Consider the following 56,822-nt stretch of genomic DNA (forward strand, 5'->3'; position numbering starts at 1 on the left):
CGGATAAATGACCCGGGCCCCACACGTGTGTGCTGCGGGTGGGCGGTCAGTCGCTCTCCCTGCTGATCGGGGACGGGTTGGCCTTCACCAGGAGGTGGCCCTTCCGGTCGCGTCCGGGTGCCGCCAGGAACAGGGCGAGGAACCCCGCGAAGAACGAGATGCTGCCCGCCAGGATGAAGGCGCCGTTGAGCCCCCAGGCGTCGACGACCAGGAAGCCCATCCCCGCCCCGAGTCCGGAGACGAGTTTGGAGCTGTAGACCATGCCGTAGTTGGTGGCGTTGTTGTTCTCACCGAAGTAGTCCGCGGTCATGGCTGCGAACATCGGGAAGATGGCTCCGCCGCCGAAGCCGGAGACCGCGGAGAAGAACAGGAACAGCGGCAGGCTCTTCAGCTCGGCCGACCAGATGATGCCGAACTGGGCGAGCCCCAGGATGACGCAGACGTAGAGCAGGCACTTCTTGCGCCCGTAGAGGTCGGACAGCCAGCCGATGACACCGCGCCCGGTGCCGTTGACGATCGCCTTGAGCGACATGGCGGTGGCCACGATCCCGGCGGCGAAGCCCGCCTCCTGGCCGATGTCGATCTGGAAGGCGATACCGAAGATGTTCACGCCGGAGGTACAGGCGAGGCAGCACCACATCAACGCCACGCGGCCGGTCCTCCAGGCCTCGCCCGGGGAGAACTGCTTGACGGCCGGCGGGTTCTTCTCCAGCGAACGGCGGGCCCGTGGGTCCTCGGGCGGGTTGAGCGGGTCGACCTCGGCGGGCCACCAGTTCTTCGGCGGGTCCCGGAAGAAGAAGCCGGCGCAGGCCACGAGCGCGGCGAGGAAGACGCCCACCGAGACCAGGACCCACTTGAAGTTGGTGATGTCCATGAACCCGGTGAAGATGAAGACGAACGGCACCGATCCGTAGGCGAAACCACCGTTGACGAAGCCCGTCTTGCCGCCCCTGCGCTCCGGGTACCACTTGCCGACCATGTTGACGCAGGTGGCGTACACCATGCCCGCACCCATGCCGGAGAACATACTGAAGCCGATGTAGGCGAAGATCACGTGCGGCGCGTACGCCAGTGACAGGTAGCCGAGGAGGGTGCCCGTCGCGCCGAGCATCATCGCCCAGCGGGCCGGCAGCCTGCCGGTCTCCCGCAGCCTGCCCGCGGGCATCGCGACCGCGGCCTGGAAGAACACCCAGACGGTCATCATCCAGTAGATGTGACCGCTGTCCCAGTTGTGCGCGTGGTGCAGCGTGTCCTCCGCCGACGCGAACGCGTACTCGGCCGAGCTGATGCCCATCATGCCGACCCACGGCAGGATGACCATCCACTTGCGCTTGCGGCCCATGATGTCGACATCGGTCTCGCCGATGCGGTACATGCGCCCGTTGGCGTCCGTCACCTCCCTGAAGGGGACGGGTGTGGAGATGTCAGTTGTCGTCATTGTCGATCGAACCCCTTGCGTGGAAGAAGTCTGGCCAGCGCCCCCTGCCCGTTCTCACTTCGCGTCGCGCGCGGGGTCCACGGCCGAGCGGTCAGCCGCAGACCCCGTGGTCCGAGTCCTCTCAGGTCATCGCCCACCGCCCAACAGGCCTGCCGCGCGCGCCCACCGGTACTTGGCGCCCAGCACGGCCACCGGCTTCTCCGTGGTGTACGGGTACGCGACGACACCGTGCTCGTAGAGGTACTGGCACGCCTCTTCCACTTCCGTGTCACCCGCCAGCGACGCCACCACGGGCTTCTCGATGCCCCGCTCCCTGAACTCCTGGACCACCCGGGCCGTCAGTTCGGCGAAGACCATCGGGGGAGTGACGATCGTGTGCCAGTAGCCCAGCACCAGGGCATGGATGCGCGGATCCTCCATCCCCAGCCGGATCGTCGCCTCGTACGTCGAGGGCGGCTCGCCGCCCGTGATGTCGATCGGGTTCCCCGCCGCGCCGAACGGCGGGATGAACGCCTTGAACGCCGCGTCCAGATCGGGCGGAATCTCCATCAGCGAGAGCCCGTTGTCGACGATCGCGTCCGACAGGAGCACGCCCGAACCGCCCGCCCCGGTGATGATGACGACGTTGTCGCCCTTGGGCGTCGGCAGAACCGGCAACGCCCTTGCGTACTCGAGCATGTCGTTCAGCCCCGGCGCCCGGATCACCCCCGCCTGCCGCAGGATGTCGTCGTACACCGCGTCGTCGCCGGCCAGCGCGCCCGTGTGTGAACCGGCCGCCTTCGCGCCCGCGCTGGTGCGCCCGGCCTTCAGGACCACGATCGGCTTCTTCGGTACGGTCGCCCGCGCCGCCTCGACGAACGCGCGGCCGTCCTTGAGGTCCTCCAGATGCATGGCGATGCACTGGGTGTGGGGGTCCTCGCCGAACCACGTCAACAGGTCGTCCTCGTCGATGTCCGACTTGTTGCCGAGCCCGACGATCGCCGACACACCGGTCTTCGTCGACCGGGCGAAACCGAGGATCGCCATGCCGATGCCACCGGACTGGGAGGTCAGCGCCACCCCGCCCTTGACGTCGTACGGGGTGCAGAAGGTGGCGCAGAGGTCCTGCCACGTGGAGTAGTAGCCGTAGATGTTCGGCCCCAGCAGCCGCACGCCGTACCGCTCGCCGATCGCCACGATCTCGTCCTGCAGACCCTGTTCGCCGGTCTCGGCGAACCCTGACGGGATGAGCACGGCATTGGGAATCCCCTTGCGCCCCACCTCTTCCAGCGCCGATGCCACGAACTTGGCGGGGATCGCGAAGACCGCCACATCCACCTCACCGGGAACGTCGGTGACACTCTTGTACGCCTTGCGGCCCAGAATGTCATCGGCCTTGGGGTTCACCGGATGGATCTCGCCCGTGAAACCTCCGTCGACGAGGTTGCGCATCACCGAATTGCCGATCTTCCCCTGCTCGTTGGAGGCGCCGATCACGGCGACCGAACGGGGTTCCATCAGCCGGCGCATCGACACGAGGATCTCCTCGCGGCTGTAGGTGCGCCGTGCCTTCACCTCCTCGGTGGTCAGCAGGATGCGGATGTCCGCGGCGATCGCACCGTCCGGCGACGCGATCACGGGATTGAGGTCCACCTCCGCGATCTCCGGGAAGTCCGTGACCAGCCGGGAGACCCGCCGGATCTGCTCCGCCAGCGCCCACCGGTCGACCGGTGGCGCGCCGCGCACGCCCCGGAGGATCTCCGCGGCGCCGATCGAGTCGAGCATCGACTGCGCCTCGTCCGCGGTGACGGGCGCCAGCCGGAAGGTGATGTCCTTGAGGACCTCCACCAGGACCCCGCCGAGCCCGAACGCCACCACCTTCCCGAACGTCGGGTCGGTGACCGCCCCGATGATGACCTCCTGGCCGGGCGGAACCAGCTGCTGGACCTGCACGCCGTCGATCCGGGCGTCCGGCGCGTACGCCTTCGCGTTCTCGACGATCCGGCAGAAGGCGGACCGCACCTCAGCGGCACCCGAGACCCCGACCACGACTCCGCCCGCATCCGTCTTGTGCAGGATGTCGGGGGAGACGATCTTCAGTACGACGGACCCCCCGAGGCGGTCGGCGAACGCCACGGCTTCCTCGACGTCCCGGGCCAGCTCCTCGCCCGGCACGGCGATGCCGTACGCGTCGGCGACGACCTTTCCCTCCGGTGCGGTGAGCGCGCTGCGCCCCTCGCTCCGGACGGCGTCGAGCAGTGCCCGTACCTGTCGCTGTTCCTTCTCTTCGACTGTTCCGGCCATGCTCAGATGACTCCGTTCGTCTTCAGCAACTGCAATTCCGCGTCACCCAGGCCCAGTTCGCCGACGTACACCTCGGCGTTGTGCTCACCGAGCAGCGGGGACGTGCGGATCTCGACGGGGGAGTCGGACAGCTTCAGCGGGCTGCCGACCGTGGTGAACGTGCCGCGCTCCGGATGGTCGACGCGCACCACCATCTCGTTGGCGGCCAGGGACTCGTCCTCGACGATCTCCTTCGTGGAGAGGATCGGGCCGCACGGGATGTTGTGCGCGTTCAGCTGCTCCAGGACCTCCCACTTGGGGAGCGTGGCCGACCACTCCTCGATCAGCTGGAACATCTTTCCGAGCTTCGGGAGCCGGGACTCCGGCGACGCCCACTCGGGGTCCTCCGCCAGCTCCGGCCGGCCGATCAGCGCGGACAGGGGCTTCCAGCCGACGGGCTGCACGATGACGTACACGTAGTCGTTGGGGCCGCCGGGTGCGCACTTCACCGCCCATCCCGGCTGGCCGCCGCCGCTGGCGTTGCCGCTGCGCGGCACCTCGTCGGCCCCGGCGGTGTCCTGGGCGTTGGGGTACTCGGCGAGCGGCCCGTGCGCCAGGCGCTGCTGGTCTCGCAGCTTCACCCGGCAGAGGTTGAGCACGGCGTGCTGCATCGCCACGTTCACGCGCTGCCCGCGCCCGGTGCTCTCCCGCTGGAACAGCGCGGCGAGGATGCCGGCCACCGCATGGACCCCGGTGCCCGAGTCGCCGATCTGCGCACCGGTGGCGAGCGGTGGCCCGTCCTCGAAGCCGGTGGTCGACATCGAGCCGCCCATGGCCTGCGCGACGACCTCGTAGGCCTTGAAGTTGGTGTACGGCCCGTCGCCGAAGCCCTTGATGGAGGCATAGACGATCCGGGGGTTGATCTCCTGGATCCTCTCCCAGGTGAACCCCATGCGGTCCACGGCGCCGGGGCCGAAGTTCTCGACCATCACATCGCTGCGCCGGATGAGCTCGGTCAGGATCTCCTTGCCGCGCTCGCTCTTCGTGTTGAGGGTGATGCTCCGCTTGTTGCAGTTGAGCATCGTGAAGTAGAGGGAGTCGACGTCGGGCAGATCCCGCAACTGCTTGCGGGTGATGTCGCCGCTCGGCGCCTCCAGCTTGACCACGTCCGCACCGAGCCAGGCGAGCAGCTGGGTGGCGGAGGGACCGGACTGTACGTGCGTCATGTCGAGGACGCGTACGCCCTCAAGAGCTTTGGTCATGCCAACGGCTCCTCTGCTACTTGTACATGGTCTGGTTCATCGTTCCGGGGGCGTACGCGTCGGGGTCGACCCAGACGTTGATGAGCGAGGGCAGCCCCGACTCGCGCGCCCGCTGCAGCGCGGGGGCGATGTCCGCGGGGTCGCGCACCTCTTCGCCGTAACCGCCCAGCATCTGCGCGAACTTGTCGTAGTGGACATCGCCGAGGGTGTTGCCGACCCGCTCACGCTCGTCGCCGTACTTGGCCTTCTGGCCGTAACGGATCTGGTTCATCGAGGAGTTGTTGCCGACGATCCCGACGAACGGGAGCTTGTAGCGGACCAGCGTCTCGAAGTCCCAGCCGGTCAGGGAGAACGCGCCGTCGCCGAAGAGCGCCACGACCTCCTTGTCGGGCCTGGCCTGCTTGGCAGCCAGGACGAACGGCACGCCGACACCGAGCGTGCCGAGGGGCCCCGGGTCCATCCAGTGGCCCGGTGTGCGGGGCTGGACGACCTGGCCGGAGAAGGTGACGATGTCGCCGCCGTCCCCGATGTAGATGGAGTCCTCGGTCAGGAAGTCGTTGATCTCGCTGACCAGGCGGTACGGATGGATGGGGGAGGCGTCCGACCTGAGTTGGGGCAGCCGCTTGTCGATCGCCGTCTGCTCTGCGGCCCGGAGCTCGTCGAGCCAGGCCTTGCGCCTCACCGAACCGCCGTTGAGCCGCCCGCTCGCCGCCTCCGTGACCGCCTTCAGTACGAGTGAGGCGTCGCCGACGATCCCGAGGTCGATGTCGCGGTTCTTGCCCACCGTGCGGTAGTCGAGGTCGATCTGGACGACGGTCGCGTCCTGCGAGAGCCGCTTTCCGTAGCCCATCCGGAAGTCGAAGGGCGTCCCCACGATCACGATGAGGTCGGCGTTGGAGAACGCGTACCGCCGCGAGAGCTGGAAGTGGTGCGGGTCGCCGGGAGGCAGGGTGCCGCGGCCCGCGCCGTTCATGTACGCGGGGATGTTGAGGGTCCGGACCAGCTCGGTGGCCGAGTCCGTGGCCCGCGTCGTCCAGACCTGGCTGCCCAGCAGGATGGCGGGCTTCTCCGCGTGGACGAGGAGGTCCGCCAGCTTCTCGATGTCGGCCGGGTCGCCGGCCGCGCGCGTCGAGGCCCGGTACTGCCCGGCCTCGGGCACCCGCGCCCTGTCCACCGGCACCTTGGCGTCGAGGACATCGCGTGGGATCTCCAGGAAGGAGGGCCCGGGCGCACCGTGGTAGCACTCCCGGAACGCCATCGACACCATGTCCGCCGCCCGCGCGGTGTCCGGCACGGTGGCCGCGAACTTGGTGATGGGCGTCATCATGTCGACGTGCGGCAGGTCCTGGAGCGATCCCATCTTGTGCTGGGTGTGCGCCCCCTGACCACCGATCAGCAGCATCGGTGACTCCGCGCGGAAGGCGTTGGCGACACCGGTGACGGCGTCGGTCGTCCCCGGTCCCGCGGTGACGACGGCGCATCCGGGCTTCCCGGTGATGCGGGCGTAACCATCGGCTGCGTGGGCGGCGACCTGCTCGTGGCGTACGTCGACGACCTCGATGCCCTCGTCGACGCAGCCGTCGTAGATGTCGATGATGTGGCCGCCGCAGAGGGTGTAGATGCGCTCCACCCCCTCCGCCTTGAGTGCCTTGGCGACCAAGTGCCCACCGGAGATGAGGTTCTGGGTGTCGTGGCTGTCCTCAGGCATGGCGATGTCCTGTCCCTTCGTAGGGGAGTGCGGGAGCCGTTCCGCCGCTCTCGCGGTACATTGCATACAGTCGACGAATACTGTATGAAGCTTGTTATCCCGCATCCGGTGGGTGGTGTCCAGGGGGCGTGCGGCACTTTCACAATCGGCACGATCGGGAGTGGCTATGGATCTGTACGAGCACCAGGCAAGGCAACTCTTCGCGGACCACGGCATATCCGTACCGGACGCCGAGGTCGTGGACGACCCGTCCGAGGCCCGTGCGGCGGCCGAACGGCTCGGCGGCCGCGTCGTCGTCAAGGCGCAGGTGAAGACCGGTGGCAGGGGCAAGGCGGGCGGGGTGAAAGTGGCGGCGGACCCCGCCTCCGCCGTCGTCACCGCACGCCAGATCCTCGGCATGGACATCAAGGGCCACCGGGTCCGGACGGTCATGCTCGCCCAACCCGTCGACATCGAGGCGGAGTTCTACGTGAGCTACGTCCTGGACCGGGCCTCGGGCACCTTCCTCGCCATCGCCTCGGCGGAGGGCGGCATGGACATCGAGGAGGTCGCGGCCACCCGTCCCGAGGCGGTGGCCCGAATCCCCGTCGACCCGGTCGAGGGAGTGACGGCGGCCAAGGCGGCAGAGATAGCCGAGGCCGCCGCTCTCCCCTCCGCCACCGCCCCCGTACTCCAGGCGCTGTGGCAGGTACTCACCCAGGAGGACGCCCTGCTGGTCGAGGTCAACCCGCTGGTCCGTACCGCGGACGGCCGGATCCTCGCCCTCGACGGAAAGGTGACACTCGACGACAACGCCGCCTTCCGGCAGCCGCGTCGGGGCGCGGACGCGGCAGACCCGCACGGGGACCCGCTGGAGGCCGCTGCCGCCGCCAAGGGCCTCAACTACGTCAAGCTCGACGGCGAGGTCGGCATCATCGGCAACGGCGCCGGACTGGTCATGTCCACCCTCGACGTGGTCGCCGGCTGCGGGGCGCGGCCCGCCAACTTCCTCGACATCGGGGGCGGCGCATCGGCCCGCGTCATGGCCGACGGCCTCACCGTCATCCTCTCCGACCCGTCGGTGAAGTCCGTCTTCGTCAACGTCTTCGGCGGCATCACCGCCTGCGACGCGGTCGCCGACGGGATCGTCCAGGCGCTGGACGCCGTCCACCTGACGAAACCACTGGTCGTACGCCTCGACGGCAACAACGCGGCCCGCGGCCGAGCGATCCTCGACGACCGCGCACACCCCCTGGTCCAGCAGGTCACGACGATGGACGGCGCAGCAGACCGAGCAGCCCGACTCGCCCTGGGAGGGCACTGATCATGGCCATCTTCCTCACCAAGGAGAGCAAGGTCCTCGTCCAGGGCATGACCGGTGCCGAGGGCATGAAGCACACCCGGCGGATGCTCGCCGCGGGCACCCAGATCGTCGGGGGCGTCAATCCGCGCAAGGCCGGCCGGGCCGTGGACTTCGACGACCGCACGGTCCCCGTCTTCGGATCCGTGCGCGAGGGAATGGACGCCACCGGGGCGGACGTCACGGTCGTGTTCGTCCCGCCGCCGTTCGCCAGGGCGGCGGTCATCGAGGCGGCCGACGCGGGCATCGCCCTGGCCGTGGTCATCACGGAGGGCATCCCCGTCCACGACGCGGTGGCCTTCCATGCCCACGCGCGCGCACGCGGCACGCGCGTCCTCGGACCCAACTGCCCCGGCGTGATCAGCCCCGGCCAGTCGAACGCGGGCATCATCCCGGCCGACATCGCCTCGAAGCCGGGCCGTATCGGCCTGGTCTCCAAGTCGGGCACCCTCACGTACCAGTTGATGCACGAACTCCGCGAGACCGGCTTCTCGTCGGCGGTGGGCATCGGCGGCGACCCGGTGATCGGGACGACGCACATCGACTGCCTGACAGCCTTCGAGAACGACCCCGACACCGAGCTGATCGTCCTGATCGGCGAAATCGGCGGCGACGCGGAGGAACGGGCCGCGGCGCACATCGCGCAGCACATCACCAAGCCGGTGATCGGCTACATCGCCGGCTTCACCGCCCCCGAGGGCAAGACGATGGGCCATGCGGGAGCGATCGTCTCGGGCTCCTCGGGCACGGCGGCCGCCAAGAAGCAGGCACTGGAGGCCGCAGGGGTGGCGGTAGGTGCCACACCGACGGAAACGGCCAGGCTGGTGGAGGACCGCCTGCGGTCCTGAGGGCACACCCAGACCCGTCCGGCGATTGAGCCCGAGCCCCTACGCGTGAGGGCATATCCAGACCCGTCCGGCGATCGAGGACCGGGGCTCGGGGCGGAGCCCCGGTCACGGGAAGGGGCGGGCAGGGGACAAGGCCCGCCGCAGGACAAGGCCCGCCGCAGGCGCCCGCCCCCACCCGTTCCGGCCCCGCCCCCCGGCCGCCCCACCACCCGCCCCCGTCCCCCGCCCACGTACGCGCACCGAGAGCGGAGACCCATGACCCCCTCAGCACCCACGACCGCACCCAGCACCCTCACCCTCAAACCCCACACCACCTGGCCCGAAGCCTGGCAACGCGCACGCGCCGCCGCCCCCGAGGCCTTCCAGGACGACCACGTCCGCAACCTCTGGGCCGCCACCTGGCACCAGGACGGCCGCACCCTCCCCGCCACCAGCCCCATCGACAACACCCCCGTCGTCGGCCCGCCCCGCCTGGACGCGACGACCGCCCGACAGGCCGTACGGGCCTCCCTCGACCAGCACCGCGCCTGGCGCCACATCCCCCTCCCCGAACGCCGCGCCCGCGTGGGCGCCGCCCTCGACGCACTGGCCGAGCACCGCGAGCTCCTCGCCCTCCTCCTGGTCTGGGAGATCGGCAAACCCTGGCGCCTCGCCCAGGCCGATGTGGACCGAGCCATCGACGGTGTCCGCTGGTACGCCGACAACATCGACCGGCTCCTCGCCGCCAGGACCCCTCTGCCCGGCCCGGTCTCCAACATCGCCAGCTGGAACTACCCCATGTCCGTACTGGTCCACGCGATGCTCGTGCAGGCACTGGCCGGCAACGCGGTGATCGCCAAGACGCCCACCGACGGAGGCGTCGCCTGCCTCACCCTGGCCTGCGCACTCGCCGCCCGCGAGGGCATCCCGCTCACCCTCGTCAGCGGGAGCGGCAGCGAACTGTCGGCGCCCCTCGTCCGCTCGCCCGAGATCGGCTGCGTCTCCTTCGTCGGTGGCCGCGACACCGGCGCCCGTATCGCCACCGCGGTCGCCGACCTGGGCAAGCGGCACATCCTCGAACAGGAGGGCCTCAACACCTGGGGCATCTGGAACTACTCGGACTGGCCGTCCCTCACCGCCGTCATCCCGAAGCTCTTCGACTACGGCAAGCAGCGCTGCACGGCCTACCCGCGCTTCGTCGTCCAGCGCACCCTCTTCGCGGACTTCCTGGCGGCCTACCTTCCCGCCGTCCGAGGCCTCCGCACCGGCCACCCCCTCGCGGTGGAGCACCCCACCGATCCGCTGCCCGACCTGGACTTCGGCCCGCTCATCAACGCCGCGAAGGCCAAGGAGCTCGCCGACCAGGTGGCCGAGGCGATCGACAGGGGAGCCGTCCCCCTCCACCACGGGTCGGTCGCCGATGCCCGGTTCCTCCCCGGCCAGGACACCAGCGCCTACCTCCACCCCGTCACGCTGCTCAACCCTCCTCCGTCCTCCCCGCTGCACCATGCGGAACCCTTCGGCCCGGTCGACACGATCGTTCTGGTCGACACCGAGGCGGAGCTCCTGGCGGCCATGAACGCCTCCAACGGGGCGCTGGTGGCCACCCTGTCCACCGACGACCCGGCCACGTACGACCGACTGGCCCCGCAGATCCGCGCCTTCAAGACCGGCCACGGCAAGCCCCGTTCGCGGGGCGACCGCGACGAGCTCTTCGGCGGCTTCGGCGCCTCGTGGCGCGGTGCCTTCGTAGGCGGCGAGCTGCTCGTACGGGCAGTGACCGAGGGCCCGGCGGGGGAGCGGCTGCCCGGCAACTTCCCCGACCACCACCTGATGCCGTGACCGGCCGGCGGCGTCAGCCGATCCCCTGACGGTCCGGGTCCAGGGCGAAGGCCCGCTCGACAGCTTCGGGCACCGTGCGCTCCACCGCCCCCACCAGGAGTGCACGGTGCCTGAGCAGCGGTTTCCTCCGATCCTCGGCGGCGAGGAGCAGCAGATCGTCGAGCCCGGCCAGCATCCGCCGCGTGACCTGCGGACTGCCGGCCGCGTGCCTGCGGATCTCCTCGAACGCGAGATCCACGAGATCCGGCCATCCCGGCACCTCCTGGACGAGCCGCACGGCGCCCCGCCGGTCCCGGTGGTGCAGGTGCCCGAGCGGCAGGCGCACGGCGACCGAGAGGAACTGCACGATCCGGTCGAGGCACTGCACCGCGGTGGTCGGATCGTTCACGGACGTCGACAGGGCACGCAGGGCGATGTCCGACAACTGCCGCAGCCCGAACGCCGGATCCTGGTGCACCGTCCGCTCGACCCCGACGGCGACCGTGTGCCTCAGGGTGTGCGGAGGTGGCGCGGCCCCACCGTGCACGGCCAGTACCGGCGTCCCCGGCACCAGGAAGTCCCCGGTCCGCGGGATCAGCCGCAGTACCACCCCACGCCGGCGCGCGGCCCGCACCAGGCGGGCCACATTCACATCCCTCACCACCCCCGCCCGCTCCCGGTGCACGACCCACGCCGTCTCGGGCCCGAGCAGGGCTTCCCCGTGCTCGCCCCCGGGCTGGTGCTCCAGGGCCCGGACCGCCTCGCCCGTGATGCGGTCGAGGACGGGGCCGACCTGCATCAGCCGCAGCGTGGAGGAGACGAAGGCGATGAACAGCAGCAGGCTCAGGCCGACCATGCCCAGCGTCAGCATGCTCTGCAGCACCGGTACGGAGGTGATCCGCCGCGGATTCGCGGCCGCCCCTCCCTCGTACGACGTCAGGACCAGCAGCGAGAACGCGAACGTCGCCAGGAACACCGTCAGCGTGAGCTTGCTGATCCGGCTCCGCACGAAGATCCGGACCACGCGCGGAGTGAGCTGCCCGCTCGCCATCTGCACGGCCACCAGAGAGATGCTGAAGACGACCCCGATGAAGGTCATCATGGCCGCGCTGATCGTCGTGACGATCAGCCTGGCGTCCTCGGCGAAGGAGAGGAGGTCGCCGAGCTCCTCGTACGCCTCTTCGTCCTTCAGATAGGTGACGATCTTCGTGTCCACCTCGGAGAGGGCCCACCACAGCGCGAAGGCGCAGGCCAGCCCCACCGTCGGCGCGAACCAGAACGTGTCGCGCAGACGCTCGCGCAGGGAGGCCAGCGCGCGGGGCTGCGATGCGCGGGGCGGCGGCCGGGTGCGATCGGTCATGCCGCTCCTGCCGCTCGTGCCGTTCGTGCCAGTCATGCCCGCGAAGGTAGCCCGGACGACTCCTCGTGCACGGCAGGCGACAGAACGTACGCGCGTCGCCACGTGCCGGCCGCCGGTCGGCGCTCCGTCCCCGCCCGCACCGCACTGACCACCGAAAATGCAGGTGAGAGGCACCCCAAACCCCTGGTATTGTTTTCTTTGTCGCCACGGGGAACACGCCGTGAACGACAGACACCTTGTCCGGGTGGCGGAATGGCAGACGCGCTAGCTTGAGGTGCTAGTGCCCTTTATCGGGCGTGGGGGTTCAAGTCCCCCCTCGGACACCAGACATACGGGGACGTTCACGAGATCGTCCGCGGTGCGTTCACGAATAACCGGTCGAGTCATATGACTCACCGGTTTTTTCGTTGTTCCTGAGGCATCCCGGTCGGCTGTGTCGTGGCCCGTCCTGAGCCGCGCCCGACGGGCTGGTCACTGATACTTGGAAAATGGGCAAACTTGGGCGATTCGTCCCGGAGGGTCGACGGCGCGACCGTGTGCCGCCGACGGCCGGGCCGCCGGAACCCGGCCCGGAGGCCCGTCACCGTTCGGCCGTTCGGCGAGTGCTCTCGTCGCTGAGGCCGCGCACCGTCGCCACCCAGGTCTTCCTGCTGCAACTGGGGGTCGTCCTGCTGCTCATCGCCACGGCCGTGGTGGCGCTCTTGATCCAGGACCGCAACCGCGCGATCCAGGAGGCCGGCGACCGGTCACTGGTGGCGGCCGAGTCGTTCGCGAACGCTCCGGGCACCGCGGCGGCGATGAAGAGCGATGACCCGACGGCGGCCCTCCAGCCACATGCCGAAGCGTTGCGGATGAAGACCGGCGTCGACTACGTCGTGGCGCTGAGCCCCTACGGCTTCCGGTGGACCCACCCCGATCCGGACCAGATCGGGAAGCACGTCTCCACCTCCTACGGCGAGGCGCTCGAAGGCGAGCCCCACCAGACCACCTTCGACAGCAGTCTGGGGAAGGCGGTCGACTCGACGGTGGCCGTCTTCGACGCGAACGGTGTCGCGGTCGGCCTCGTCACCGTGGGGGTCACGGTGGACAAGGTGACCAGCGTGGTGGAGCACCAGCTGCCGGTGATCCTCGCCGCGGGCGGTGTCGCCCTGCTGCTGGCCGCGGGCGGGTCGGCACTGGTCAGCAGGCGTTTGCGGCGCCAGACCGGAGGCCTGGGGCCGGTGGAGATGACGCGCATGTACGAGCACCACGACGCGGTGCTGCACGCGGTCCGTGAAGGCGTGATCATTCTGGACGGTGACGGACGGCTGCAGCTGGTCAACGACGAGGCGCGCCGACTGCTCGCCCTTCCTCCGGAGGCCGAGGGCATGGCGGTCACCGGACTGGGGCTGAGCCCGGCCCTGGCGGGACTGCTGGGATCGGGCAGGGCGGTCACGGACAAGGTCTTCCTGGCCGGGGGCACCCTGCTCGCGGTCAACGTGCGGCCGGTGGGCCCGAAGGGGGGCTGCGTGGCCACCCTGCGGGACACCACGGAGCTGCGCGCCCTCGCGGGCCGGGCCGAGGTGGCGGGCGGGCGCCTGCAACTGATCTACGAGGCCAGCACCCGCATCGGTACCACCCTCGACGTGAAGCGCACCGCCGAGGAGCTGACCGAAGTGGCGGTCCCGCGCTTCGCCGACTTCGCCACCATCGAGCTGTTGGAGCCCGTGCTGCACGGTGGTGAACCGACGGGGGCGAGTATGGAAATGTGCCGCGTCGCGGCTGCGGGCATCCGGGACGACGCGCCCCTCGACCCCGTCGGAACGCGTATGGACTACGTGCCCGGCAACCCCGTGGCCCTCGGCATGACCACCGGCCGGCCGATTCTGGTGGAGCACCTCGCGATGACCGACGCATGGCGGGCACAGGACCCGGAGCTGACCCAGAGGGTCATCGAATTCGGCATCCACTCCATGATCTCGGTGCCGCTGCAGGCTCGAGGCCAACTGCTGGGGGTCGTGGAGTTCTGGCGTTCGGAGCAGGACCCCTTCGAGCCGGACGACCTGTCGCCCGCCGAGGAACTCACCGCCCGGGCGGCCGTGTGCATCGACAACGCACGCCGCTACACCCGCGAGCACATCACGGCCGTCACTCTCCAGCGCAGCCTGCTGCCCGGAGTGTTCCCCGAGCTGTCCGCCCTGGAGGTCGGGCACCGGTACCTGCCGGCCCGGGCGGGGGTGGGCGGCGACTGGTACGACGTCATCCCGCTGCCCGGTGCCCGGGTGGCGCTTGTGGTCGGCGACGTCGTCGGACACGGCCTGCACGCCGCCGCGACGATGGGCCGCCTGAGGACCGCGGTGCACAACTTCGCCGCCCTGGACCTGCCTCCGGACGAGCTTCTCGCACACCTGGACGACCTGATCACCCGTATCGACCAGGATGCGACAACCGAAGGCAGCACCGAGGCCATCACCGGTGCCACCTGCCTGTATGCGGTCTACGACCCGGTCTCCGGGCGGTGCGTTCTCGCCCGGGCCGGTCATCCCGGTCCGGCGCTGGTGTCGCCCGACGGCTCCGTGACCTTCCCCGACATCCCCGTCTCCCCGCCACTGGGCGTGGGAGGAGGTCTGCCGGTCGAGACCGCCGAACTCCGGCTGGCCGCCGACAGCCGGCTGGTCCTCTACACCGACGGTCTGGTCGAGGCCCGGGGCCGTGACATCGACACCGGGCTCGGCATGCTGAGGGAGGCGCTCGCCCGGACGGACGGCACCACCCCGGACGACACCTGCCGGGCGGTGCTCGACGCGATGCTGCGCACCAGGCCGAGTGACGACGTCGCCCTGCTCGTCGCGCGCACCCGGCTGCTCGACCCGGAGCAGGTCGGGGAGTGGGAGGTGCCCCACGACCCCGCGGCCGTCTCCCGGATCCGCAACGAGACCACCCGCAAGCTGGAAGCCTGGGGGCTCGGAGACGCCACCTTCACGACCGAGCTGATCCTCAGCGAACTGGTGACGAACGCCATCCGGTACGGAGCCAGCCCCATCAGCCTGCGGCTGCTGCGCGACCGCGACAGCCTGATCTGCGAGGTCAGCGACGGCACCAGCACCTCCCCGCACCTGCGCCGCGCGGCCACCACGGACGAGGGAGGCCGTGGCCTGTTCCTCGTCGCGCAGTTGTCCCGTCGCTGGGGAACCCGGTACACCGACCGAGGCAAGATCATCTGGGCTGAACAGGCGCTCGACGCCGGAGCCGCGGGGGACCTGAGCGATCTCCTGATGGCGGACCTGTGAAGCAGCCGGAAACCGGGCCCGCCGCGCACGCCCGGGAGCGTTTTCAGGAGCCGTCGTCGGCCGTGAAGTACGGGATCTTGGCCGGGTCCTGGTTGAAAGCGGCCCCGAGATAGACGGCCGACAGTTTGGCGAGCGTCCCGTCGTCGATCAGCTGCCTGATGATCCGGTCCAGCTCTTCCTTGTCGGGTGACCCCTTCGGGTACAGGGCGCCGTAGCCCTGGTCGGTCCTGTACTGGCCCACGAGTCGCACCCTTCCCTTCCGCTTCTGGGGATACGCCAGCAGGATCGTCGTGTCGTGGACGACCGCGTCGATCCGGCCCTCCTCCAGCGCCGTGACCATCTCCGGATCGTTGGCGAAGACGGTGAGGGGCTTGGTCGGCTTCAGGCGGTTCCTGACGAACTCCTCACCCGTGGTGCCCTCGGCCACCCCGATGCGGACGTCGCGGATGTTGTCCTCGTCGATCTTCTCCCCGTCCCTGATCAGCACGCCCAGGGTCGAGGAGAGGTAGGGCGGGGAAAACGCGGCGACCTTACTCCGTTCCGGGGTGATCGTGATCTGCGCCAGGGCCAGGTCGAAGTCCTTGGTCCTGCCGGACACGATCTCCGGGAAGGGCGCGTTCTCCACTTTCACCCGGTCGAGTCCCGACCGGTGGGCGATGTTGGCGGCCATGCAGTACTCGTAGCCGCTCTTGACGGAGTCCGGCGTCCTGCCGTTCCACCAGCCGGGTGCGGGCAGCGTCGTTTTGACCGTGAGGGCGCCCGCCGTCACGGGCGACAGCTGGAACTCCCCGTAACGTCCCGAGACCTGGCAGTCGCCGTACTGGGCGTCCGACGCATCCGACCCGCCCTCGTCGCACGCCGGTGTCGCCACGATCAGCGCCCCGCTGACGGCCAGAGAGACGATCGCTGCCGCGGTGCGCTTCATTGCACCTCCGGTAGGGGCGTATTCCTTGAGTCACCATAAATCACCCCGATCCATACGACCGCCGGAGCCACGTGGGAGGACTCCGGGCTCGCGACTGGATCGCCCGTCCTCCGGCGGTGCCACAACGGCAGGCCGGAAGCGCGAGTCGTGCCCCTGTCGTGCCGTGTCCCGCACCCCCCGTTGCCGCCTCCGTGCCTCCGCGATGGGGCTGCCGGCCTTCGGGGCCGGCGCGGCGCCGCCGCCGGCACCCCGCATGCCACGCGCGAACCCTCCCATCACGATCCGGTCTCGGACGCCACTCGGGGGGTTGTTTTCAGTCATGTAATCGATTCCAATCGTCCGTGTAATCGATTCCACGGTCACCGTCCGCTGGTTTCGAGGCCCTCGGAACCACAAGGAGGTGGTCCGGAAATGGCGAGCATCAAGGATGTCGCGGCCCAGGCAGGAGTCTCTGTCGCCACGGTCTCCCGCGTCCTCAACAGCCATCCCTCGGTCAGCCCGGACGCGCGCAGACGTGTTCTCGCCGCCGTCGACGCCCTCGGCTACCGGCCCAACGCCGTGGCCCGCTCGCTGCGCACCGATCAGACGCGGACGCTCGGCCTGGTCATCAGCGACGTGCTCAATCCGTACTTCACCGCCCTGGCCCGCTCCGTGGAGGAGGAGGCCCGCGCGCTCGGGTACAGCGTGATCATCGGCAACGCCGACGAGCGGCCCGAGCAGCAGGACCACCACGTCCGTACGCTCCTGGACCGCAGGATCGACGGCCTCCTCGTCTCACCGGCCGACGGCGACTCCCCGCTCCTGCTGGACGTCGCGCGGACCGGTACCCCGATGGTCTTCGTGGACCGCTGGATGCCCGGCGTCGATGTGCCCGTCGTTCGCGCCGACGGGCACCGGGCGATCCAGGACCTCGTGGCCCACCTGTACGGGCTCGGCCACCGCAGGCTCGCCATCATCGCCGGCCCCGCAGCCACGACCACCGGAAACGAGCGCGTCGAGGCCTTCCGGGAGGCGATGCGCACCCACGGACTGGCACTGCCCGACGCGTACATCGGCCAGGGCGACTTCCAGGCCGACAGCGGCCGGCGCGCCACCGAGCAGTTCCTCGCGCTCCCCGAACCGCCCGAGATCGTCTTCGCCGCCGACAACCTGATGGCTCTCGGCGCGCTGGACGCCATCCGCGCGCACGGACTGCGGGTCCCCGAGGACATCGGGCTCGCGGCCTTCGACGACATCCCGTGGTTCGTCCACACCGGACCGCCGATCACCGCGATCGCCCAGCCGACCGGCGACCTCGGCCGCGCCGCCGTGCGCGCGCTGGTCGACATCGTCGAAGGCCGTCCCCCGCAGTCCGTCACCCTGCCCGCCCGCCTCGTCGTACGCAGTTCCTGCGGCGAGCCCACCCCGAACCTCTCGGACCGGAGGAGCAACTTGTGAGCGAGTCAGTCGAGTTGCTGCGCATCGAAGGCGTACGCAAGACCTTCCCCGGCGTGGTCGCCCTGGACAGCGTCGACTTCGACCTGCGCAGCGGCGAGGTGCACGTCCTGCTCGGTGAGAACGGGGCGGGAAAGAGCACCCTCATCAAGATGCTGTCCGGTGCCTACCGCCCGGACAGCGGCCGGATCTTCGCCCGCGGGAAGGAGGTCCGCATCCACGGCGCGCAGGACGCCGAGAAGCTCGGGATCGCCACGATCTACCAGGAGTTCAACCTGGTGCCCGATCTGACGGTCGCCGAGAACATCTTCCTCGGCCGCCAGCCGCGCCGCTTCGCGATGATCGACAGGCGCCGCATGGAAGCCGACGCCGAGGCGCTCCTGCGCCGCGTCGGCCTGCACATCTCGCCGCGGGCCAAGGTGCGCGAACTGGGCATCGCCCGGCTGCAGATGGTCGAGATCGCCAAGGCGCTCAGCCTGGACGCACGCGTTCTGATCATGGACGAACCGACCGCCGTCCTCACCTCCGAGGAGGTCGACAAACTCTTCCGGATCGTGCGGCAACTGCGCGCGGACGGGGTCGGCGTCGTCTTCATCACCCATCACCTCGACGAGATCGCGGCGCTCGGCGACCGTGTCACCGTCCTGCGCGACGGCCGCAGCATCGACCAGGTGCCGGCCTCGACCCCGGAGGACGAGCTCGTCCAGCTGATGGTGGGCCGCAGCATCGACCAGCAGTACCCCCGTGAACGCCCCGAAACAGGACAGCCGTTGCTGTCCGTACGCGGACTCACCCGCAACGGTGTCTTCCACGACATCAGCTTCGAGGTGAAGGCCGGTGAGGTCGTCGGACTCGCCGGACTCGTCGGTGCGGGCCGCACCGAAGTCGCCCGCGCGGTCTTCGGGGCCGACCCCTACGACGGCGGCAGCGTCGACGTACTCGGCGAGCGCCTCGGCAAGCACGACGTGACGGCTGCCATGGCGGCAGGGATCGGTCTCGTCCCCGAGGACCGCAAGGGCCAGGGCCTGGTGCTCGACGCCTCCGTGCAGGAGAACCTCGGCCTGGTCACCCTGCGCGCGGCGAGCCGGTCCGGCCTCGTGGACCTCAAGGGCCAGCGCACGGCAGCCGCCCGCATCGCCGAACAGCTCGGCGTACGCATGGCAGGCCTCGGCCAGCACGTCCGCACGCTCTCCGGCGGCAACCAGCAGAAGGTCGTCATCGGCAAATGGCTGCTCGCCGACACCCGCGTACTCATCCTCGACGAGCCGACCCGTGGCATCGACGTCGGCGCCAAGGTCGAGATCTACCAGCTCATCAATGAACTGACGGCCTCCGGCCACGCGGTGCTGATGATCTCCAGCGACCTGCCCGAAGTCCTCGGCATGAGCGACCGGGTGCTCGTCATGGCCCAGGGCCGCATCGCCGGTGAACTCCCCGCCCACGAAGCCACCCAGGACGCCGTGATGGCACTCGCCGTCAGCGCCGTCCCCATAGCGACGCCCGCACAGGACGCAGCGAACGCAGAGAACGAGAAGGAGAGCCCCCGTGGCCACTGACACGCTCAAGAGCACAACGGGCGCGGGCGGCGCCGCAGGACACACGGTCCGCCGCCTCCTGCTCGACAACGGCGCCCTCAGCGCCCTGGTCGTCCTGGTGGTGGCGATGTCGCTGCTCTCCGGCGACTTCCTCACCACCCAGAACCTGCTCAACGTCGGTGTGCAGGCCGCCGTCACCGCGATCCTCGCGTTCGGTGTCACCTTCGTCATCGTCTCCGCGGGCATCGACCTCTCCGTCGGATCGGTCGCCGCGCTCTCCGCGACGGTCCTCGCCTGGTCGGCAACCTCCGCGGGGGTCCCCGTCTGGCTGGCGGTCATCCTCGCCGTCGCCACCGGCATCGCCTGCGGCTTCGTGAACGGCGCCCTCGTCTCGTACGGCAAACTGCCGCCGTTCATCGCGACGCTGGCCATGCTCTCGGTCGCCCGCGGCCTGTCCCTGGTGATCTCCCAGGGCAGTCCGATCGCCTTCCCCGACTCCGTGTCGGTCCTCGGTGACACGCTCGGCGGCTGGCTCCCCGTCCCGGTTCTCGTGATGATCGCGATGGGCCTGATCACCGCACTCATCCTGGCCCGCACCTACATCGGCCGCTCCATGTACGCGATCGGCGGCAACGAGGAGGCGGCCCGGCTGTCGGGCCTGCGCGTCAAGAAGCAGAAGCTGGCCATCTACGCACTGTCCGGCCTGTTCGCCGCCGTCGCGGGCATCGTCCTCGCCTCCCGCCTGGTCTCCGCACAGCCGCAGGCCGCGCAGGGATACGAACTCGACGCGATCGCCGCGGTCGTCATCGGCGGAGCCAGCCTCGCGGGCGGTGTCGGCAAGGCGTCCGGGACCCTGATCGGCGCGCTCATCCTCGCCGTGCTGCGCAACGGCCTCAACCTCCTGTCCGTGTCCGCCTTCTGGCAGCAGGTCGTCATCGGTGTCGTCATCGCGCTCGCGGTACTGCTGGACACCCTGCGCCGCAAGGCAGGATCGGGCGCCGCGTCCGCGTCGGGTTCCTCGGCGGCACCCGGCTCACCGGGATCGGGCCGCAAGGGAGTCATGAAGCTCGGCATCGCCGTGATCTGCGTGGCGGCCGTCGTGGCCGCGGTGACCTTCTTCAACTCCGGGACATCCGGAGGCACCACCAAGGTGGGCATGTCGCTCTCCACCCTGAACAACCCCTTCTTCGTGCAGATGAAGGAGGGCGCGCAGGCGGAGGCGAAGGCGGCCGGGGTCGACCTCACGGTCACCGACGCCCAGAACGACGCCTCGCAGCAGGCCAACCAGCTGCAGAACTTCACCAGTTCCGGCGTGGACTCCATCATCGTCAACCCGGTGGACTCCGACGCGGTCGGGCCCGGCGTCCGCAGCGCCAACACGGCCGACATCCCGGTCGTCGCGGCAGACCGCGGAGTCAACAAGGCACACACCGCGACCCTCGTCGCCTCGGACAACGTGGCAGGCGGAAAGCTCGCCGCCAGGACACTCGCCGACAAGCTCGGAGGCAAGGGCAGCATCATCGTCCTGCAGGGAACCGCGGGCACCTCCGCCAGCCGCGAGCGAGGGGCGGGGTTCGCCCAAGGCATCAAGGCGTACCCGGGCATCAAGGTCGTCGCCACGCAGCCCGCCGACTTCGACCGCACCAAGGGGCTGGACGTGATGACCAACCTGCTCCAGTCCCACCCCGGGATCAACGGTGTCTTCGCCGAGAACGACGAGATGGCACTCGGTGCGGTCAAGGCCCTAGGCAGCAAGGCAGGAAAGTCCGTCCCCGTCGTCGGCTTCGACGGAACCCCGGACGGCCTGAAGGCCGTTGAGGCCGGCACGCTGTACGCCTCCGTGGCCCAGCAGCCCAAGGAACTGGGGAGGATCGCCGTACAGAACGCGGTCAGGGCCGCCGAGGACAAGAAGGTCGACAGCACGGTGAAGGTGCCGGTCAAGGTCGTCACCCGGCAGAACGTCGCCGACTTCTCCTGACCCCGCAGGCCCAAGGAAGGCAGCACCACAGATGTACGAGAACGAGGACTCCGCCCCCGTCAGGTACGACCTCCTGGTCGTCGGCTCGGCCAACGCCGACCTGGTGATCGGCGTCGACCGCCGCCCCGCACCCGGGGAGACGGTGCTCGGCTCCGACCTCGCCGTCCACCCGGGCGGCAAGGGGGCCAACCAGGCCGTCGCCGCCGCCCGCCTCGGCGCGCGCACGGCTCTGCTGGCCCGGGTCGGCGACGACGCCCACGGCCGCCTCCTGCTGGAATCGCAGCAGGAGGCGGGGGTCGACACCGGCGGAGTCCTCGTCGGCGGGGCGCCCACCGGGGTCGCCCTGATCACGGTCGACCCCTCGGGCGACAACAGCATCGTCGTCTCCCCGGGGGCCAACGCACGGCTGACCCCCGAGGACATCAAGGCGGCAGGCCCCCTGTTCCGCGCGGCCAGGGTCGTCTCCGTACAGTTGGAGATCCCCCTGGAAACGGTCGCGGAGGCTGCGCGCGCCCTCGCGCCCGGAAGCCGTCTCGTCCTCAACCCCTCCCCGCCCGCGCCCCTGCCCGAGGCCGTACTGTCGGCCTGCGACCCCCTCGTGGTCAACGAGCACGAGGCCCGGTACATCCTGGGCATCCTCGGCGACACGGCGGGCCCCGCACCGGAGGACTGGGCACGGACCCTGCTCACGCACGGCCCGCGCTCGGTCGTCGTCACGCTGGGCGCGGCGGGCGCGCTGGTCGCCGAGAGCCGGACGGCCGACTGCGTCCGCGTACCGAGCCCCGAGGTCGACGCGGTCGACACCACCGGCGCCGGCGACGCGTTCACGGCCGCGCTGGCCTGGCGCCTCGGGCTCGGCGAGGAGCTCGCGGAGGCTGCCGCGTTCGCCGTCCGGGTGGGCGCGGCAGCGGTGACAGGGCAGGGCGCGCAGGCGTCCTTCCCGACCGCCGCGGAGGTTGCCGCGCTGTGAAGAAGTCGGGCATCCTCAACCGTCATCTGGCCGGGGCGCTGGCCGAGTTGGGCCACGGCGACGGCGTCCTGGTCTGCGACGCGGGCATGCCGATCCCACCGGGCCCCCGCGTCGTCGACCTGGCCTTCCGTGCCGGTGTCCCGTCGTTCGCCGACGTGCTCGACGGACTGCTGGACGAGCTCGTGGTGGAAGGCGCGACGGCCGCGGAGGAGGTACGCGACGCGAACCCGGAGGCAGCCCGCCTGCTGACCGCCCGCCTCCCGGCTCTCACCCACGTCCCGCACGACGAGCTCAAGGCGCTCTCCGCAGAGGCCCGGCTGGTGGTCCGGACGGGAGAGGCCCGGCCCTACGCGAATGTACTGCTGCGGTGCGGGGTCTTCTTCTGAACGGACGGATCACCGCGGCCCGGCCAGCGGTTCGCTCAGCTCGATGGAGCGCAGGGCCGCCGCCAGTGCCTGCTCGTCGCCGACGTCGAGAGCCGTGTCGGTCAGCTTGATGACGTGTTCGTCGCCGTGCGCCATGGCCCGTTCGAAGACCTCTTCGGGGGTGAAGGTGCCCGGCGCGCCGTACACGACCGGGGCGTCGGGCGCGTACATGGCGGTCACCGCGGCAGATGCCGTCCAGGCGGCCCGCAGGCTCGGCACCCACAGGACTCGCGGAAGTGCGGGCAGGGTACGCAGTGCGGCATTGGGGGCCGTGGCCGCGTGGACCAGCATCGTCTCCTCGCCGTGCCCGTGCGTGGCGTACCGGTGGGTGGCGGCGCGCACGAGTTCGGTGAGGCGGCCGTGCGCCTCGTCCGGGTCCGTGACCGTGGCCGCCCACACCGGCAGTCCCGTGACGCGGCCGAGCCTGGCGGCGAAGCCGCCGTCCCGTTCGGCGATCGGGGCCACCGCGTCGAGGGCGGCGGCCGCGGTGTCGGTACCGGGCAGCGGGGCGAGGCCCGCGACGGAGTGGAAGCGGGCGGCCCAGTAGCCGAGGCCGTGGGCGAGCTCGGCCAGCCGCGGACCGGTGACCCCGCCGGCCTCACCCGCCTCGGTGCTCTCGGCGACCAGGAGCGTGCGCACCGCGTGGCCCACCCGGATCACCGGGTGCGTCGAACCGCCGTACATGCCCGGCAGGAGTCGGGGCCACCACTCGGTGAGCACATCACGCCAGGGGCGTTCGGCGATCTCACGGCCGAAGTGGTCGATCCAGTCGGCGGCTCGGCGCGAATCGCCCAGTGCCGACCGCCAGTTGCCGGCCGTGACGGCCTCGACCCGGGAAGGGAACTCCTCGAGCTTGGGTGCGTACAGATCGAGCCACCGGTGCACCGACCCGGACTGGCCGTGGGCGGCGAGGGCCTCGACGGCCATCGGCGCGTGATTGGTGAGCCGGCCGAGCCGCTCCGGTCCCGAACTGTGCAGCCGTTGGAGCGCCTCGTCGAGAATGCCTGTCGTATCCATGGCAAGGACGCTAGGGACAAACACGTATGCGGCGTAACAGGCGGAAGGCCTAGGACCACCGTCCGATGGTCGTACGACTTCGGGCGGTGCCCGTACACACTTCGACTCAGGCCCGTACGGACTTCGGCCGGGGTGCCCCCGCAGCCGGGTGACGCGAGCGCGGGCTCTCGGCCGAGGACGGAAATGTTCTGGCGGCCCGGCGGGGAGGGCGCTAGGCTGCCCCGCGATGAAGACCTACTCCAGCCACAGATTGGGGGACCCGTCCGCGCAAGGTGAGTGCTGATGCTCACTCAGACCGCGTACGGGGAATCCCTCCCGTCCTTCTGGCCGCGCGTGCGCGAGTTCGCCGTGCCGCCCTCCATGATCGAGACTGCGACCGCCCGCCGCCGTGCCGGGGACTGGGCAGGAGCGTGCGCCGCCGCAGGCGTCGACGTCGATCTCGACCTACGGTCCGTGGCACGTCTCCACGGTCAGGAACTCGTGGCCCGGCTCCGGGCCGACCTGCGCCATCTGGCACCCGACCTGTTGCGCTGGCACATGCCGAGGATCGGTCCGCACGGTCTGCTGCGCCCGGGCGTGACGATCGCCCTGGCCCGGTACGAGGCTGCGGGGAACGACGGCGTACGCCCGTTGCACCTCGTGGTCCGGACCCCGCCGGCCTGGGCGGACGCGGGGCAGCGGATGAGCCTCGCCCTGTGGGACGGATCCCACGCCGGGGCGGGCGCCCGCCGCCATCCGCATCCTCATCCGAACCGGCGGTTCCGCCTCGACCTGCACCGCCACCTGTGGGACGCGCGCAGAACCGGCGAGCTGCGGATCCGGTCCGGGGCCGGCCGACCGGCCCTCGCCGATGCGTCGGTGGACCCGGACGGCCTGGACCTGGTGCCGCAGGGGCGCCGCTGCGCCGTCGACCGGTGGGCGGCCGAGGCCGGGATGCTGCTCCACTCCGAGGGGCGGACCTCCGGAACCGTCGCCGTGCGCCTCGCGGTCCGGCACCGGCTCCACCTGCACGTTCCAGCGGATGCGGACGGTCCGGGCCCGCCCTCCCTGCGCATCGCGGAGGCGACCGACGGCGGCGTCCCGGCGCCCGTCCTCCCGGACGCGGCTACCTGGGTACTGCCCGACCTCGAACTCCTGCGTACCGGCGCGGTCGAGGCCGGCCGGCTGCACCCGCTGGTCGTCGCGGCACTCGTCCCGGAACACGTGCGGGCCGAGCCGTCGCCGACTCCGCACGCGGCAGGACAGCCTCGGCTCGTGGAGTGCCGGGGGGCTCAGCACCGGATCGGCCTGGTGGACGGGGTACTCGCCCCGCTCGACCACGACCCGGTCGAGATCCGCCGGGAGGAACTGCTGGTCGCACTGACCGGCACCCCGCTTCCCTGCCTGCAGGCCATCGACGAGGCGCACCGTCATCCTGACTGTCTCACCGGCGTCCGCGAACGGCTGGACCACGGCGACACCGCCGGCGCGCTGGCCGTCGTCGAGGGCCTGCTGGGTCCCGGCGCGGTGCTGCGCAGCGGTGCCCTGCGGGACGAGCTGGAGGCGGCCGCCCAACGGCGGATCACCTACGGCCTGTTCAGGGCCGACCTCATCGGACCGGGCCCGGTCCGCTACCGCCCGGACCACGTCCTGCTCCGCGACCCCCGCTCGCGCCCGCGCCACCTGACACCCCGCTGACCCGGGGGACCTCTGTCCCCGCGCCCTGCGCCGTCCGCCGCCCTTCGTCGTCCCCGCGCACTGCTCGCCCCGTCCTTCGTCGTTCCGCGGTCCTTCGCCGGACCCCACCACGAACCCAAAAGGTGATCACACATGTCCACTTGCACGCCGCCCGTCACGCACGCCACCCCCTCCGACCGAGCCCGCCTCTCCCAACTCGCCGTAGCCGACGGTCTGATGGCCCTGCTGCGCGACACCGCCACCGAATCGCGCCCCGACGAACAGCTCGAGGCCCTGACGCTGGCCGTGGCAGCCGATCTGCCCGTACTCCTGTGGGGTGAGCCCGGGATCGGGAAGACCGCGGCCATCACCCAACTCGCCGAGTCCCTCGACCTGCCGCTGACCACGGTCATCGCCAGCGTCCACGAACCGTCCGACTTCTCGGGGCTGCCCATCGTCGGCGACGACCCCGCGGCGAACGGTGTCCCGATGGCCCCGCCGGACTGGGCGGTGCGCCTCGTACGGGCCGGCCGGGGGCTGCTGTTCCTCGACGAGTTGTCCACCGCGCCGCCGGCCGTTCAGGCCGCCCTGCTCCGCCTCGTGCTCGAACGGCGGATCGGCGCCCTGCAACTGCCGCCGGGCGTCCGTATCGTGGCCGCCGCGAACCCGCGCTCCTCGGCGGCCGACGGCTGGGAACTGAGCCCGCCGCTGGCCAACCGGTTCGTCCACCTCCAGTGGCATCACGACCACGAGGTCGTGGTGCGCGGCCTCGGCGGCACATGGCCCCGCGCCACCCTGCCGCAGCTCGACCCCGGGAGGCTCTCGGAGGCCGTGGACTTCGCCCGCCGGGCGGTGTGCGGGCTCCTCGCGGCCCGCCCCAAGCTCGTACACCAGCTGCCCAGCAGCGAAACTCGGCGCGGCGGCCCCTGGCCCTCGCCCCGGAGCTGGGACATGACCCTGTGCCTGATCGCCTTCGCGACCGCGGCGGGCTCCTCCCGCGACGTACTGTCCCTGCTGGTCAGGGGTGCGGTCGGGGACGGACCCGGCCTGGAGCTGCTGGCGAGCCTGGACCGGATGGACCTCCCCGACCCCGAGGAACTCCTCGCCGACCCCGCGGGTGCCGTCCTCCCCGAGCGGGGGGATCTGCGCCAGGCCGTGCTCGACGGTGTGGTGGCGGCCGTCCGCAACCGCCCGGACCGGTCCCGCTGGGACGCGGCGTGGGCGCTCCTCGTCCGGGCGCTGGAGACCGGAGCCCCGGACCTCGTGGTGGTGCCCGCGACCACACTGGCCTCGCTGCGCCAGGAGAACTGGGACGTCCCGGCGTCGATCGAACGGCTCGCCGGAGTGGTGTCCATGTCCCGGCGCGCGGACCACGCCGCGGCCCGGGCCGCGGCCGCCACGAAGGCGAAGGCCCGCCGATGACTCCGGGAACGACGGGGGCACTGGACCTCGACAAGCTCTTCGCCGCCCGGCTGCACGCCGCCCGGGCCCGCCCCTACCTGGCGACCGCGCTGTTCGCCCTGCACACCGTGGAGTCGCGGCGGGTGCCGACGATGGGCGTCGACCGGTACTGGCGCTGCTACGTCTCGCCGGCCTTCGTGGCGCGTACATCGGAGGAGGAACTGGCCGGCGTATGGGTGCACGAGGTGTCGCACCTGTTGCGCGACCACCACGGTCGCAGCGACCGGGTCGCGCGCGAACGGGGGCTGACCGGTCCCGGCGAACGGCTGCGGATGAACATCGCCGCCGACTGCGAGATCAACGACGACGTGTTCGGTGACGGGCTGGTCCGGCCCGAAGGCGCCGTCCGGCCGGGGACCCTGGGACTCTCCGAGGGTCAGCTCATGGAGGACTACCTCCGCCAGTTCCGGCTCGGGCCGTACACGGAGGGTCTCGCCTGGCTGGACTGCGGCAGCGGCGCCGACGGACTGGAGCGGGAGTGGGACCTGGGACCGGACGGGGCGTACGGCCTCAGCGCGCAGGAACGGGACGCGGTGCGGTTCCGCGTGGCGCAGGGCATCACCGGCCGTCCGGGGCACACCCCGGAGGGGTGGCAGCGGTGGGCGGAGGAGGCGTTCCACCCGCCCCAGCCGTGGCGGGAGCTGCTCGGGGCGGCGGTCCGCTCGGCTGCGTCGGGCGCAGGCGAGGACTACACCTACGGCCGCCCGTCACGGCGCTCGGCCGGAATGCCAGGCGTCGTCCTGCCGAGCCTCCGGCGCAAGCCGCCCCGGGTCTCCGTGGTCATCGACACCTCCGGATCGGTCAGTGACGCCGAACTGGGCAGCGCGCTCCTCGAAGTTGCCGCGATCTCCCGTGCCGTGGGCGGCCGCCGCGACCTGGTCAGCGTCCTGCCCTGCGACGCGTCCGCCCGGGTCGTGCACCCGCTGTGCCGTGCCGAGGGGATCCCGCTGGTCGGCGGTGGCGGCACGGATCTGCGTACAGGTTTCGCGAAGGCGCTGCGGACGCAGCCCCGGCCGGACGTCATCGTGGTGCTGACCGACGGGCAGACGCCCTGGCCGAGTTCGCAACCGGCGTGCCGGACGGTGGTGGGCCTGTTCCCCCGGCGGGACGCGGGCGACGGCGGATGGGACGAGGACGATCCCGACTACGTCCCGGACTCGCCGCCCGCGTGGGCCCGAGTCGTCGACATCGGGTAGGCGCCCGCGGTCACCGCATGACGCCCGTGCTGTCCGTCGTGACGAGATAATCCTCCTCGCCACCCTCACCGGAACGACTGGAGGCCATGTTGCGCCCGATACACGACTTCGCCACCTGGGAGCCGCTGTTGAAGCTCCTGCGGGCGAGCAACGCGGAGAGCCTCGCTGCCCCCGGCGGCCATGTGGCGGGGCAGATCAGCGGGGCCGGGTGGAGTCTGCCGCTGCGGAGAGTCGCCCCGCAGCCCGGACGGGCCGCTCGGATCGAGGACATGCAGGACGAGATCGACGCGGTCGAGCGGGTGCGGAGCGCCCTCGTGGACGCCGGTGCCGCGTCCATCTCGTTCACGACGGAGATCTCACCTACGGGGAAAGCCGTGCTCCATCTGCTCGGTGGCGGCCCCGCCGTCGAACCCGGCATCGGCGGCCCGCACCCGGAATCCCTCGTCCTGGTCGAGGGAGCCGTCGCCGAGCCCTGGCGCCGCCTGCCCGATCCGATGCCCGACGCGGTTCCGGCCCCTTCCTCGGATCCCGGGCTGCTGGAGCGGACACTCCGCAAACGCCTCCCCGACGCCATCGGGGCCACCGAGGCCGAGTTCGCCGCCACGGAAGCGCGCCTGGGCGTGGAACTGCCCGACGAACTCAAGTCGCTCTACCGGGTGACACGGGGCCGGTGGGAGGACTGGGGTGACGACTACGACGCGGCGGTGCGGGCCTTCGAGGCGGTCGGCTGCGAACTCTTCCCCCTGGACGACCTGTTCATCGCCGACGCGTCGTCCCGTCCGTGCCCCTGGCGGTTCGCCGCGATGGAAGCGGTCGTCACCCTGCCCGACGACCCGGTGCAGGGGCTCGTCGGCTCTCCCGGCTGGATCGTCTTCGGCGACAACGGCGGCGGCGACCGGATCGCCGTGGACCTGACGCCCGGCCCGCGCGGGCACACCGGCCAGGTCATCATGATCAGCCACGAGGAGAACAGCGGCGCCGACCTGCTCGCCGACTCCGTCACCGACCTGGTGATGAAACGCCGGAGCACGGTGCGCGGCCGAGGCCGACAGGACCTGCCGCCGGCTGTGGCCAGGGTGAACATCCGAAGCCTGACCAGCATCGAGGCCGCCGCGCACCCCGGTCTGGAGGTCCTGTCCATCGGCGTGTGGGACGACGAGCCGCTCAGCCTCGCCCCCGTTGCCGGACTGCCCCGGCTCCGGAGCCTCAGCGCGTATCCCGGTACGCTCGCCGACCCTCTGGAGATCGCCCAGCTGACCGGACTGGAGTTCCTGGATCTGGGACCGGCGGAATGGCGGGTGCTCCTCGACGCCGATGCCGTCCCGCGCAGCCTGTCGGCCGCCTCCATCGAGGTACGCGGGAATGAGCACCCGCTGGCGGTCGCGGCCCTCGCCAACGAACTCCTCGCCCTCTGGGACCGTCCGCGGATCACCAGAACCACCATCGAGGGAGACCTCGGCGTCCCGGTGCGATGAACCCCCACGATCACTGTGCCGACCGGCCCGTACCGGTGCGCAGGGCGGTGATGAACCAGGCGAGGACCGGTGCCAGACTCGGCGGCACCGGCCACCCGTTCACCGTTGCCAGGAGCTGCCAGTAGCACTCGGCCCGGGGGTCCGCGCCGGTCTCCAGCCGGGTCACGAGCCATGGGCGCAGGTCACCGTCGTCGCGGCGTTCGAAGGCGGTCGCGTAGAGGGCGGTGAGGGAGTCGAGGACGGGCGCGGCCTCCGCGGAGTCGGGCGGGATGCCGCGGCGAGGGCCTCGCCGACCTGCTCGCGTACCGCTTCGGTGAGGTCGTGGTGCAGGCCGGTCCGGTCTCCCCGGGACCGCTCGGCCGCCTGGCGCTCGGCCATCCGGCGCACGGCGGAACGGAAGTCCGAGTCCCGGCAGAGCTCGGCGAGTTCGACCCACGCCTCGATCTGCGTAGAGCGCGTCACCGTTCATGTCCCCACCTTGCTGTCTCCCCCAACGGGAGACAGCAAGGGGAAATCTCCCGGCCCCGGTTGCTCCGCGACGGCGCGCCCCCAGCCGTCCGAATCCCCCCTTCGGGCAGGGTGTCCTCTGTTGCGTTTGCGTGTATCTGTCGCTATAGGGGAGCAGTTATGCAGGAGTGTCGGCCGCCGCGCTCGATGCCGAGGGCCGAACCCCTTCAGCTCCGCAGGCCGACCTCCCGGCCGCTGCCGTGGCTGATCACGGTCGCCGTGGTCTTCGTCGTCGTCCAACTGGCCGTCGTCGTACCGGGGTCGGGGCTGGCCTGGGACGAGACCGTCTACGTCAGCCAGGTCGGCGGCAACGCCCCACCCGCGTTCTTCAGCGCGCCCCGTGCGCGCGGCATCTCCTACCTCGTCGCTCCGGCCGCCGCACTCACCACCTCCACGACCGTGCTGCGGATCTACCTCGCCCTGCTCTCCGCCGCCGCGCTGGTCGTCGCCCTGTGGATCTGGCGGAAGGTGCTCCCCGCGCCCGTACTCGTGGGCGCGGGCGCACTGTTCGCCGGGCTGTGGCCCACTCTGTTCTACGGCCCCATGGCGATGCCGAATCTCTGGTGCGCCCTGGGAGCCCTGGCTGCCACCGGCTGGGTCGTGAGAGCTGTGGGCGGCGCCGATGGGCGCGCGGAGCTGGTCGGGGCGGGGGCCGCCGTGGCCCTGGTCGCCCTGATGCGTCCCGCCGACGGGGTCTGGCTGACGCTGCCGTTGGCCCTGGTGGCGGTCCTGCTGCCCGGCCGGCGGCGCCCCGACCTGTGTGCCGCGCTCGTGCTCGGGCTGCTGGCGGGCTGCGCGCCCTGGGTGGTCGAGGCGTACGCACACCACGGGGGCGTACGTGCCCGGCTGCACCGGGCCAGCGAGATCCAGGGCGGCCTGGGATGGAACATCGCGGTGGACGACCAGGTGAGATCCCTGGAGGGGCGCACCCTCTGCCGTCCCTGCAACATTCCGTGGAAGCGCCCGGGAACGGCCGTGTGGTGGGCCGCGGTTCCCTTCCTCGCCGTCTGGGGGACGGTCGTCGCACGCCGTGCGGACCGAGGCACCGTCGCCCTGGTGGCAACGGCGACCGCGGGGTCATTGGCCGTGCCGTACCTGTTCCTCATCGAGTACTCCGCACCCCGGTTCCTCCTCCCGGCCTACGCGTTGCTGGCCGTACCCGTGGCCGAATGCTTCTTCCACCTGTTCACACGGGCGCGGGACGCCCGAAGGCCGGTGGGCTTCGCGTTGCTGGCCCTGGTCCTCGGCGGTCACCTCGCCGTCCAGCTGCAGGTCCTCAGCCGGGTGGCGGCCAGCAGCCACTCCACGAGCGCCGACTACGCGGCCGTAGCAAATGCGTTGAACCGGCTCGGGGTCCGTCCACCGTGCGTGGTCAGCGGGGAGCAAGCCGTCCCCATCGCGTACTACGCCGGCTGCTCCTCGCGTCAGACCAGCGGGCACGATACGAGCATCACGCCCGGAGCCATCAAGGCAGTCGCACGCCGGACACCGGTGGCCGTCCTCGTCACGGGCCGTGCCGAACCGCCCTCCTACGCCCGCGCATGGCGCTCCGTCCCCTTGCCTCCCACGCGTGGCGCCGGGCCGTACCGGGGCCTCCTGCCGTGGACGGACACCGCTTCGGCCGCGGCTGTCGCGGGGCCCGCGGGCTACGGGGTGCCACCCAGCTTCCCCTCGATCCACGTGACACCGAAGCGCACGACCTCGGCGGCTTCGAACAGGTAGCACGTCGCTGCGCCGACCTGGCCCCGGCGGCCGATTCCGGCGCCCAGCATGTCCTCGACGACGGCCTCGAACGGATCCTGGTCCCCGGACACGACGGAGGAGTAGTCGAAGGCACCGTGTTCCGAGTCGATGTCGCGGAACCGCCGCCAGATCCGCCGCCCGTCGACGCGGATCGGCTGCTCGTAGTCCACGAACCGCTTGCCCGGTGCCACGGCGAGCGCCTCCGCATGGTGCAGGAGCGTGAGAGTGTCCAGCGGGGCACCCAGGAGAAGGACCCGGCCGCCCAGGTCCACCAGCTTCGCCAACGGGCTGCCGGGGCCGTGCGGGTGGTCCCAGGGGTGGTCGGCCATCAGCGCCGGAGCGGCGGCACCGAGCGCGGCGAAACTCGCGTCGGGGTGGCGGCTGCGGACGGCGCCCGGCCGCCGGCGCAGTGCCTCCGGCAGACGGCCGACGTCGTGGTCCGCCTCGCTCAGTTCGGGGTCGTACGCGGGATGCTCCGCGCGCACGGCGTCCTGCCACGCCTGCGGCCAGTCGGTGAAGCCGTAGGGCGGGGCGTCGTTCCAGCCGCAGGTCACCATCAGGGTCCCGCGGTTCCCGACGACCTCGCCGAGCGCGTCGATGACCGTCTGAGGACCGCCCGCCACGTATCCGATGGCGGACATCCGCGTATGGAACATCACGATGTCGCCGTCGGTGAGACCGAGCGTGGCCAGGTCCTCGACGAGCCGACCACGGGTGACGGGGCCGTGTGCGCGCCGGAGCGATGCCGAGTCGTCCATGGACGCGAAGATATCCGCCGCCCGGCAGGCGCGGGGAGACACGCGCTAGGATCGGCCGCGTGACTGCCGGGTCGGCCATGGGCCATGTACGAGAGAGGCGCCCGGCCTTGGCATGACCGCGTGGCGGGCGCGAGCCCCGCCCCTCCCTCCGTGTCGTCCGTCCGGCGCCCGCTTGGGGCGCCGTCGTCCCAACGGAATCCACGAACCGGAGAGTTGCCACAGATGTGCAGTCAGTACGCACCCGAGCAGGGTGTCACCACCGTCCAGCTCGACCACACCGCCGTGTACGCCACGGACCGCCACCTGTCGGCCGAGTTCATGGCCGCGGTCCTGGGGCTGGAGGTCGGCCGTCAGTTCGGCCCGTTCCTGCCCGTCGACCTCGGCAACGGCGTGACGCTCGACTACTACGAGAAGCGGGACGAGCCGATCCAGGGGCAGCACTACGCGTTCCTGGTGCCCGACGCGCAGTTCGACGCGATGGTCGGCCGCCTCCAGAAGCTGGGCGTCACCTACTACGCGGACCCCGGCCACAGCGAACCCGGGCACATCAACCGGCTGTTCGGCGGCCGCGGCGCGTACTTCGACGACCCGGACGGCCACAACATGGAGATCATGACCCGGCCCTACGCCCGGCCGTAGGAGACCGCGGGTCACGCCCCCTCGCTCCGGGGCCGGGACCGGCCGGCCATGAAGCCGACCATCGTGCGCGACTCCCGGGCGCAGGGCGGTCATCCACCCGCCCTGTGCCCGGCGTGGCGAACCGTCAGGGAGTGACGAGCACCTTGAGCGACTCGCGCCGGTCCATCGCGCCGTAGCCTTCGGCCACCTCGTCCAGGGTCACCGTGCGGTCGAAGACCCGCCCGGGGTCCACCGTTCCGTCCAGCACCGCGGGCAGCAGCTCGTCGATGTAGGCGCGCACCGGAGCTGGGCCGCCGGTGAGGGTGATGTTCGGGCCGAACAGGCTGCCGAAGCCGATCGCCGCTTCCTCGTACTGCGGGACGCCGACCCGGCTGATCACACCGCCGGGCCGGACGACGCCGACGGCCATGTCGTAGGCGGGCATGTGGCCCACGGCCTCCAGCACCGTGTGGGTGCCCTGGCCCCCGGTCAGTTCGCGGACCTTCTCGATGCCCTCCTGGCCGCGCTCGGCGACGACATCCGTGGCGCCGAAGAAGCGGCCGAGATCCGTGCGGTCCTTGTGGCGGCCCATCAGGATGATCCGCTCGGCACCCAACTGCTTCGCGGACAGGACGGCCATCAGGCCGACCGCTCCGTCCCCGACGACCGTGACCGTGGTGCGGGGGTTGACGCGGGCCTGCCTGGCGGCGTGGTACCCCGTGCCGTACACGTCCGCCAAGGTCAGCAGGGACGGCAGCAGCGGGGAGTCCTCCCCGACGGGCAGCTTGACCAGGGTGCCCTGGGCCTGCGGGACGCGCACCGCTTCGGCCTGGGCACCGCCGACGCCGCCGGAAGCGAAGAACCCGCCCTGCGGGCAGGAGGTGTGCAGGCCCTCCCGGCACAGGTCGCACGTGTTGTCGGCGTACGCGAACGGTGCCACGACCAGGTCGCCGCGCCGGAGGCCGGAGACGTCCGCGCCCAGGTCCTCGACGACGCCGAGGAACTCGTGGCCCATCGGGGCCGGACCGTCGGAGGCCGCCATCGTGTGGAAGGGGTGCAGGTCACTGCCGCAGACGCAGGAACGCACGACGCGTACGACCGCGTCGGTCGGCTGCTGGAGAGCCGGGTCCGGCGCGTTCTCCACGCGCACGTCACCGGCGCCGTACATGAATGTTGCTCGCATGGGGGGTCTCTTCTCTGGTGGTACTCACAAGGGAGGACAGCGGACCCGGGACGGGCGCCGGGCGCCGTCCGGTGTCAGCGGCCGGTGGTGCGCGGGCCGCCGTACTGCTCGTCGGTGACCTTCTCCAGCCACGTGGTCTCCGGACGGTCGTCCCCGAGGCCTTCCCACAGCGCGAGGTGCTCCATGAACCGGTCCGGTACGGCCCCGTGCCAGTGCTCCTCACCGGGCGGGCAGGCCACGGTGTCCCCGGGGTGCGCCTCGATGACCGTGCCGTCCCGGGTACCGATCAGTGCGACCCCCGACACGATGTGCAGGGTCTGGCCGACGGCGTGGTGGTGCCAGGCGGTGTGGGCGCCGGGAGCGAAGCGGACCATGTTGGCGCGCATACGGGAGGGCTCCCGGCCGGCCTGAACGACGTCGAACCACACATCGCCGGTGAACCATTCGGCCGGGGCCTTTGTCGTGGGCTGCTGCTTCACCAATTCCATGGGTGTCTTCTCCTTCGGGAAACCACTGCCGCTGCCGGCCGCTCCGCCAAGGTTTACACCTGCCTGCGCGCCCGCAAAGGGGAGACTTTCCTCCGGGGAGAGAAACATCCTGGGAGAGATCTCTCCCCCTCTCACGTCGGCCGACCGGTGCCAGACTGGAACACATGGCTTCCGATGCGCACCTGAACGAGCTGGGCGAGTTCCTCAAGGCCCGCCGCAGCGAGCTCAGCCCTCGTACCGTGGGTCTGCCCGAGAGCGGCGGCCCCCGCAGGGTTCCCGGACTGCGCAGGGAAGAGGTTGCCCGACTGGCCTCGATCTCCACCGACTACTACACCCGTCTGGAGCAGGGGCGTATCCAGGCGTCCACCCCTGTGCTGGGGGCTCTCGCCCAGGCCCTGCACCTCGACGACGACCAGCGCGACTACCTCTTCGGCCTCGCGGGAAAGGGGAGCGCGCGGCCCCGGCGGCGTGCGCGGCAGAAAGTGCAACCGCAATTGCGGCGGCTCCTGGACGATCTCAGTACCACCCCGGCCATTGTCCTGGGGCGACGTATGGACGTCATCGCATGGAACTCACTGGCCGCCATTCTGGTCACCGATTTCGGCAAGGTTCCGGAAAAGCAGCGGAACTACGTACGGATCCTCTTCACGGATCCGGCCATGCGGACGCTGTACGCCGACTGGGAGACCGTGGCCCGCACCTGCGTCGCCCAACTGCGCATGGAAGCCGCCAAGTACCCCGACGACCCCAGGCTCACCGCCCTCGTGGGGGAGCTCTCCGTCCAGGATCCCGACTTCCGCCAGTGGTGGGCCGCCCACCAGGTCGCCACGCTCAGTGTGGGCACCAAGGTGCTCCACCATCCGGTCGCCGGCGAGCTGTCCCTGGACTGGGACACGCTCACCGCCACGACCGACCCCGACCAGCAGCTCGTCGTCTGGACGGCGGAGCCCGGCACTCCGTCGCACGACGGGCTGCGCATCCTCGCCTCCTGGGCCGCCGAGCACGGGCCGGCCCCCGACACCGCCCCCGACGCCGCAGGCTGAGGACCGATCGTGGCGGGGCCGGCCCGCCGGCACTGCCTACAGACCGTCCACCAGCTCGGCCAGCGCGGATGCCAGCGCCGTGAGGCCCGGCCCCGCAGGGCCGCCCGGCTCGGTCATGTACTGGTCGCGGCGGATCTCGATCATCAGCGCGCTGACCCGGCGGTCCTTCCCGTAGTGCTTCAGGGGCACATAGGTACCCGGGAACGGGCTGTCGAGCCCCGTCCCCCCGAACCCGGCGAACGCCGCCCCGGCCCCGGCCAGCAGGCCGGGCGGGGTGTGGAAGCTGTCGGTGCCCAGGCAGATCGGGGGGCGCGGGCCGGCACCGTGCAGTTCGTACGGGAGCGCGGTGCTCGGGTAGGAGTGGACGTCGATGACGACCGCACGCCCCGTGGCGGCCAGCCGTTCGTCGACCGCAGCCGTCATGGCCCGTGCGTACGGATGGAAGTAGCGGTCGAGCAGCGGCTGAGGGTCCACGCCGGGCGCGCGGAGCGGTTCGCGGAAGGTGGTGTGCGTGTAGACCGCGCCCATGCCGACGGCCAGCATCTCCTCCCGGTCGTCCGGGAACCGCTCGGGGTCGATGACCAGGCGCGACAGACCGTTGACGAACTGCCAGGGTGCCTGGGCGCAGGCTTCGCGGGCCAGGGCGGCGAGTGCGTCGGTGTGCGCGTCCGTGATGTGGTCGAGTTCCCGTTCCAGGGCTCCGTCGTCCAGCAGGATTCCCTCGCGTACGTGCGCCGGGACGGATCGGGAGGAGTGGGGGACGTGGAGCAGCACCGGTGATCCGTCGGCGCCCGGAACGAGCTGGAACGGCTGGGACTCAGGGCTCAAGAGGACGGTCCTTCGGGGTACACGGGGCGGGCCGGGCGGGAGGAGGGCCGGAGTGCGGTGCGCCCTCCACCGCCTGTTGCCCTCCCCTCACCCGTCCGATTGTCCCCTGCGTCCCTACTGACCGGACGCGACCACCGGATAGTGGTCGGAGAGGTTCGTGTACGTGTAGTCGGTACCCCAACTGCTCACCGTCCAGGGTGCGCTGTTCTCCTTCACCACGTGGTTCGTCCACCCCGACGGCTTCGCGTGGCCCGCGCGGTGCAGGACGTAGTCCAGGTCCTCACGGGGGTCGTCGGGGTAGCGCTCCGCGGCGATCGAGTTGTCCTGGGTGTCGAACGAGTACGGGTGTCCCGTACGGGTGTCCTCGCCCGCCAGCCCGCCGTCGGCGAGCATCGAAGCGTACTCGGGGGAGTGCGAGTCGACGTTGAAGTCGCCTGCCACGAGGACCTGTTCGGACGCGGGAATGTTCTTCGCGTCGAGGAACGCGTCGATCTGCCTGAACTGCAGGCTGCGCATCCGGGCCGCCTCGCCCGCCCCGCATCCGGGGTCGGTCGACTGCGCGTGGGTCCCGACCACGTGCACGCGGGCGCCGTTGACGTTCAACTCGGCGTATGCGAAGCCCTTGTTGGACCACCAGTCGCTCCCGCAGGCGTCCTTGTAGACGTGCTGCTCCTTGCGGACGATGGGCCACTTGCTCAGCACGGTGACGCCGCCGTCCTCCGGGGTCGCCGCCGAGTAGGCCCCGCTCGTCGCGTCCCAGCCGCTCTTGCTCCGCCCCACCACCGGTGTCCGGTACGGGTACTGGGCGGAGGCGTTCTGGAGCAGGGCGTCGGACGCGGCGTTGTCGAACGCCTCCTGGAGCACGACGACGTCGTTGCCCTGGAAGAAGGCCGTCCTCGGTATCTCCTTGGCCCGGTGGTCCTGGCCCCAGTTCGGGTACAGGGTCTTGCTGAAGAGGAACGTGTTGTACGTGAGGACGCGCAGCGACGGGGTGTCCGCCGCCGATGCCTGCGGGGCGTTGAGTGCGAGCGTGGCTGCGGCGAGGGCGGCGGCCAGGGTCGCGCCGGAGATACGGCGGATCGCGGTGTGCGGCACAGGCTCTCCTGGTGTGGGGTTCGGAGCGGTGACGCCCATCAAACCAGGGGGAGTTACTCGTGGGTAGAGGTGGGATGTACGGCGCCTTGCGGCAGCCGTACGAACAGGTCGGGACGAGGAAGGGGCCGCGGCGTTCGTCGTTCCCGTCAGCTGAGCTTCGCGTAGACGATGAGGTTGTCCACCGGGTGCCCCTCGGCATCGAACGAGCCGTCGCACGTGATGAGCCGGAGCACGCGGTCGCTCGTCTCCCCGTAGACCTTCTCGCTGGGGAAGGCGCTCTTGCTGACGGTCTCGGTGCCCGTGACCGTGAAGTGCGTCTGCCGGCCGAGCCCGTTGACGACCGTGATGTCGGCACCCTTGGCAATCTTCTTCAGGTCGTGGAAGACGGCCTTGCCGAACCGGGTGTCGTTGTGGCCGATGACGACAGCGGCGCCCGGCTCCCCGGGAACGGCCCCGCCCGCGTACCAGCCCGCCGTCATGCCCTTGTCCGCGGGCGGAACCTCCACGGTGCCGTCCGCGTTGAGTCCCAGCCGCATCAGCTGACTCGTCACCCCGATCGAGGGGATGGAGAGCTGCGTGGGAGCCGGTGCGTTCGGGGATTCCGACGCGTTCGGGGGCTTTGCCGCTCCGGACGCCGACGTGACAGCTGCGGGCGGCTGCGCCGCGCCGGAGGATGAGCAGCCGGTGAGCGGGACCAGGATCAGAACGGCGGCGGCCGAGGGTATGAGGGCTCGGCGGAAAGCTTGTGCGGTACGGGGCATGGTGGCTCCGGGCGTAGGGGATCAGAGGGAACAGCAGGTGGCGCCGCCCCGTCACACGGAGCGGCGCCACCCGGTGGCAGGTCAGCCGTTGCGGTGTGCGGCGGAGCGGCGGCGCAGCACGAACGTGCCGGCGCCGGCCAGCAGGACCGCCCCCGCCGCCGAGCCGTACAGCGCCGTGCTGCCGCCGCCTGTCTCCGTGGCCGCACGCTCACCGGCGGCGACGCCGCCCCGAGGCGTCACCCTGCTCCTGGACTTTTCGGCAGGGGCAGGGGCCGCGGAGGGCTCGGCCGCTTCGGGCGCGGGGCTGGGTGTGGCGGTGCGCTCCGCGGCGGTCGGCACCGGCTTCGGGGTGGCGTCGTCCGCGACGGCCGCGGTCGACGGGACGAGGACCGCGCCCGTGGCGACGGCGGTGAGGACTGCGGTGCGCAGGGTCGAACGAGGGGACATGTGAAGGACTCCGATTCCAGCCCGGCCTTGGTGGGGCCCGCACGCGAATGCGCATCGGGCGCCGGACATGCCGACAGACTGGAGTGAAGTTATGAGGAAGCTGTCAGGACGCTGTGTTCATCGCATCAGGGCCGCGTCCCCGGGATCGGGGACCGCCGGGGGCAGCCTCAGAGTGAAGACCGATCCCTCACCTACCGTGCTGACGACGTCGGCCGTCCCGCCATGCGCCTCGGCGAGCTTGCGGACGATGGCCAGACCCAGCCCGCTGCCTCCCGTGCGCCTGCTGCGGGACTTCTCGGCGCGCCAGAAGCGGTCGAAGACGTACCGCAGATCCTCCGGCGGGATACCGCTGCCTGTGTCGGCGACCTCCAGGGCCACCCGCGCCTCCTCGTGCCCGGTGGCGTAGGCGCGCAGTGTGACCCGCCCGCCCGCCGGGGTGTGGCGTACGGCGTTGGAGACCAGGTTGCCCATGGCCTGCCGCAGCCGCACCGGATCGGCGGTGAGCGCAGGAAGGGGTGCCCCGGCGGTCGAGGCGGCCACCGTCAGAGCGACCTCCGCCGCGTCGGCCTGCGCCTGGTGGGCCGCGGCGACATGGGCGAGCAGTTCCTCGATCCGTACCGGCTCGGGGTGCAGGCGCAGTACCCCCGCATCCGCCGCCGACAGGTCCTGGAGGTCGTCGATGATGTGCTGCAACTGCACCGCCTCCTCCAGGAGCGAGGAGATGAACGTGGCGTCGGGCTCGGCGATCCCGTCCTGGGCGCCCTCCAGCCAGCCGCGGATATTGCTCAACGGCGTACGCAGTTCGTGGGCGACGTCGCTGACCATCACCTTGCGCTGCTCCTCCAGCCGTGCGCGGTGCGCGGACATGTCGTTGAAAGCGGCGGCCAGCCGGCCGATCTCGTTGTCCGCCGCGACCACCACGGGTGCCGAGTCCTCGCCGTCGCGCATTCGCTGGGCGGCTCCCGTGAGCGCGTGCAGCGGTCGTACGAGCCGGGCCCCGGCGAGCACGGAGGCGCCCACGGTCAGTGCGAGGACGAGCGCCGCGACCCCCGTGATCCTGGCGGTGTTCGCGGGCGACAGGTCGAATGCGGGAACGGCGCCGCCGCCGGGGTCGCTGATGAACAGCAGTGCGGGCGGGGCGACGTAGGAGCTGAGCTGTTCGCGGCGCGCGACGGCGACGCACGAGGCGATGGCCCGGTCGTTCTCACTGGTGAGGGCCGTGGGTTCGGGGGACGGAGCCACCCGGGCCTCCCGAGGGGGCCCGCTCGGCACCGGCGTCGGGACGGCGGTCTCCGACACCGGGAAGGGCTCGCCGGCCGTGTCCCAGGAGAGGTCGAGGCCGAGCCGGACGGGCTCGCGGCTCTGCCGGCTCAGACAGGCGTTGGCCAGCCGGCTCAGAGCGCTGAGCGCCTTCTCCTCGGTGGGGGTGGGGCGGTCCAGGTCTTCCGTCGTGCACCGGGTGCCCTGCAGGCGGTCGGGATCGTTGCCCACGTCCTGGATACGGGGCCGCCCGCTCGGCCCCTCGACGACGTCCGAGGCGATGCCGGACCGGTTGAGGCACTGTGCGACCTCTTCGGCGGTGCGGCGCAGCGACGCCCGCTCGGCGTCGGGCAGCCGGAACGGTCCGACGGCGCGGGGGTCGACACGGTCGCTGCGGGACCTCATGCCCACGGAGACCGTCGCGGATCCGGCCCCGGACGACAGGGCGGCGTCCACGGACATGGGATCCACGACCGCCGATGCCTGGGGAGGCAGGGCGGGTGGGGGAGGGGAACCGTCGGCGGAGTCGGCGAGGATTCCCCGGCTCTGCGTCGTCAGCGTGATCCGCCGGCCCGAATCGTCGGCCAGCTCGCGCACCGTGGCCCCGACACCGTCCCAGGTGGGGTGCGCCGCCGCGTAGCCGAGCAGGGTGTCGTGGATACGGGTGTCGGCGGTGAGGTTCTGACCCTGCTCCTGCTCGATCGCGCCGGATGTGGTCTGCACGGCCAGCCACGCGGTCGCGGCGACCGAACAGGCCGCGACGAGCGCCGACACGGCCAGCAGACGGCCCAGCAGGCTCTTGCGGAGCGGCAGTCGGTGCCGGTCGCTCTCACCGGCCCGGCGCACGCGAGGCACCCTTCATCGGATCCGTCAGCTTGTAGCCGACGCCGAACACGGTGAGCAGCCGGACCGGGCGGCGGGGTGCGCGCTCGATCTTCTTCCTCAGGTTCATGATGTGCACATCGACGGTGCGGCTGCTGATGTACCGGTCGAACCCGTGGAGTTCCGCCAGCAGTTGCTCCCGTGTGAAGACACGGTCGGGTTCGGCGGCCATCGCGGCGAGCAGCCGGAACTCGCCCGGCGTGCACTCGATCCGTACCCCGTCGGCCGCCACTTCGTGACGTACGGGATCGACGGCGAGTGCCCCCACCCGCAGCACCCCGCCCTCGCCCGGGCCGCCTTCGCCCGCACCCCGATGGGTACGCCGCAGGAGGGTACGCACCCTGGCCATCAGCTCGCGCGGACTGTACGGCTTGGTCATGTAGTCGTCCGCGCCCAGGTCGAGGCCGAGCAGCAGATCGTCCTCCGTGGCCCGTGCGGTCAGCATGAGAACGGCCAACTCCCTTTCCTCGGCGCGCAGCACGCGTATGACGTCCAGGCCGTCGGCTCTCGGCATCATCACGTCGAGGACGAGCAGGTCCGGCGTGCCCTGCCGGACCTGCTCGAGCGCCGCGAGGCCGTCCGCCACCACCGTGACCGCGTGCCCTTCACGTTCGAGGTAGCGGCGTACGAGTTCGGCCTGCTTCGCGTCGTCTTCCGCGACTATCACGTTTGCGCACACGCGGTCGATCGTAGAGGAGCCTGTTCTGCGGCTTGCCTCACCGGTCGAGCAGGTCGACGGCCGCCCGGAAGTCGGCCAGCGCCCCGCCGTACTGCTTCCCCGCGATCAGCAGGGTCGACCGATCCGTCAGGGCCCGGGCGAGCGGGGCGCGGCCCTGTGCCCCGTCCACCTCGGCCAGTCGGCGGGTGAGGGCCACCCCCTCGTCGAACAGGGGGCGCACGCGGTCGACGAACAGATAGGTGCGCGACTCGTCGATGTTGATCCTTCCGGATCCGAGCAGCAGCATCCGTGCGCGCAGCACCGCGTCGTGATCGACGTTCTCGGAGTGATTCATGAGGGTGATTCTGGGAGTCGGCCCAGGTGCCCAACAAGGTTTGGGGACCGTGCTGTTCGTCCTACGAAAACACGGCCTGACCTGTCATGATGGGTATGTCATCGTTCCTCGGGAGGGGCGGCGGGGCGGGGGAGCAACACCGGGCGGGACACCGCGGGTGTGCCGTCGTCTCACGCGGCCATGGCCACGGAGGCCCTGCCGAGTGCGGCATCCTTCGCGGGCGCCGCGGACTGCGCGAAGACGACGACCCGAAGCAGCGCGAAGCGCCCCACCCCGGCCAACGCGGAGGCCGACAGGTAGACACCCTGCTCCAGCAGCGCCGAGGGCGAGGAGTGCACGGCGTGCAGAACGAGCAGCGCCCCGGTGGTGAACGCATAACTCACGGCCACCGTCAGCCCGGACTGCAGGTGGACGCCCCAACCCCTGCGATCGCTCCGGAACGAGACCCTGCTGTGCAGCTCGGTCGCGATCACGGTCGAGACGACGGTGACGATCGCGTTGGCGACCATCATCGGCATCGACCCGCTGAGCAGGACGAGCACCCCGCTGGAGGCAAGCCCCACGCCGCCGCCGCAGACGACGAAACGCACGAAGGCCGCGACGAGCGAGCGTGCTGTGCGCGTCGGCCGATCGTCGAGTCGGGGCGAGGGGGCGGTCACGGGGAGCCTCCGGAGGTGTTCTGGGACGGTGCTTCGATTCCACCTCAGAACCTAGGGACAGCGCGTCATCCGAACGACCCGGGTGGTCCCCGACTTCGATGGGGGGTATCCCCCAGTGGTCCCTGGGAGATACCCCCCAGTGGGTGGCGCGACGGCGGAATGGATCACTGGTCCCACGGTGCGGCGGCAGGGTGGAATCCGGGTCGAAAATCCCTTGGGCGGGGCTGGGTCAGACATGGTCGCCGAGTACTGGGACACCCCTGCGGCGACCGCTAAGGGCGGTCGTCACAGGGCACGAACCTGCTCAGCCGGTAGGTGGTCGGCTGCACCGAACGCCCGCACAGGGTGTCGAGGCGGAGCGTCGACGGGTCGACGGTCTCCCGCCGGTCCCGGACACGGCGCGCGTACGCACGCCACTCGGCTTCGTCCTGGGTCTCGAAGACGACTTCCCAGCGCCCCGCACGACCGGGGTCCGCCAAAGCCCGCCCGGCTGCCTCCCGTTTACGCTTCCGCTGTCCCGGCATGCGCCCCAGCCTGGCGAGTCGCCCCCGCACAGGCAAGGCAATTTATGACAGGCCGGGTCCGGGTCCGAGGGTTCGGGTCCCCCGAGGTGCCGTGTGGAGTACGTCAGAGTGTCGCCGGGACTTCGCCGGGTGCCGGGAGGCCGATGCCGGGCTCCTCCGACCGCTGGCCGGGCAGTACCACCGGCCGGAGCGCACGCGGCCCCGCGATCACGGAGTAGTCCTCGCCCAGGAAGCCCGGGGTCAGATCGCCGGGGTCGTTGCCGAGCGCCAGACTCACCGCCGCCCAGGGCGCGTTCAGGCCGCACTGGGACAGCTGGTGCAGTCCGCCGGCCGGGCGCGTGTTGACGTCCATCAGGACGGGCCGGCCCTCGTACACACGGAACTGGATGTTCGTCAGCCAATGCAGCCCGAACGTGTGGGCGATCAGCCGGGCGGGTTCGATCCATGCCGGGCGGAGCGTGAACCCGCGACGGCGCCCGTTCTTCGTACGCCCCACAGCCATCCGCACCCCGCCGTCCGGCCCGGTGAGACAGTCGACGGACACCTCCGGCTCGTCCAGGCGCGGCATCACGAGCCAGTCCACGGACCGGTCGCTGCGGCGCAGGGCCTCGACGATCAGGTCCAGCGGTACGTACGGGCTCGGGAACCCGCCCAGGTGGAGCAGGGAGAACGGGGCCCGGGTGACGATACGGAAACCGACGCCGCCCGCACCGGCAGCCGGCTTGAAGCAGGCCTTGCCGCCATCGGCCTCGATCGCGTCGACTGCCGCGAGCAGCTCGTCCTCGGTACGTACCCGCCACCACGGAGGCACGGGTATTCCGGCCGCCGCGACCGTCTCGTACGCGGTCGCCTTGTCGTGGAAGAGAGCGGAGGCTTCCGCCGGCGGGGCGATCAGCGTGGTACCGAGTGCTGCGAACTCCTCACGGTGCGCGGAGATCGCCGCCTGGTGAAGGACGGGAACGAAGACGTCGACGGCACGCCTGGCGCACTGGTCCAGTGCGAACTCGACGTAGCCGGCGGGGGAGAGCCCCTCGGGTTCGGGCGCGGCGGTGTCGGCGGCCGCGAGTACGGGGGAGTCGGGATCCCCGTGGGTGGCATGAATCGCGACCGGCCGCTTCTCCGGATTTTCTCGGAGCTGATCGATGAAGAAGACGTTCTCCGCGTACGTGCGGTTGAGCCATATACGTACGGGAGAGACCATTCAGGCCGCCTTCCAGGGGTCGCGGGCAGGGCGGCGCGTCGGCCGTACCCGGTCGGGGAGAGGGAGACACACGGCACCACGGCCGACGAGGGGAAGTCGTCGGCGGAGGGCGTGCTGGGGCGATCATAGGGGGCGCCGACGCCCGCGACTGCTACGCGCGTGTTACGGGTTCCCCCACCTCCCGGCCGCACCGGTCCCGCGTGCGCCCACCACTTCGATCGCTGCCTGAAACGTCCCGGAAACCGCCTGGGATCCGGAGTTTTCTACGCTCGCTCAGGAATCGTCCGAGCAGAAGACGGTCCGATGAAGACCGGGACTTGTCGGAGAAGAAGACCGTCCGATCCGGGCACCGTCCGATCGGAGGAACCGGAGGCGATCCATGGCCGGCGCACCCCACCCCGAACCAGGAACGTCCCTGTCCCCGTCGCCCGCCCTGTCCCCGTCCCGAGCGAGCGGTCTGCACCCGGTCGCGGAACAGGGCGAGCACGACGTCCCCCTGCGCCACCGCGTGATCCACGGCTACCGCCGCGCGTACCGGATGGCCGGGTCGGGCCCCGCGATCCTGCTCATCCACGGCATCGGTGACTCCTCCGCGACCTGGGCCGACCTCATCCCCGACCTGGCCCGCAACCACACGGTGATCGCCCCGGACCTCCTCGGCCACGGCGCCTCGGACAAACCCAGGGCGGACTACTCGGTGGCCGCCTACGCGAACGGGATCCGGGACCTCCTGGGCGTCCTCGGCATCGAACGCGCCACCCTGGTCGGCCACTCGCTCGGCGGGGGCGTGGCCATGCAGTTCGCGTACCAGTACCCCGAGCGCACCGACCGGCTGATCCTCGTGAGCGCGGGCGGGGTGGGACGCGAGGTCAACCCGGTCCTGCGGGCGGTGTCCCTGCCCGGCGCCGACCTGATGCTGTCCACGCTGCGCCTGCCCGGCATGCGCAGCCAGGTCGGCCTCTTCACGCGGATGATCAAACTGCTCGACACCGACCTGGGCCAGGACGCCGGAGAGCTGCTCCACCTCGTGGACGCCCTCCCCGACGCCACGTCCCGCAGCGCCTTCATCAGCACGCTGCGGGCGGTGGTCGACTGGCGGGGCCAGGTGGTCACCATGCTGGACCGCTGCTACCTGACCCAGGGCATGCCCACTCTGCTGCTGTGGGGATCCCGGGACAGTGTGGTCCCCGTCCAGCACGCCTACGGGGCCCACGCGGCCATGCCCGGCAGCCGCCTGGAGATCTTCGAAGGTGCGGGCCACTTCCCCTTCCACGCCGACCCGGTCCGCTTCCGCATCCTGGTCGAGGACTTCATGCGCACCACGGCCCCTGCGGACTGGAGCCAGGAACGCTGGCGCGAACTCCTGCGCAGCGGCCGCCCGGGCAGCCCGGGCGGCGCTCCGGACGCGGCGTACGACCGCGCGGTCGACCGCAACCTGCGCGAGGCGAGCGAGCGGAGCGCCACCTGAGCGGGTGGTGTTCGTGTGACCACCGGGTCGGGCCCACACCGATGCGGACTACTCGGCGGCCGAGTCGAGGCCTCGGAGGTCCCCGACGGGCACAGGTTTGATCGGCAGGTGGGCGGAGAAGCGTCCGCCGAGCCCGATCGGCTGGTCGCGTGCCGACGCAAGGACCGTGCCGACGCCGCTCTCGCAGTAGCGTCCCTGGCAGGGGCCCATGCCTGCGCGGCAGGAGAGCTTGACGGCATTGACGTCGCTGACGAACGGCGATGATTCGAGGAAGTCGTCGATCGCGCCGCGTGTGACCAATTCGCATCGGCAGACGGTGGTTTCTCGCGTCGCGAGGTCTCCGAGTGCCTCACGAACCGGTTCGAACATCTGTTGCACCACGGTGGAGAATCGTGTCGCTCTTCGGATGCCGCGTTCCGCTTCGGCGAACTCCGCGGGGGGCACGGGGCAGCCGAGGTCCGCGGCGATCCCGAGACCCGCGAGAGCACCCTCGGCGCAGGACCGGTCGGCTCCGGCGACGCCCGTGGGCTCGCCGGCGACGAACACTCCGGGGACGGATGTCCGCAGTCGTTCGTCGTGTTCGACCACCCAACCGCCGCGTGGCGAGTCGAAGGCGAGCTCGCATCCGATCTGGCGGGCGAGTTCCGTCGACGCGGAGAAGCCGTACCCGAGCACGAGGTGCGATGCCGCGACCTCGCGGGGCGCGCCCGACACCCTCCACTTCCGGTCGACCCGGGCGAGCTCGATGCCGGAGACGTGTTCCGTGCCGTGGGCGGCCGTCACGATGGTCCGGGGCGAGACCCGGACACCCTTGCGCACCAGCCGCGCCACGATTGCGCCCGTCTCCGCGAGCATCCGCAGATGACCGGGTACGGCGCCGAGTGCGCGGAGCATGTCCGTCGGCGTCGGGATGCTCTGAGCGAACGCGACCTCGCGCACCGGAACGCCGTCGCGGACGAGCAGGTCGGCCACGAGCAGCAGCAGCGGATGTGCCCCGGCCAGCACGACGTCGCCGACGGGAGCGATCCTCTGCGCCTTGACGAGGGTCTGGACACCGCCGGCAGTCATGACGCCGGGCAGCGTCCAGCCCGGGAAGGCGACGGGGAGGTCGTAGGCGCCGGTGGCGATCAGCAGCCGCCGCGCGCCGATCATGCGAGTGCCGTGTTCCGGGTGGTTGATCGCCACACGCAGATCGCCCGGCTCCTCCTCGTCGTGCAGCACACCGATCGCCGACCAGCCGAATTCCGTCGTCAGTCGCGGGTCTTCCTCGAACCGCCGGATGAGCTCGGTGGCCCAGCCGTAGCCGGCGGTGGGATGCAGGACGCTTCCGGTGAAGGCCTCGGGCGGCTGACGGAAGATCTGCCCGCCCGCTCGCTGCTGCTCGTCGATGACGACGACCGTCAGACCATGACCGGCCGCGGTGAGAGCCGCGGACATGCCCGCCGGACCCGCTCCGACGATCGCGAGATCGAACATCACAGCCTCCCTGACGTCACGATGACCATGCCCTCGCGCACGGGGACCAGGCAGGTGCGGGTCATCGGCCGGCCGTCGACGGTGGCGGCGCACTCGAAGCACGTCCCCATGTTGCACAGCGGCGCCCGGGGCGCTCCGTTGCGGTCTCGATCGAACGGGACCCCTTCGGCGAGCATGGCGCCGGCCACCGTCTCGCCCGTACAGGCGCGAACCGGCTCGCCGTCCACACCGATCGTCACGGCGTCGCCGCGCTCCTTCGTGGTGCGACGCCAGGCGTCGTCCGTGGTCATGAGGTGCTCCCTTCCGCAAAGCGGGCCGGGTCGTACGGTGCGAGGTCGATATCGGGTGAGCGCCCGGCGATGAGTCCGGTCAGCACCCGCGCGAAGCTCGGCCCGAGAGTGAACGCCGATCCGCCGGTGGCGACGAACACCCCGGGCGCGTTCTTGACCGCGCCGACGAGCGGAAGCTGGTCGGGTGCCACCGTGGTCGTGCCGACCCAGCTGCGCACAGCGGGGACCCTCTCCAGTGCGGGCACGGTCTTCACGGCCGCCCGCGCGTTGCCGGCGATCGACTGCGGGATCAGCTGGTGCTTGCGGTCGAACGCCGGGGCGCCGTGAGCGTCCCTCATCAGTCGTGCCGGCCACCCGCCGCCGATGAGGACCGTGTTGTCGAGCGACTGCTTGAGCGACAGGCGCGCGCCTGTGTGCTGAACGAGGTGGGGGATGAACCTGGGAATCTTCGAGGTGACGGTCATCGTGAGAGCGAGGGGGACGGTGGGGAGCTCGGAGTCGAAGACCCGGCCGAGCTCCGTCGTCCACACACCGGCGGCGAGCACGACCGCGGCGGTTCGGACGGTGCGGGCCCGTTCGTCCCCCGTGCGGTCCGTCTCCCGGAGGGCGACGTCCCATCCGGTCGGAACGCGACGCGCGCCGACCAGGCGGGAGCGTGTGATCACGGTCGCCCCGGCGGCGACGGCCGCGCGGCCGACCGCGGGAGCGGCGATGCGGGCGTCCGCCTTTCCTTCCAGGGGGCTGAAGTTGGCTGCGACGATGTCCTGTGAGAGGTACGGTGCGACGTCGTCGAGCTCGGCGCGATCGAGTGTGCGCACATCGAGGCCCCAGGAGCGTTCCAGCTCTGCCTTGAACTCGAGCGTCCTGACCTGGTCGGCGTTCTCGGCAACCATGAGCCCGCCTGTCTGGCGCACGCCGAGTGACTCCCCGATCTCGTCCTCCAGGCGCGCCCACATCGCGGCGGCGTCCAGGTGGAGCGGCATCGCCTCCGCGGCGACGCGTGCTGCCTCCTCGCCGGCCTCGATCATCCGGTACTCGAGCTGGAAGTGCAGGCTCCCGGCGTTCTGGCCCGAAGCGTGCTGGTTCACCTGATCCTTGTCGACCAGGAGCACATGCGCGCCGTCGCGGGCGGCCATCCACGCCGTGAGGCAGCCGAGCAGCCCGCCGCCGACGACAACGACGTCGTACCGCTCAGTCATCGGTGAGGGGGAGCGTGTCGATGCCGAGTTCGCGCAGGGTCACCTCGACGCGGGCGACCTCGTCCGGTGTGAGCTCGAGGAGCGGCGCCCGCACGAATCCCGCGGGGATGCCACGCAGTCGCAGCGCGGTCTTGACGATCGCCTGCTGGTTGCCGAACTGCACGCCGTAGTCGGGACGGAACCACGCGTCCATGTACACGCGGTCCTTCTTGCCCAGCTGGATCGCGCGCTCCCGGTCCCCGGCGTCGACGGCGTTCCAGAAGTCGGCCTGGTCGCGGCCGAGGATGCCGCCCGTTCCCATCAGACCGTCGCCGTGGCCGAGTATCGCGAGGTCGGCGCCGAGCGCGTTGGTGGGCAGGCCGAAGTACCGCACCTCGCCCTCCAGGGCGTACATACCGGCGAGGAAGCTCGCGAAGTCTCCCGTCGAGTTCTTGATCGCGACGACGTTCTCGATCTGCGCGAGTTCGGTCAGCAGTTCCACGCCCATGTCCACGACGCAGCCGCGCGGCCAGTTGTACACGGTCATCGGGATGTCGGTGGCATCGCTCACCGCCCGGTAGAACGCGACGATCTCCTTGTTGTTGGGCACGATGTAGGGCGGCGGGGTGAGGAGGATGCCGTCGAGGCCGGCCGCCTCCGCCGCGCGGGCATGGGCGATCGCCTCCTGCGGGGTGAACGCATTGCAGGCGCCGAGGACCGGGAAGGCGCCGCTGCGGTGTTCGGCGCCCGCCGCGAACAGCCCGGCGCGCTCCTTCGCGGACAGGGAGAACCACTCGCCGCTGGTGCCGGCCAGGATCGCGCCCTGGATGCCCTCGTCGACGAGCCAGGCGATCTGCACGTGCAGCGCGTCGATGTCGAGCTCGCCCTCGCGGGTGAACGGTGTGGTGATGGCGGGGATGTAGCCGCGCCACTCGACTGTGTTGCGATCCATGGGTGCTCCAGTGGCCGGTCGGCCGGTGGTGGTCTTACGGGTGTGTGCTGGTCAGGCCGCGGCCGGCGTGCTCTCGGGTCGCTTCAGTTCGACGCCGTCCGGGCCTTCGAAACGGCGGCCCCAGCCCGTCGCGGCCGCCACGACCAGGACGACGGTGAGGACGAGCGGGTAGAGCATCGCGACGAAGATCTCCGTCGTGGCCAGGGCGGGAACGCCCTTGATCCCGGTCGTGAGCTGCGCGCCGATGAACAGATAGGCACTGAGGACGGGGACGATGGCGGCGATTCCCATCGCGAAGCAGTCCATGACGACCGCTCGGCGGTACGGGTGCAGGCCGACGCGTGCGCCGATCTTGTCGGCGACCGGGCCGAACGTGAGCATCGCGGCCGAGTTCACTCCGCCGAACAGCAGCGTGGTGACCGAGACCCCGATGCCGATCGCGAACTCCGCACCGCGCGGGGTGCGGGACAGCCGGCTGCCGGTGAGGGCGCTCACGAGCCAGTCGAGGATGCCCGCGTCGGTGAGTATGCCCATGATGCCGAACACGGCCACCACCAGAGCGATCACGCTGAGCATGTCGCCGACGCCCGAGATCAGGAATCCGGTCGGCGCCCCGTCGTGGACGCCGATGACGCCCTCGGGGGTCAGCAGACCCGAGGCGAGGCCGGTGACGATCCCGGTCGCCAGCCCGACCGTGACCGCCTTGAAGATGTCGCGGGTGAGCAGCGCCACGGTGAGCATGAGCGCGACGGGGATGAGCATCACGAGGGCGAGCGGGTCGGCGGCCTGCTCCAGCAACTCCTGCGAGTGCGCAGAATCGCCCGAGTGGCCCGACGATCCCAGCACGAAGAACCCGACGGCCGCGAGGGCCGCAGCGGTGAAGGCGAAGCGAGCGCGACTCCGCACGACACCGGCGATATCGGTGGTGCCGGACTTTCGGCGGAACGTCTGCGTCGACGACGAGATGACGGTCGTGTCGGAGATCGGTGCGACGTTGTCCCCGAAGATCGCGCCGGAGATGACCGCGGCCGCGAGGAACGCCGGCTCGGCGCCGAGGAACACGCCGGCCGGGTAGAAGATCGGAAACGCCGTGAACATCGTCCCGATGGACGACGCCGTCGACATCGAGATGATGCACACCGCGACGAACGTGAACAGCGTGAAGGTGCCGCCGTCGACGCCGAGGTGCTCGGCGAGCCACACGAACCCGCCGGAGACGTTGGTCTCCTTGATCAGGGCGGACATCAGCCCCACGCAGAACAGGATCATCACGATCGTGACCGCGGTGGACGATCCGATCCCCCTGGTCACGGCGGACCAGTACGCCGAATACGGCTTGGCGAAGGGCGCGCCGACGAGCAGCGCGACGACACCTCCCGCAGCGAGGGCGGTCATGTCGAACGTCTTGAACACGACGAAGAAGACGACGCAGAACCCGAGGAACACGAGGACCGGCACGAACGCCAGTGCCTTTCCTCCGCGGAAGACCAGATGTCTGTCAGCGCTCATGGCGATGAACCACTTTCCACAACATTGAGAACAGCGTGGGTGTGTACTTATTTACACAGGTACACAAAAGTGCACGATGCTTCGACTGTCAACCGTTGATTCTTCTGCGCAAACGTGCCGACACCCTCAAGGGCTCACGCCCAGGGGTGTACAAGAGTGCACAAGGATGCACGGCTCGGATAGGCTGTCCGCCGTGATGGGAGACCAGCTACGCACGCTGCGGACGGAGGCGGGGCTCAGCCTGCGCGATCTCGCGGCGCAGACCGGCCTGTCGGCGACCCTGCTCAGTCAGGTGGAGCGGGGCATCCGCGAGCCCAGTCTCAAGACCCTCCGGGCCTTGAGTACGGCCTTCGGCCCGTCGGCGGCCTCGCTGTTCCATGAGCAAGCCCCGCTCACGGCTCACCACAGCCGCCCCGACGAACGTTCCCGCCTGCTCATGCCGAAGGGCCTCGTCCAGTACGAGCGCCTGACCCCGAGCAACGGTCAGCTCGAAGTCCTGCTCGGCACGCTCGAGCCGGGCCATGCCTCCAGCCACGAGCCGTGGAGCCATGTAGCGGTCGAGTGTGCCTACGTCATCACCGGCACGGTCACGGTACACGTCGCCGATCAGCGTTTCGAAGTGCAGGCGGGCGAGGCGCTGACCTTCGACGCCACACTGCCCCACCGCTACTCCAACAACGCGGGCGAGGTGGCGACCTACCTGGCGTCGGTGACGCCACCCACGCCCTGACGAGACATCCAACGGCCCTCGGGGCCACGACGCCCGCCGAACGGGGCATCCGAGCGCCAGGTTCGGGCGGGCCGGGCGGTGGAGGGGGCTACGGGAGGCGTCCCCACGCGGAGATCATCGGGGCGTGGCCAGGTCGAGGCTTCCGGTGGCGACATTCGCCGGAATGGCGGTCGATCTTCTCGGCGGTGGCAATTCCGTTCTCCACCAAGAGGTGGCGGATCGGCCGCCGCGGCCGGCGCCGGCACCGGCTTCTCAGCCGCGGCGACAGCACGTTCAGTTCGACCCGGGCACTCCACCCGCCCACGCACGGCCGCCGATATCGACCAGTGGAGCATCGGCCTCCTGGCCCCGTGTGGCACCTCCTCGACCAGACCTCGCAGGCCGCGACGACTGGTGCCCGAGTCTGGACCACTGACCGTACTGAAGGCGGAGCGGGTGCGATTCCCGCTGCCGGGACCCGCGCGCGGCGGCTCCGTACAGCCACCGGGCACCTGTGCCACAAGGCGCGGTGGGACGCGGACAGGCCCTGGTGCGGGGCGATGCACCAGGGCCTGTCGTTCCTGCGGCGGCGAGGAGGTCAGCCCGCCCAGACCTCGGCCTCGTCGGCCGGGACCGTCGTGGCGAGGTTCAATTCCTTGCGGGCGGCGACCGTCTTGCTCGGGTCGATGCCGGTGAAGGCCACGTCATAGGCGATGTAGAAGGCGTCCGTGTCGGCGGCCGATGCGGCCTTCTTCCAGTCCCCGGCGGCCTTCTCCAGCTTGACGCGCAGCTTGCCGGTCTCCGGCTGCTCGATGTTCCGCAGACCCTTGAGGTGGGCGTCCAGCGCGGCGGCGACCGCCTTGGCCTGCTTCTTGTACCCGGGGAGGTCGTTCTCGATCTGGTCGGCCTCGGGCTGGTTCATCCACAGGGCGTCGTAGACGCCGTTCGAACCCTTGAGGTACGCGAGCTGGTCGGCCTTGAGAGGGGCGCTCTTCAGCGAGCCGGACAGCTTGCCCGAGTCCTTGGTGTAGGCGCAGCTCACACCGCGGTCGCCCGTCGCCCAGCTCTCCTTGGTGGGGTGGTAGTAGAAGACGTCGACGCCTGCGGGCAGCGCCCAGTTGTCCGGGGCGAACTTCTGCGCCTCGACGGGGCATCGTTCGTCGGCGATCACCGCGACCTCGTCGTCACCCGGGTAGGCACCCTTGTCGTCGATCGTGAACTCGCCGACGACCTGGCCCTCGTGGGCCTCCTCGCACGGCACGATCTCGATCGCGAATTCCTCGGTCTCGGCCTTGCTGTTCGGGTTGTAGCAGTCGCCGGGGGCGAGCGAGAAGACCGAGCGCTGGCGTGCAACCTTCTTCGCGCCGTCCTTGGCGCTGTCGATGGCATCGGCGCATCCCGCCGCACCGACCGCGAGAAGGGCGACGACAACAGATATACCGCGCAGGGAACGGGACGTGGCACCGAAAGACATGACGTGTGCATCCTCAAACGGAGAACTTACGAGCTGGTGTGCGCATCGTATGGCACTTCTGTGACCACTCTGTGCGGGGCCCCGGCCTCGGACGCGGTGCTGACGGTCTCCGGTTGTGAGGCACTCCTTTCCCTCGGCACGGCAACCCGGGATGATCAAGAAATGGGCAGCGAGAGTGCGGTGGACCGGCTGGTTCGGGCAGCGGAGGACGGCGATTCGAGCCAGGTGGCGCGACTCCTGGCCGAGGGGGTTCCCGTGGACGCCCCGAAGAAGGGCGGGCGCGGACTCACGGCCCTGGACATCGCGGTGCGGCGAGGACACGCAGAGGTGGTGCGCGTGCTCATCGGGGCCGGCGCGGATCCGCACCAGGCTGTGCACGACTACGGCGAACTCACGCCACTGACCTCGGCCGCTTCGAACGGCCGCACGGACATGGTCGCCACCCTGCTCGGTGCCGGCGTTCACCCCGACACACCGGCCCGGTACGGCAACGCCCTGATGTTCACCGTGACATCCACCGCGGGGCGCCCGGAGATCGTGGACCTCCTGCTGGACCACGGCTCCGACATCCATCTGCTGACGAAGGGCCGGACGCCCCTCGAATGGGCATCCGCCGCCGGAAGGCCGCAGATGGTGCAGCACCTGCTCGACCGCGGCGCCGCCCCCACGGCCAAGGCCGTGCGCCTCGCGCGTACGTGGGGCAACAACAAGTACCCGGAAACGTGGCCGGAGTTCGAGAGGGTCATCGACCTGCTGCGTGCAGCAGGCGTCGACGACACCGGTACGGCACCGTAGGTTCCCGCGCCCCTACGAGGCGGGTTCCCGAACGAAGATCGCCAAGCAGTAGGCTCATCCCGCAACACGACGCGAAGGGGAGCACTTCTCGCCGAAGCACGACGGCCCGACCCGGGACCAGTGGGAAGCACTCGTCCCGGGCTGAGTGCTTGCCCGGGATCCGGAGCTACAAGGTCTTGGCGCGACGATTTCGACGCCCGGCACGGTGCCTGCGGAAAGAGCGGGCGGCCCATCGGGAGTACTCCGTACCGATCCCCAGTACCAGAACCCCCGCGAGTGCGGCGGCGACAAGGGCCTGAGTGGCGGCGGTCGCCGGCAGTCCGGCCCGGACGGCCCCGTAACTGACCCCTCCCAATCCGGCGGGCCCGGCCGTCAGCACCAGCCAGAGCCGAAACTCGGAGCCGGCAACCGGCTTACCCCCGGCCGCCCACCGCTTGAGGCCTTCCACGAACCAGAGGGCGACCAGGGCGGCCACCTCCAGTGCGGTCAACAGGACTGCCAGGACTGCGTCCGCCACCCATGTGAGCATGCCTTCAATGCTGCGCCGAGCCGATCGCTCGCGCCTGAGTACGGCTACTGGGATGCACCCCGCCGTCGGTGTGGTGGAGCCGGGCGCACGGCACGATCAGCAGCCCGACACCGAACCTCCTTTGTTCACGCCGCGCCTCGGTGGACGGCGCTGGATCGACGACGCCCCGTCAGCGGGACGGGCACGAACGGTGGTAGGGAACGTCGGGGGCGTAGACATGCCACTGCCAGTCCTTCAGCCCGCCGCCGGTGACTCGGCAGGCGAGCCCGGTCGTGTCGGCGGCGATGGCCGGGTAGTCGCCGAGGTCCCAGAAGAGGACCGTGCCTCCACCGGCGGCGACGAGCGTACGGCCGTCCGGGGTGAAGACGACGTCGCTCACACTGCCCGGGTGGGGGCCGAGGCTACCGGCGAGGTGGGGCGCGTCGCGGTCGCCCACGCTCCACAGCCACGCCATGCCGTCCCAACCGCCCGCGACCACCAGGTCTCCGCCGGGGTGGAAGTCCGCACCGTCGAAGGTCACGTCCCGGTCGTCCTCGCGCGGGACCGTGCCCGTCTGTCGGGGCCGCCGCGGGTCGCTCACGTCGAAGACAGTCAGGTCCGGGCTCTTGCTGTCGTCCTCGCTGGTGCCCTCTCCGGCCACGGCGATCGTCCTGCCGTCCGGGCTGAACGCCGTCTGGCCTCGCAGGTTCGGCAGGTGTCCCTCCGGAATCAGCTCGGTGAACGACTCACCGGACGCATCCCGGTCCCACAAGTGAACGCCTCCCGCGAAGCGGCCCCGTGAGGTCAGCACATAGCGGCCGTCGGGGCTGAAGTCGTTCCCCGTGAGCGAGCTGACCTCGGCGACCGAGTCCTCCTTCCGCGGGTGGCCCGGGTCGGCGACATCCCACAGGTCGAGTGCCTCGCCGCGGACCGCGAGGAGTGGCCGGTCTGGCGCGAAGAGGAGGTCACCCGCGTCCTTGGGCGTGGCGCCGAGCGCGCCGATGACACGGGGTCGGACCCGGTCCGAGACATCCCACAGAGTCACCGTCCCGTTGACGTGCAGACCCGCCAGGAGGGTGCCGTCGCCGCTGAGGGCGATGTCGCGGACGATGCTGCGCGGCCCGCGCGCCGTGGACAGCACCTTCGGGGCGGTCAGGTCGCCGATGTCCCAGAGCCGGACGGTGTCGGAGCCGGTCACGGCCAACGTCCTGCCGTCACGCGAGAGGGCCACAACGGTGTGACCGGTGCCCGACTCCAACTTCCGCACGACATGCGCCCGCTGCGCGCTTCCCAGCTTCCAGTGGACGACTTCCGACTCCCTGCCGAAGGTGTTCACCGAGACCAGCCCGCGCCCGTCCGGTACGAAAGCAAGGGCGCCGATGTCCACCCCCTTCTCGATCCGTGCCAGCACACTCGCGTGCCCGACGAGGTTCTCGCGCCGCACCGGCTTACGGGTGTCGCTCAAGTCCCACACGTCGACCACCCCGTCCTTGCCCGAGGTCGCCAGCCGGGAGCCGTCCCGGGAGAAGGTGAACGCCTGCACCTCGTACGAGTGCGCATGCCACTTCGCGACCGTTCGCGGGTCCTGCGGCTCGGAGACGTCCACGAGTTTGGCGTACCCCCCGTCGGTCGTGGCCAGGTGACGGCCGTCGGGACTGAAAGCGACCTCTCCGTCGGACCCGCGCACAAATGCGCCCCGCCGGGGTGCACGGGGATCCTTCACGTCCCAGACGCGAATGCCGGCGACGGTGTAGTTCCTGCCGATGTCCAGCGATCCGCGGCTCCTGGGAAAGTCGGAGGCCAAGGCGAGTGTCCGGCCGTCCGGGGCGAACGCCACGCCATCGGTCTCGTACACCCCTCTGGTGACGGAGACCCGGCGGGGCCCGCGTGAGCCGGAGAGATCCCACAGGGCGAGTGCGCCGCCGTGTTCCGCCGCGAGGTCGTCGTCCTCGTCCCACCAGCCGACCACTGCCACCCGCCTGCCGTCGGGACTCAGCGCCATCTCTTCCGCGTAACCGGGCAGACCCGTCGGTAGGCGCACCGAAGCCGTGCGCCGGGGGGCTTTGCCGTCGTGCAGTCCGGTGAGGTCCCACAT

The 56,822-nt window shown here is 70.8% G+C and carries 49 protein-coding genes and 1 tRNA gene (1 of these 50 running past the window's edge); 20 read left to right on the forward strand and 30 right to left on the reverse strand.

The window, feature by feature from the left end; all coding sequences use genetic code 11:
• Positions 1-46: 46 nt before the first annotated feature.
• The 4 genes from ACFQ6X_RS07780 to ACFQ6X_RS07795 form a co-directional block, all read right to left on the reverse strand.
• Positions 47-1,438: an OFA family MFS transporter gene (locus tag ACFQ6X_RS07780; RefSeq protein ID WP_383177489.1), complete on the reverse strand. Its 1,392-nt coding sequence runs from the start codon at positions 1,436-1,438 to the stop codon at positions 47-49.
• Between the two features lie 126 nt (positions 1,439-1,564).
• Positions 1,565-3,721, reverse strand: coding sequence for an acetate--CoA ligase family protein (locus ACFQ6X_RS07785; RefSeq protein WP_383177492.1), 2,157 nt, complete (start codon positions 3,719-3,721; stop codon positions 1,565-1,567).
• Positions 3,722-3,723: 2 nt separating this feature from the next.
• Positions 3,724-4,962 carry a formyl-CoA transferase gene (gene frc / locus ACFQ6X_RS07790; protein ID WP_383177495.1) on the reverse strand — a complete coding sequence of 413 codons (1,239 nt, stop codon included), beginning with the start codon at positions 4,960-4,962 and terminating at the stop codon, positions 3,724-3,726.
• A gap of 16 nt (positions 4,963-4,978) precedes the next feature.
• The gene (locus ACFQ6X_RS07795; protein WP_383177498.1) at positions 4,979-6,670 is read right to left on the reverse strand and encodes a thiamine pyrophosphate-binding protein; all 1,692 of its coding nucleotides are present in this window, start codon (positions 6,668-6,670) and stop codon (positions 4,979-4,981) included.
• A 166-nt stretch (positions 6,671-6,836) separates the two neighbouring features.
• Here ACFQ6X_RS07795 and sucC point away from each other — a divergent pair, with 166 nt between their 5' ends.
• From sucC to ACFQ6X_RS07810, 3 genes are all read left to right on the forward strand, one after another.
• On the forward strand, positions 6,837-7,973 hold the full coding sequence (gene sucC / locus ACFQ6X_RS07800; RefSeq protein ID WP_383177501.1) for an ADP-forming succinate--CoA ligase subunit beta: 1,137 nt from the start codon (positions 6,837-6,839) through the stop codon (positions 7,971-7,973).
• A 2-nt stretch (positions 7,974-7,975) separates the two neighbouring features.
• The gene (sucD, locus tag ACFQ6X_RS07805) at positions 7,976-8,857 is read left to right on the forward strand and encodes a succinate--CoA ligase subunit alpha (RefSeq protein ID WP_383177504.1); all 882 of its coding nucleotides are present in this window, start codon (positions 7,976-7,978) and stop codon (positions 8,855-8,857) included.
• Between the two features lie 255 nt (positions 8,858-9,112).
• Complete coding sequence (locus ACFQ6X_RS07810) at positions 9,113-10,678, forward strand: aldehyde dehydrogenase family protein (RefSeq protein ID WP_383177507.1); 1,566 nt, start codon at positions 9,113-9,115, stop codon at positions 10,676-10,678.
• 13 nt (positions 10,679-10,691) lie between these two features.
• On the opposite strand, the gene ACFQ6X_RS07815 is transcribed toward ACFQ6X_RS07810, so the two are convergent.
• On the reverse strand, positions 10,692-12,017 hold the full coding sequence (locus ACFQ6X_RS07815) for a DUF2254 domain-containing protein (protein WP_383178141.1): 1,326 nt from the start codon (positions 12,015-12,017) through the stop codon (positions 10,692-10,694).
• Positions 12,018-12,255: 238 nt separating this feature from the next.
• Between ACFQ6X_RS07815 and ACFQ6X_RS07820 the strand changes: the two genes are divergently transcribed.
• Positions 12,256-12,343, forward strand: a tRNA-Leu gene (locus ACFQ6X_RS07820).
• A 162-nt stretch (positions 12,344-12,505) separates the two neighbouring features.
• Positions 12,506-15,286: a SpoIIE family protein phosphatase gene (locus ACFQ6X_RS07825; protein ID WP_383177510.1), complete on the forward strand. Its 2,781-nt coding sequence runs from the start codon at positions 12,506-12,508 to the stop codon at positions 15,284-15,286.
• Positions 15,287-15,329: 43 nt separating this feature from the next.
• On the opposite strand, the gene ACFQ6X_RS07830 is transcribed toward ACFQ6X_RS07825, so the two are convergent.
• Entirely contained in the window at positions 15,330-16,211 is an 882-nt protein-coding gene (locus ACFQ6X_RS07830) for an ABC transporter substrate-binding protein (RefSeq protein WP_383177513.1), read from the reverse strand.
• A gap of 411 nt (positions 16,212-16,622) precedes the next feature.
• Between ACFQ6X_RS07830 and ACFQ6X_RS07835 the strand changes: the two genes are divergently transcribed.
• From ACFQ6X_RS07835 to rbsD, 5 genes are read left to right on the forward strand one after another with little or no spacing between them, the layout of a single operon-like run.
• The gene (locus ACFQ6X_RS07835; RefSeq protein WP_383177516.1) at positions 16,623-17,648 is read left to right on the forward strand and encodes a LacI family DNA-binding transcriptional regulator; all 1,026 of its coding nucleotides are present in this window, start codon (positions 16,623-16,625) and stop codon (positions 17,646-17,648) included.
• Complete coding sequence (locus ACFQ6X_RS07840) at positions 17,645-19,201, forward strand: sugar ABC transporter ATP-binding protein (RefSeq protein WP_383177518.1); 1,557 nt, start codon at positions 17,645-17,647, stop codon at positions 19,199-19,201. The genes ACFQ6X_RS07835 and ACFQ6X_RS07840 overlap by 4 nt, the downstream gene beginning before the upstream one ends.
• Positions 19,191-21,158, forward strand: coding sequence for a substrate-binding domain-containing protein (locus ACFQ6X_RS07845; protein WP_383177521.1), 1,968 nt, complete (start codon positions 19,191-19,193; stop codon positions 21,156-21,158). The genes ACFQ6X_RS07840 and ACFQ6X_RS07845 overlap by 11 nt, the downstream gene beginning before the upstream one ends.
• 31 nt (positions 21,159-21,189) lie before the next feature.
• The gene (locus tag ACFQ6X_RS07850; RefSeq protein ID WP_383177524.1) at positions 21,190-22,128 is read left to right on the forward strand and encodes a ribokinase; all 939 of its coding nucleotides are present in this window, start codon (positions 21,190-21,192) and stop codon (positions 22,126-22,128) included.
• Positions 22,125-22,514, forward strand: a complete 390-nt coding sequence (gene rbsD, locus ACFQ6X_RS07855) for a D-ribose pyranase (RefSeq protein WP_383177527.1) — start codon at positions 22,125-22,127, stop codon at positions 22,512-22,514. The genes ACFQ6X_RS07850 and rbsD overlap by 4 nt, the downstream gene beginning before the upstream one ends.
• A gap of 9 nt (positions 22,515-22,523) precedes the next feature.
• Here the strand turns inward: rbsD and ACFQ6X_RS07860 are convergent, their stop codons facing one another.
• Positions 22,524-23,570 carry a questin oxidase family protein gene (locus ACFQ6X_RS07860; RefSeq protein WP_383177530.1) on the reverse strand — a complete coding sequence of 349 codons (1,047 nt, stop codon included), beginning with the start codon at positions 23,568-23,570 and terminating at the stop codon, positions 22,524-22,526.
• A 282-nt stretch (positions 23,571-23,852) separates the two neighbouring features.
• On the opposite strand from ACFQ6X_RS07860, the gene ACFQ6X_RS07865 reads away from it, so the two are divergent.
• From ACFQ6X_RS07865 to ACFQ6X_RS07880, 4 genes are all read left to right on the forward strand, one after another.
• Positions 23,853-25,247, forward strand: a complete 1,395-nt coding sequence (locus ACFQ6X_RS07865; protein WP_383177533.1) for a hypothetical protein — start codon at positions 23,853-23,855, stop codon at positions 25,245-25,247.
• A gap of 132 nt (positions 25,248-25,379) precedes the next feature.
• The gene (locus ACFQ6X_RS07870; RefSeq protein WP_383177536.1) at positions 25,380-26,648 is read left to right on the forward strand and encodes an AAA family ATPase; all 1,269 of its coding nucleotides are present in this window, start codon (positions 25,380-25,382) and stop codon (positions 26,646-26,648) included.
• Positions 26,645-27,883: a VWA-like domain-containing protein gene (locus ACFQ6X_RS07875; protein ID WP_383177539.1), complete on the forward strand. Its 1,239-nt coding sequence runs from the start codon at positions 26,645-26,647 to the stop codon at positions 27,881-27,883. The genes ACFQ6X_RS07870 and ACFQ6X_RS07875 overlap by 4 nt, the downstream gene beginning before the upstream one ends.
• Positions 27,884-27,972: 89 nt before the next feature.
• On the forward strand, positions 27,973-29,358 hold the full coding sequence (locus ACFQ6X_RS07880; RefSeq protein WP_383178144.1) for an SMI1/KNR4 family protein: 1,386 nt from the start codon (positions 27,973-27,975) through the stop codon (positions 29,356-29,358).
• A gap of 10 nt (positions 29,359-29,368) precedes the next feature.
• On the opposite strand, the gene ACFQ6X_RS07885 is transcribed toward ACFQ6X_RS07880, so the two are convergent.
• Together ACFQ6X_RS07885 and ACFQ6X_RS07890 are read right to left on the reverse strand one after the other, a co-directional pair.
• Entirely contained in the window at positions 29,369-29,524 is a 156-nt protein-coding gene (locus ACFQ6X_RS07885; protein WP_383177542.1) for a hypothetical protein, read from the reverse strand.
• Positions 29,521-29,820 carry a hypothetical protein gene (locus ACFQ6X_RS07890; protein WP_383177545.1) on the reverse strand — a complete coding sequence of 100 codons (300 nt, stop codon included), beginning with the start codon at positions 29,818-29,820 and terminating at the stop codon, positions 29,521-29,523. The genes ACFQ6X_RS07885 and ACFQ6X_RS07890 overlap by 4 nt, the downstream gene beginning before the upstream one ends.
• Positions 29,821-29,985: 165 nt before the next feature.
• Here ACFQ6X_RS07890 and ACFQ6X_RS07895 point away from each other — a divergent pair, with 165 nt between their 5' ends.
• Positions 29,986-31,587, forward strand: coding sequence for a hypothetical protein (locus ACFQ6X_RS07895; RefSeq protein WP_383177548.1), 1,602 nt, complete (start codon positions 29,986-29,988; stop codon positions 31,585-31,587).
• Here ACFQ6X_RS07895 and aac(3) read toward each other — a convergent pair.
• Complete coding sequence (gene aac(3), locus ACFQ6X_RS07900) at positions 31,512-32,366, reverse strand: aminoglycoside 3-N-acetyltransferase (protein ID WP_383177551.1); 855 nt, start codon at positions 32,364-32,366, stop codon at positions 31,512-31,514. The genes ACFQ6X_RS07895 and aac(3) overlap by 76 nt on opposite strands.
• Before the next feature lie 222 nt (positions 32,367-32,588).
• On the opposite strand from aac(3), the gene ACFQ6X_RS07905 reads away from it, so the two are divergent.
• Positions 32,589-33,005 (forward strand): VOC family protein, encoded by a 417-nt coding sequence (locus tag ACFQ6X_RS07905; RefSeq protein ID WP_383177554.1) that lies wholly within the window; start codon positions 32,589-32,591, stop codon positions 33,003-33,005.
• A gap of 124 nt (positions 33,006-33,129) precedes the next feature.
• Here ACFQ6X_RS07905 and ACFQ6X_RS07910 read toward each other — a convergent pair whose 3' ends face one another.
• Both ACFQ6X_RS07910 and ACFQ6X_RS07915 read right to left on the reverse strand, forming a co-directional pair.
• Entirely contained in the window at positions 33,130-34,167 is a 1,038-nt protein-coding gene (locus ACFQ6X_RS07910; RefSeq protein WP_383177557.1) for an alcohol dehydrogenase catalytic domain-containing protein, read from the reverse strand.
• Positions 34,168-34,241: 74 nt separating this feature from the next.
• Positions 34,242-34,655: a cupin domain-containing protein gene (locus ACFQ6X_RS07915; protein WP_383177562.1), complete on the reverse strand. Its 414-nt coding sequence runs from the start codon at positions 34,653-34,655 to the stop codon at positions 34,242-34,244.
• Positions 34,656-34,819: 164 nt separating this feature from the next.
• Between ACFQ6X_RS07915 and ACFQ6X_RS07920 the strand changes: the two genes are divergently transcribed.
• Positions 34,820-35,698, forward strand: a complete 879-nt coding sequence (locus tag ACFQ6X_RS07920) for a helix-turn-helix domain-containing protein (RefSeq protein ID WP_383177565.1) — start codon at positions 34,820-34,822, stop codon at positions 35,696-35,698.
• A gap of 36 nt (positions 35,699-35,734) precedes the next feature.
• Here the strand turns inward: ACFQ6X_RS07920 and ACFQ6X_RS07925 are convergent, their stop codons facing one another.
• The 10 genes from ACFQ6X_RS07925 to ACFQ6X_RS07970 all read right to left on the reverse strand — a co-directional run bounded on the left by ACFQ6X_RS07925 (position 35,735) and on the right by ACFQ6X_RS07970 (position 44,368).
• The gene (locus tag ACFQ6X_RS07925; protein WP_383177568.1) at positions 35,735-36,526 is read right to left on the reverse strand and encodes an N-formylglutamate amidohydrolase; all 792 of its coding nucleotides are present in this window, start codon (positions 36,524-36,526) and stop codon (positions 35,735-35,737) included.
• A gap of 114 nt (positions 36,527-36,640) precedes the next feature.
• A complete protein-coding gene (gene sph / locus ACFQ6X_RS07930) occupies positions 36,641-37,621 on the reverse strand; it encodes a sphingomyelin phosphodiesterase (protein WP_383177571.1) in 981 nt (326 codons plus the stop codon).
• Between the two features lie 146 nt (positions 37,622-37,767).
• The gene (locus ACFQ6X_RS07935) at positions 37,768-38,382 is read right to left on the reverse strand and encodes a class F sortase (protein ID WP_383177574.1); all 615 of its coding nucleotides are present in this window, start codon (positions 38,380-38,382) and stop codon (positions 37,768-37,770) included.
• Between the two features lie 81 nt (positions 38,383-38,463).
• On the reverse strand, positions 38,464-38,829 hold the full coding sequence (locus tag ACFQ6X_RS07940) for an LPXTG cell wall anchor domain-containing protein (RefSeq protein WP_383177577.1): 366 nt from the start codon (positions 38,827-38,829) through the stop codon (positions 38,464-38,466).
• Positions 38,830-38,946: 117 nt separating this feature from the next.
• Positions 38,947-40,935, reverse strand: coding sequence for a sensor histidine kinase (locus ACFQ6X_RS07945; protein WP_383177580.1), 1,989 nt, complete (start codon positions 40,933-40,935; stop codon positions 38,947-38,949).
• Entirely contained in the window at positions 40,919-41,638 is a 720-nt protein-coding gene (locus ACFQ6X_RS07950; RefSeq protein ID WP_383178147.1) for a response regulator transcription factor, read from the reverse strand. The genes ACFQ6X_RS07945 and ACFQ6X_RS07950 overlap by 17 nt, the downstream gene beginning before the upstream one ends.
• A gap of 49 nt (positions 41,639-41,687) precedes the next feature.
• Complete coding sequence (locus ACFQ6X_RS07955; RefSeq protein ID WP_383177583.1) at positions 41,688-41,984, reverse strand: hypothetical protein; 297 nt, start codon at positions 41,982-41,984, stop codon at positions 41,688-41,690.
• A 170-nt stretch (positions 41,985-42,154) separates the two neighbouring features.
• A complete protein-coding gene (locus ACFQ6X_RS07960; protein WP_383177586.1) occupies positions 42,155-42,643 on the reverse strand; it encodes a GtrA family protein in 489 nt (162 codons plus the stop codon).
• Positions 42,644-42,915: 272 nt separating this feature from the next.
• The gene (locus tag ACFQ6X_RS07965) at positions 42,916-43,167 is read right to left on the reverse strand and encodes a hypothetical protein (protein WP_383177589.1); all 252 of its coding nucleotides are present in this window, start codon (positions 43,165-43,167) and stop codon (positions 42,916-42,918) included.
• 103 nt (positions 43,168-43,270) lie between these two features.
• Positions 43,271-44,368 (reverse strand): ATP-grasp domain-containing protein, encoded by a 1,098-nt coding sequence (locus ACFQ6X_RS07970; protein ID WP_383177592.1) that lies wholly within the window; start codon positions 44,366-44,368, stop codon positions 43,271-43,273.
• Between the two features lie 379 nt (positions 44,369-44,747).
• Here ACFQ6X_RS07970 and ACFQ6X_RS07975 point away from each other — a divergent pair, with 379 nt between their 5' ends.
• On the forward strand, positions 44,748-45,836 hold the full coding sequence (locus ACFQ6X_RS07975; RefSeq protein ID WP_383177595.1) for an alpha/beta fold hydrolase: 1,089 nt from the start codon (positions 44,748-44,750) through the stop codon (positions 45,834-45,836).
• Positions 45,837-45,884: 48 nt separating this feature from the next.
• Here ACFQ6X_RS07975 and ACFQ6X_RS07980 read toward each other — a convergent pair whose 3' ends face one another.
• Genes ACFQ6X_RS07980 through ACFQ6X_RS08000 form a run of 5 tightly spaced genes read right to left on the reverse strand, consistent with a single transcriptional unit; the run spans position 45,885 to position 51,241 of the window.
• A complete protein-coding gene (locus ACFQ6X_RS07980; RefSeq protein ID WP_383177598.1) occupies positions 45,885-47,312 on the reverse strand; it encodes an FAD-dependent oxidoreductase in 1,428 nt (475 codons plus the stop codon).
• The gene (locus ACFQ6X_RS07985) at positions 47,312-47,602 is read right to left on the reverse strand and encodes a (2Fe-2S)-binding protein (protein ID WP_383177601.1); all 291 of its coding nucleotides are present in this window, start codon (positions 47,600-47,602) and stop codon (positions 47,312-47,314) included. Before ACFQ6X_RS07985 ends, ACFQ6X_RS07980 begins: the two co-directional genes overlap by 1 nt.
• Positions 47,599-48,801 (reverse strand): NAD(P)/FAD-dependent oxidoreductase, encoded by a 1,203-nt coding sequence (locus ACFQ6X_RS07990; protein ID WP_383177604.1) that lies wholly within the window; start codon positions 48,799-48,801, stop codon positions 47,599-47,601. Before ACFQ6X_RS07990 ends, ACFQ6X_RS07985 begins: the two co-directional genes overlap by 4 nt.
• Complete coding sequence (locus ACFQ6X_RS07995) at positions 48,794-49,732, reverse strand: dihydrodipicolinate synthase family protein (protein WP_383177607.1); 939 nt, start codon at positions 49,730-49,732, stop codon at positions 48,794-48,796. Before ACFQ6X_RS07995 ends, ACFQ6X_RS07990 begins: the two co-directional genes overlap by 8 nt.
• 51 nt (positions 49,733-49,783) lie before the next feature.
• Positions 49,784-51,241, reverse strand: a complete 1,458-nt coding sequence (locus ACFQ6X_RS08000) for a Na+/H+ antiporter NhaC family protein (RefSeq protein WP_383177610.1) — start codon at positions 51,239-51,241, stop codon at positions 49,784-49,786.
• 196 nt (positions 51,242-51,437) lie between these two features.
• On the opposite strand from ACFQ6X_RS08000, the gene ACFQ6X_RS08005 reads away from it, so the two are divergent.
• Positions 51,438-51,971 (forward strand): helix-turn-helix domain-containing protein, encoded by a 534-nt coding sequence (locus tag ACFQ6X_RS08005; protein WP_383178150.1) that lies wholly within the window; start codon positions 51,438-51,440, stop codon positions 51,969-51,971.
• A gap of 577 nt (positions 51,972-52,548) precedes the next feature.
• Here ACFQ6X_RS08005 and ACFQ6X_RS08010 read toward each other — a convergent pair.
• Positions 52,549-53,424: a septum formation family protein gene (locus ACFQ6X_RS08010; RefSeq protein ID WP_383177613.1), complete on the reverse strand. Its 876-nt coding sequence runs from the start codon at positions 53,422-53,424 to the stop codon at positions 52,549-52,551.
• Between the two features lie 162 nt (positions 53,425-53,586).
• Between ACFQ6X_RS08010 and ACFQ6X_RS08015 the strand changes: the two genes are divergently transcribed.
• Positions 53,587-54,219: an ankyrin repeat domain-containing protein gene (locus ACFQ6X_RS08015; protein WP_383177616.1), complete on the forward strand. Its 633-nt coding sequence runs from the start codon at positions 53,587-53,589 to the stop codon at positions 54,217-54,219.
• A gap of 166 nt (positions 54,220-54,385) precedes the next feature.
• Here the strand turns inward: ACFQ6X_RS08015 and ACFQ6X_RS08020 are convergent, their stop codons facing one another.
• A complete protein-coding gene (locus ACFQ6X_RS08020; protein ID WP_383177619.1) occupies positions 54,386-54,748 on the reverse strand; it encodes a DUF6234 family protein in 363 nt (120 codons plus the stop codon).
• Between the two features lie 169 nt (positions 54,749-54,917).
• Positions 54,918-56,822 carry the end of a caspase family protein gene (locus tag ACFQ6X_RS08025; protein ID WP_383177622.1) on the reverse strand. 2,613 nt of this gene lie beyond the right edge of the window, so only the last 1,905 of its 4,518 coding nucleotides appear in the window; the start codon falls outside the window, past its right edge; it ends in the stop codon at positions 54,918-54,920.

This window comes from Streptomyces sp. NPDC056452 (genome assembly GCF_042796085.1).
Taxonomy (GTDB): Bacteria; Actinomycetota; Actinomycetes; order Streptomycetales; family Streptomycetaceae; genus Streptomyces.

Coding starts and splice junctions, on each gene's coding strand:
- ACFQ6X_RS07910 (WP_383177557.1), bottom strand. CDS start 34,167: ATGCGAGCAACATTCATGTACGGCGCCGGTGACGTGCGCGTGGAGAAC.
- ACFQ6X_RS08010 (WP_383177613.1), bottom strand. CDS start 53,424: ATGTCTTTCGGTGCCACGTCCCGTTCCCTGCGCGGTATATCTGTTGTC.
- ACFQ6X_RS08020 (WP_383177619.1), bottom strand. CDS start 54,748: ATGCTCACATGGGTGGCGGACGCAGTCCTGGCAGTCCTGTTGACCGCA.
- ACFQ6X_RS07850 (WP_383177524.1), top strand. CDS start 21,190: ATGTACGAGAACGAGGACTCCGCCCCCGTCAGGTACGACCTCCTGGTC.
- ACFQ6X_RS07830 (WP_383177513.1), bottom strand. CDS start 16,211: ATGAAGCGCACCGCGGCAGCGATCGTCTCTCTGGCCGTCAGCGGGGCG.
- ACFQ6X_RS08005 (WP_383178150.1), top strand. CDS start 51,438: ATGGGAGACCAGCTACGCACGCTGCGGACGGAGGCGGGGCTCAGCCTG.
- sucD (WP_383177504.1), top strand. CDS start 7,976: ATGGCCATCTTCCTCACCAAGGAGAGCAAGGTCCTCGTCCAGGGCATG.
- ACFQ6X_RS07825 (WP_383177510.1), top strand. CDS start 12,506: ATGGGCAAACTTGGGCGATTCGTCCCGGAGGGTCGACGGCGCGACCGT.
- ACFQ6X_RS07810 (WP_383177507.1), top strand. CDS start 9,113: ATGACCCCCTCAGCACCCACGACCGCACCCAGCACCCTCACCCTCAAA.
- ACFQ6X_RS08015 (WP_383177616.1), top strand. CDS start 53,587: ATGGGCAGCGAGAGTGCGGTGGACCGGCTGGTTCGGGCAGCGGAGGAC.
- ACFQ6X_RS07990 (WP_383177604.1), bottom strand. CDS start 48,801: ATGACTGAGCGGTACGACGTCGTTGTCGTCGGCGGCGGGCTGCTCGGC.
- ACFQ6X_RS07975 (WP_383177595.1), top strand. CDS start 44,748: ATGGCCGGCGCACCCCACCCCGAACCAGGAACGTCCCTGTCCCCGTCG.
- frc (WP_383177495.1), bottom strand. CDS start 4,962: ATGACCAAAGCTCTTGAGGGCGTACGCGTCCTCGACATGACGCACGTA.
- ACFQ6X_RS07785 (WP_383177492.1), bottom strand. CDS start 3,721: ATGGCCGGAACAGTCGAAGAGAAGGAACAGCGACAGGTACGGGCACTG.
- ACFQ6X_RS07905 (WP_383177554.1), top strand. CDS start 32,589: ATGTGCAGTCAGTACGCACCCGAGCAGGGTGTCACCACCGTCCAGCTC.
- ACFQ6X_RS07940 (WP_383177577.1), bottom strand. CDS start 38,829: ATGTCCCCTCGTTCGACCCTGCGCACCGCAGTCCTCACCGCCGTCGCC.
- ACFQ6X_RS07870 (WP_383177536.1), top strand. CDS start 25,380: ATGTCCACTTGCACGCCGCCCGTCACGCACGCCACCCCCTCCGACCGA.
- ACFQ6X_RS07860 (WP_383177530.1), bottom strand. CDS start 23,570: ATGGATACGACAGGCATTCTCGACGAGGCGCTCCAACGGCTGCACAGT.
- ACFQ6X_RS07780 (WP_383177489.1), bottom strand. CDS start 1,438: ATGACGACAACTGACATCTCCACACCCGTCCCCTTCAGGGAGGTGACG.
- ACFQ6X_RS07795 (WP_383177498.1), bottom strand. CDS start 6,670: ATGCCTGAGGACAGCCACGACACCCAGAACCTCATCTCCGGTGGGCAC.
- ACFQ6X_RS07895 (WP_383177548.1), top strand. CDS start 29,986: ATGCAGGAGTGTCGGCCGCCGCGCTCGATGCCGAGGGCCGAACCCCTT.
- sucC (WP_383177501.1), top strand. CDS start 6,837: ATGGATCTGTACGAGCACCAGGCAAGGCAACTCTTCGCGGACCACGGC.
- ACFQ6X_RS07875 (WP_383177539.1), top strand. CDS start 26,645: ATGACTCCGGGAACGACGGGGGCACTGGACCTCGACAAGCTCTTCGCC.
- ACFQ6X_RS07980 (WP_383177598.1), bottom strand. CDS start 47,312: ATGTTCGATCTCGCGATCGTCGGAGCGGGTCCGGCGGGCATGTCCGCG.
- ACFQ6X_RS08000 (WP_383177610.1), bottom strand. CDS start 51,241: ATGAGCGCTGACAGACATCTGGTCTTCCGCGGAGGAAAGGCACTGGCG.
- ACFQ6X_RS07965 (WP_383177589.1), bottom strand. CDS start 43,167: ATGCCGGGACAGCGGAAGCGTAAACGGGAGGCAGCCGGGCGGGCTTTG.
- ACFQ6X_RS07935 (WP_383177574.1), bottom strand. CDS start 38,382: ATGCCCCGTACCGCACAAGCTTTCCGCCGAGCCCTCATACCCTCGGCC.
- ACFQ6X_RS07955 (WP_383177583.1), bottom strand. CDS start 41,984: ATGAATCACTCCGAGAACGTCGATCACGACGCGGTGCTGCGCGCACGG.
- ACFQ6X_RS07970 (WP_383177592.1), bottom strand. CDS start 44,368: ATGGTCTCTCCCGTACGTATATGGCTCAACCGCACGTACGCGGAGAAC.
- ACFQ6X_RS07835 (WP_383177516.1), top strand. CDS start 16,623: ATGGCGAGCATCAAGGATGTCGCGGCCCAGGCAGGAGTCTCTGTCGCC.
- ACFQ6X_RS07815 (WP_383178141.1), bottom strand. CDS start 12,017: ATGACCGATCGCACCCGGCCGCCGCCCCGCGCATCGCAGCCCCGCGCG.
- ACFQ6X_RS07920 (WP_383177565.1), top strand. CDS start 34,820: ATGGCTTCCGATGCGCACCTGAACGAGCTGGGCGAGTTCCTCAAGGCC.
- ACFQ6X_RS07985 (WP_383177601.1), bottom strand. CDS start 47,602: ATGACCACGGACGACGCCTGGCGTCGCACCACGAAGGAGCGCGGCGAC.
- ACFQ6X_RS07995 (WP_383177607.1), bottom strand. CDS start 49,732: ATGGATCGCAACACAGTCGAGTGGCGCGGCTACATCCCCGCCATCACC.
- ACFQ6X_RS07915 (WP_383177562.1), bottom strand. CDS start 34,655: ATGGAATTGGTGAAGCAGCAGCCCACGACAAAGGCCCCGGCCGAATGG.
- ACFQ6X_RS07865 (WP_383177533.1), top strand. CDS start 23,853: ATGCTCACTCAGACCGCGTACGGGGAATCCCTCCCGTCCTTCTGGCCG.